This is a genomic window from Streptomyces sp. NRRL F-2580 (assembly GCF_000720115.1).
GTDB lineage: Bacteria > Actinomycetota > Actinomycetes > Streptomycetales > Streptomycetaceae > Streptomyces.
In genome coordinates, this window is the sequence record NZ_JOIR01000030.1 from 1 (window position 1) to 55,122 (window position 55,122).

60 protein-coding genes and 1 rRNA gene (1 of these 61 only partly in view) are annotated in these 55,122 nt (G+C 71.5%); 35 read left to right on the forward strand and 26 right to left on the reverse strand.

Annotated elements, in window-relative coordinates:
* Positions 1–85 (forward strand): 5S ribosomal RNA (gene rrf / locus IF88_RS42380); the annotation flags it as partial.
* Between the two features lie 114 nt (positions 86–199).
* Complete coding sequence (locus IF88_RS0127860; RefSeq protein ID WP_030718273.1) at positions 200–751, forward strand: GNAT family N-acetyltransferase; 552 nt, start codon at positions 200–202, stop codon at positions 749–751.
* A 3-nt stretch (positions 752–754) separates the two neighbouring features.
* On the opposite strand, the gene IF88_RS0127865 is transcribed toward IF88_RS0127860, so the two are convergent.
* From IF88_RS0127865 to IF88_RS0127890, 6 genes are all read right to left on the reverse strand, one after another.
* On the reverse strand, positions 755–2,428 hold the full coding sequence (locus tag IF88_RS0127865; protein WP_030718283.1) for a hypothetical protein: 1,674 nt from the start codon (positions 2,426–2,428) through the stop codon (positions 755–757).
* A gap of 2 nt (positions 2,429–2,430) precedes the next feature.
* On the reverse strand, positions 2,431–3,852 hold the full coding sequence (locus tag IF88_RS0127870) for an ATP-binding protein (RefSeq protein ID WP_030718285.1): 1,422 nt from the start codon (positions 3,850–3,852) through the stop codon (positions 2,431–2,433).
* 19 nt (positions 3,853–3,871) lie between these two features.
* On the reverse strand, positions 3,872–5,434 hold the full coding sequence (locus IF88_RS0127875; protein WP_030718290.1) for an SCO6880 family protein: 1,563 nt from the start codon (positions 5,432–5,434) through the stop codon (positions 3,872–3,874).
* Complete coding sequence (locus IF88_RS0127880) at positions 5,431–6,744, reverse strand: hypothetical protein (RefSeq protein ID WP_030718292.1); 1,314 nt, start codon at positions 6,742–6,744, stop codon at positions 5,431–5,433. The genes IF88_RS0127875 and IF88_RS0127880 overlap by 4 nt, the downstream gene beginning before the upstream one ends.
* Positions 6,734–7,561: a hypothetical protein gene (locus tag IF88_RS0127885; RefSeq protein ID WP_030718295.1), complete on the reverse strand. Its 828-nt coding sequence runs from the start codon at positions 7,559–7,561 to the stop codon at positions 6,734–6,736. The genes IF88_RS0127880 and IF88_RS0127885 overlap by 11 nt, the downstream gene beginning before the upstream one ends.
* 100 nt (positions 7,562–7,661) lie before the next feature.
* Positions 7,662–7,970 (reverse strand): hypothetical protein, encoded by a 309-nt coding sequence (locus IF88_RS0127890; protein WP_008742356.1) that lies wholly within the window; start codon positions 7,968–7,970, stop codon positions 7,662–7,664.
* Positions 7,971–8,346: 376 nt separating this feature from the next.
* On the opposite strand from IF88_RS0127890, the gene IF88_RS48320 reads away from it, so the two are divergent.
* Positions 8,347–8,907: an alpha/beta fold hydrolase gene (locus tag IF88_RS48320; protein WP_063754849.1), complete on the forward strand. Its 561-nt coding sequence runs from the start codon at positions 8,347–8,349 to the stop codon at positions 8,905–8,907.
* Between the two features lie 292 nt (positions 8,908–9,199).
* On the opposite strand, the gene IF88_RS49145 is transcribed toward IF88_RS48320, so the two are convergent.
* Positions 9,200–10,021, reverse strand: coding sequence for a pentapeptide repeat-containing protein (locus IF88_RS49145; protein WP_030718300.1), 822 nt, complete (start codon positions 10,019–10,021; stop codon positions 9,200–9,202).
* Positions 10,022–10,031: 10 nt separating this feature from the next.
* Positions 10,032–10,541 carry a GNAT family N-acetyltransferase gene (locus IF88_RS0127905; protein ID WP_030718303.1) on the reverse strand — a complete coding sequence of 170 codons (510 nt, stop codon included), beginning with the start codon at positions 10,539–10,541 and terminating at the stop codon, positions 10,032–10,034.
* Between the two features lie 63 nt (positions 10,542–10,604).
* Between IF88_RS0127905 and IF88_RS0127910 the strand changes: the two genes are divergently transcribed.
* The 5 genes from IF88_RS0127910 to IF88_RS0127930 all read left to right on the forward strand — a co-directional run bounded on the left by IF88_RS0127910 (position 10,605) and on the right by IF88_RS0127930 (position 15,959).
* Entirely contained in the window at positions 10,605–11,213 is a 609-nt protein-coding gene (locus IF88_RS0127910) for a LysE family translocator (protein WP_030718307.1), read from the forward strand.
* Between the two features lie 74 nt (positions 11,214–11,287).
* Positions 11,288–12,079 (forward strand): thioesterase family protein, encoded by a 792-nt coding sequence (locus tag IF88_RS0127915; RefSeq protein ID WP_030718310.1) that lies wholly within the window; start codon positions 11,288–11,290, stop codon positions 12,077–12,079.
* A gap of 63 nt (positions 12,080–12,142) precedes the next feature.
* A complete protein-coding gene (locus IF88_RS0127920) occupies positions 12,143–13,945 on the forward strand; it encodes a serine/threonine-protein kinase (protein ID WP_030718313.1) in 1,803 nt (600 codons plus the stop codon).
* 74 nt (positions 13,946–14,019) lie between these two features.
* The gene (locus tag IF88_RS0127925) at positions 14,020–15,036 is read left to right on the forward strand and encodes a bifunctional lytic transglycosylase/C40 family peptidase (RefSeq protein ID WP_158754602.1); all 1,017 of its coding nucleotides are present in this window, start codon (positions 14,020–14,022) and stop codon (positions 15,034–15,036) included.
* A gap of 191 nt (positions 15,037–15,227) precedes the next feature.
* Positions 15,228–15,959, forward strand: coding sequence for a phosphatase PAP2 family protein (locus tag IF88_RS0127930; RefSeq protein WP_030718319.1), 732 nt, complete (start codon positions 15,228–15,230; stop codon positions 15,957–15,959).
* Between the two features lie 120 nt (positions 15,960–16,079).
* Here IF88_RS0127930 and IF88_RS0127940 read toward each other — a convergent pair whose 3' ends face one another.
* Both IF88_RS0127940 and IF88_RS44220 read right to left on the reverse strand, forming a co-directional pair.
* Positions 16,080–16,298, reverse strand: a complete 219-nt coding sequence (locus IF88_RS0127940) for a hypothetical protein (protein ID WP_030718323.1) — start codon at positions 16,296–16,298, stop codon at positions 16,080–16,082.
* A gap of 106 nt (positions 16,299–16,404) precedes the next feature.
* Positions 16,405–16,620, reverse strand: a complete 216-nt coding sequence (locus tag IF88_RS44220) for a hypothetical protein (RefSeq protein WP_199808145.1) — start codon at positions 16,618–16,620, stop codon at positions 16,405–16,407.
* Between the two features lie 130 nt (positions 16,621–16,750).
* On the opposite strand from IF88_RS44220, the gene IF88_RS0127945 reads away from it, so the two are divergent.
* Positions 16,751–17,584, forward strand: coding sequence for a hypothetical protein (locus IF88_RS0127945; RefSeq protein WP_030718326.1), 834 nt, complete (start codon positions 16,751–16,753; stop codon positions 17,582–17,584).
* 152 nt (positions 17,585–17,736) lie between these two features.
* Entirely contained in the window at positions 17,737–17,892 is a 156-nt protein-coding gene (locus IF88_RS47400; protein ID WP_199808149.1) for a hypothetical protein, read from the forward strand.
* A 16-nt stretch (positions 17,893–17,908) separates the two neighbouring features.
* On the opposite strand, the gene IF88_RS0127955 is transcribed toward IF88_RS47400, so the two are convergent.
* Positions 17,909–18,247, reverse strand: a complete 339-nt coding sequence (locus IF88_RS0127955; RefSeq protein ID WP_030718331.1) for a metal-sensitive transcriptional regulator — start codon at positions 18,245–18,247, stop codon at positions 17,909–17,911.
* Positions 18,248–18,442: 195 nt separating this feature from the next.
* Here IF88_RS0127955 and IF88_RS0127960 point away from each other — a divergent pair, with 195 nt between their 5' ends.
* Both IF88_RS0127960 and IF88_RS0127965 read left to right on the forward strand, forming a co-directional pair.
* Positions 18,443–19,063, forward strand: a complete 621-nt coding sequence (locus tag IF88_RS0127960; protein ID WP_008742369.1) for a DUF47 domain-containing protein — start codon at positions 18,443–18,445, stop codon at positions 19,061–19,063.
* Between the two features lie 5 nt (positions 19,064–19,068).
* Complete coding sequence (locus IF88_RS0127965) at positions 19,069–20,067, forward strand: inorganic phosphate transporter (protein WP_030718334.1); 999 nt, start codon at positions 19,069–19,071, stop codon at positions 20,065–20,067.
* A 143-nt stretch (positions 20,068–20,210) separates the two neighbouring features.
* On the opposite strand, the gene pstB is transcribed toward IF88_RS0127965, so the two are convergent.
* The 7 genes from pstB to mshD all read right to left on the reverse strand — a co-directional run bounded on the left by pstB (position 20,211) and on the right by mshD (position 29,326).
* The gene (gene pstB, locus IF88_RS0127970) at positions 20,211–20,987 is read right to left on the reverse strand and encodes a phosphate ABC transporter ATP-binding protein PstB (RefSeq protein WP_030718341.1); all 777 of its coding nucleotides are present in this window, start codon (positions 20,985–20,987) and stop codon (positions 20,211–20,213) included.
* Positions 20,988–21,017: 30 nt separating this feature from the next.
* A complete protein-coding gene (pstA, locus tag IF88_RS0127975) occupies positions 21,018–22,100 on the reverse strand; it encodes a phosphate ABC transporter permease PstA (protein ID WP_030718344.1) in 1,083 nt (360 codons plus the stop codon).
* The gene (pstC, locus tag IF88_RS0127980) at positions 22,100–23,089 is read right to left on the reverse strand and encodes a phosphate ABC transporter permease subunit PstC (RefSeq protein ID WP_030718346.1); all 990 of its coding nucleotides are present in this window, start codon (positions 23,087–23,089) and stop codon (positions 22,100–22,102) included. Before pstC ends, pstA begins: the two co-directional genes overlap by 1 nt.
* Before the next feature lie 158 nt (positions 23,090–23,247).
* Complete coding sequence (gene pstS, locus IF88_RS0127985; protein WP_030718348.1) at positions 23,248–24,381, reverse strand: phosphate ABC transporter substrate-binding protein PstS; 1,134 nt, start codon at positions 24,379–24,381, stop codon at positions 23,248–23,250.
* A 245-nt stretch (positions 24,382–24,626) separates the two neighbouring features.
* Positions 24,627–25,601, reverse strand: coding sequence for a CHAD domain-containing protein (locus IF88_RS0127990; protein WP_030718350.1), 975 nt, complete (start codon positions 25,599–25,601; stop codon positions 24,627–24,629).
* Positions 25,582–27,870, reverse strand: a complete 2,289-nt coding sequence (locus IF88_RS0127995; RefSeq protein WP_030718353.1) for an RNA degradosome polyphosphate kinase — start codon at positions 27,868–27,870, stop codon at positions 25,582–25,584. Before IF88_RS0127995 ends, IF88_RS0127990 begins: the two co-directional genes overlap by 20 nt.
* Before the next feature lie 529 nt (positions 27,871–28,399).
* Positions 28,400–29,326 (reverse strand): mycothiol synthase, encoded by a 927-nt coding sequence (mshD, locus tag IF88_RS0128000; RefSeq protein WP_030718355.1) that lies wholly within the window; start codon positions 29,324–29,326, stop codon positions 28,400–28,402.
* Positions 29,327–29,496: 170 nt separating this feature from the next.
* On the opposite strand from mshD, the gene IF88_RS0128005 reads away from it, so the two are divergent.
* Positions 29,497–31,314 carry a bifunctional metallophosphatase/5'-nucleotidase gene (locus tag IF88_RS0128005; RefSeq protein WP_030718359.1) on the forward strand — a complete coding sequence of 606 codons (1,818 nt, stop codon included), beginning with the start codon at positions 29,497–29,499 and terminating at the stop codon, positions 31,312–31,314.
* A 75-nt stretch (positions 31,315–31,389) separates the two neighbouring features.
* Here the strand turns inward: IF88_RS0128005 and IF88_RS0128010 are convergent, their stop codons facing one another.
* A complete protein-coding gene (locus tag IF88_RS0128010) occupies positions 31,390–32,172 on the reverse strand; it encodes an alpha/beta fold hydrolase (protein WP_030718364.1) in 783 nt (260 codons plus the stop codon).
* A gap of 123 nt (positions 32,173–32,295) precedes the next feature.
* Between IF88_RS0128010 and IF88_RS0128015 the strand changes: the two genes are divergently transcribed.
* Together IF88_RS0128015 and IF88_RS0128020 are read left to right on the forward strand one after the other, a co-directional pair.
* A complete protein-coding gene (locus tag IF88_RS0128015) occupies positions 32,296–32,865 on the forward strand; it encodes a TetR/AcrR family transcriptional regulator (protein WP_030718366.1) in 570 nt (189 codons plus the stop codon).
* A 226-nt stretch (positions 32,866–33,091) separates the two neighbouring features.
* On the forward strand, positions 33,092–33,997 hold the full coding sequence (locus IF88_RS0128020; protein ID WP_234323726.1) for a phosphatidylinositol-specific phospholipase C: 906 nt from the start codon (positions 33,092–33,094) through the stop codon (positions 33,995–33,997).
* Here the strand turns inward: IF88_RS0128020 and IF88_RS0128025 are convergent.
* From IF88_RS0128025 to IF88_RS0128045, 5 genes are all read right to left on the reverse strand, one after another.
* On the reverse strand, positions 33,977–35,410 hold the full coding sequence (locus tag IF88_RS0128025; RefSeq protein WP_030718371.1) for a sensor histidine kinase: 1,434 nt from the start codon (positions 35,408–35,410) through the stop codon (positions 33,977–33,979). The genes IF88_RS0128020 and IF88_RS0128025 overlap by 21 nt on opposite strands.
* Positions 35,407–36,138, reverse strand: coding sequence for a response regulator transcription factor (locus tag IF88_RS0128030; RefSeq protein ID WP_030718374.1), 732 nt, complete (start codon positions 36,136–36,138; stop codon positions 35,407–35,409). Before IF88_RS0128030 ends, IF88_RS0128025 begins: the two co-directional genes overlap by 4 nt.
* A 123-nt stretch (positions 36,139–36,261) precedes the next feature.
* The gene (locus IF88_RS0128035; protein WP_030718377.1) at positions 36,262–37,422 is read right to left on the reverse strand and encodes a S1C family serine protease; all 1,161 of its coding nucleotides are present in this window, start codon (positions 37,420–37,422) and stop codon (positions 36,262–36,264) included.
* Positions 37,423–37,566: 144 nt separating this feature from the next.
* Positions 37,567–38,589, reverse strand: coding sequence for a LacI family DNA-binding transcriptional regulator (locus IF88_RS0128040; RefSeq protein WP_030718380.1), 1,023 nt, complete (start codon positions 38,587–38,589; stop codon positions 37,567–37,569).
* A gap of 24 nt (positions 38,590–38,613) precedes the next feature.
* A complete protein-coding gene (locus IF88_RS0128045) occupies positions 38,614–39,441 on the reverse strand; it encodes a response regulator transcription factor (RefSeq protein ID WP_030718382.1) in 828 nt (275 codons plus the stop codon).
* Positions 39,442–39,898: 457 nt separating this feature from the next.
* Between IF88_RS0128045 and IF88_RS0128050 the strand changes: the two genes are divergently transcribed.
* The 13 genes from IF88_RS0128050 to IF88_RS0128110 all read left to right on the forward strand — a co-directional run bounded on the left by IF88_RS0128050 (position 39,899) and on the right by IF88_RS0128110 (position 49,763).
* Positions 39,899–40,153, forward strand: a complete 255-nt coding sequence (locus IF88_RS0128050) for a MoaD/ThiS family protein (protein ID WP_030718384.1) — start codon at positions 39,899–39,901, stop codon at positions 40,151–40,153.
* 502 nt (positions 40,154–40,655) lie between these two features.
* A complete protein-coding gene (locus tag IF88_RS0128055; RefSeq protein ID WP_030718387.1) occupies positions 40,656–41,903 on the forward strand; it encodes a hypothetical protein in 1,248 nt (415 codons plus the stop codon).
* A gap of 64 nt (positions 41,904–41,967) precedes the next feature.
* On the forward strand, positions 41,968–42,684 hold the full coding sequence (locus tag IF88_RS0128060; protein ID WP_030718388.1) for a DUF2993 domain-containing protein: 717 nt from the start codon (positions 41,968–41,970) through the stop codon (positions 42,682–42,684).
* 161 nt (positions 42,685–42,845) lie between these two features.
* Entirely contained in the window at positions 42,846–42,929 is an 84-nt protein-coding gene (locus tag IF88_RS49665; protein ID WP_350206375.1) for a putative leader peptide, read from the forward strand.
* Positions 42,930–43,105: 176 nt separating this feature from the next.
* Positions 43,106–43,951 carry a sulfurtransferase gene (locus IF88_RS0128065; RefSeq protein ID WP_030718390.1) on the forward strand — a complete coding sequence of 282 codons (846 nt, stop codon included), beginning with the start codon at positions 43,106–43,108 and terminating at the stop codon, positions 43,949–43,951.
* Between the two features lie 53 nt (positions 43,952–44,004).
* Positions 44,005–44,295, forward strand: coding sequence for a DUF1416 domain-containing protein (locus IF88_RS0128070; protein ID WP_030718391.1), 291 nt, complete (start codon positions 44,005–44,007; stop codon positions 44,293–44,295).
* 132 nt (positions 44,296–44,427) lie between these two features.
* Positions 44,428–44,691, forward strand: coding sequence for a DUF3099 domain-containing protein (locus IF88_RS0128075; RefSeq protein ID WP_030011782.1), 264 nt, complete (start codon positions 44,428–44,430; stop codon positions 44,689–44,691).
* Positions 44,692–44,804: 113 nt separating this feature from the next.
* Positions 44,805–45,593, forward strand: coding sequence for a hypothetical protein (locus IF88_RS0128080; protein ID WP_078893189.1), 789 nt, complete (start codon positions 44,805–44,807; stop codon positions 45,591–45,593).
* Positions 45,590–46,417: a hypothetical protein gene (locus IF88_RS0128085; protein WP_234323727.1), complete on the forward strand. Its 828-nt coding sequence runs from the start codon at positions 45,590–45,592 to the stop codon at positions 46,415–46,417. The genes IF88_RS0128080 and IF88_RS0128085 overlap by 4 nt, the downstream gene beginning before the upstream one ends.
* Entirely contained in the window at positions 46,414–47,376 is a 963-nt protein-coding gene (locus IF88_RS0128090; RefSeq protein WP_030718396.1) for a hypothetical protein, read from the forward strand. The genes IF88_RS0128085 and IF88_RS0128090 overlap by 4 nt, the downstream gene beginning before the upstream one ends.
* 281 nt (positions 47,377–47,657) lie before the next feature.
* Positions 47,658–48,230 (forward strand): FABP family protein, encoded by a 573-nt coding sequence (locus IF88_RS0128100; protein WP_030718398.1) that lies wholly within the window; start codon positions 47,658–47,660, stop codon positions 48,228–48,230.
* Between the two features lie 78 nt (positions 48,231–48,308).
* Positions 48,309–48,773: a Fur family transcriptional regulator gene (locus IF88_RS0128105; protein WP_199808146.1), complete on the forward strand. Its 465-nt coding sequence runs from the start codon at positions 48,309–48,311 to the stop codon at positions 48,771–48,773.
* A gap of 21 nt (positions 48,774–48,794) precedes the next feature.
* Positions 48,795–49,763, forward strand: a complete 969-nt coding sequence (locus tag IF88_RS0128110; RefSeq protein WP_030718406.1) for a YgfZ/GcvT domain-containing protein — start codon at positions 48,795–48,797, stop codon at positions 49,761–49,763.
* A gap of 12 nt (positions 49,764–49,775) precedes the next feature.
* On the opposite strand, the gene dtd is transcribed toward IF88_RS0128110, so the two are convergent.
* Positions 49,776–50,201 carry a D-aminoacyl-tRNA deacylase gene (gene dtd, locus IF88_RS0128115; protein ID WP_030718409.1) on the reverse strand — a complete coding sequence of 142 codons (426 nt, stop codon included), beginning with the start codon at positions 50,199–50,201 and terminating at the stop codon, positions 49,776–49,778.
* Between the two features lie 136 nt (positions 50,202–50,337).
* On the opposite strand from dtd, the gene IF88_RS0128120 reads away from it, so the two are divergent.
* The 4 genes from IF88_RS0128120 to IF88_RS0128135 all read left to right on the forward strand — a co-directional run bounded on the left by IF88_RS0128120 (position 50,338) and on the right by IF88_RS0128135 (position 53,563).
* Complete coding sequence (locus IF88_RS0128120; RefSeq protein ID WP_030718413.1) at positions 50,338–50,937, forward strand: hypothetical protein; 600 nt, start codon at positions 50,338–50,340, stop codon at positions 50,935–50,937.
* A 45-nt stretch (positions 50,938–50,982) separates the two neighbouring features.
* On the forward strand, positions 50,983–52,227 hold the full coding sequence (locus IF88_RS0128125; RefSeq protein ID WP_030718415.1) for a GNAT family N-acetyltransferase: 1,245 nt from the start codon (positions 50,983–50,985) through the stop codon (positions 52,225–52,227).
* A gap of 42 nt (positions 52,228–52,269) precedes the next feature.
* Entirely contained in the window at positions 52,270–53,031 is a 762-nt protein-coding gene (locus IF88_RS0128130) for a putative protein N(5)-glutamine methyltransferase (protein ID WP_420711007.1), read from the forward strand.
* Between the two features lie 184 nt (positions 53,032–53,215).
* Positions 53,216–53,563, forward strand: a complete 348-nt coding sequence (locus IF88_RS0128135) for a DoxX family protein (RefSeq protein WP_030718419.1) — start codon at positions 53,216–53,218, stop codon at positions 53,561–53,563.
* Here IF88_RS0128135 and IF88_RS40990 read toward each other — a convergent pair.
* Positions 53,553–53,777, reverse strand: coding sequence for a hypothetical protein (locus IF88_RS40990; protein ID WP_158754600.1), 225 nt, complete (start codon positions 53,775–53,777; stop codon positions 53,553–53,555). The two genes, IF88_RS0128135 and IF88_RS40990, sit on opposite strands and share 11 nt — an antisense overlap.
* A 19-nt stretch (positions 53,778–53,796) precedes the next feature.
* On the opposite strand from IF88_RS40990, the gene IF88_RS40995 reads away from it, so the two are divergent.
* The 3 genes from IF88_RS40995 to IF88_RS0128150 all read left to right on the forward strand — a co-directional run.
* Complete coding sequence (locus tag IF88_RS40995; protein WP_037807298.1) at positions 53,797–54,198, forward strand: helix-turn-helix domain-containing protein; 402 nt, start codon at positions 53,797–53,799, stop codon at positions 54,196–54,198.
* Positions 54,199–54,221: 23 nt separating this feature from the next.
* Positions 54,222–54,779: a hypothetical protein gene (locus tag IF88_RS0128145; RefSeq protein ID WP_030718425.1), complete on the forward strand. Its 558-nt coding sequence runs from the start codon at positions 54,222–54,224 to the stop codon at positions 54,777–54,779.
* A 142-nt stretch (positions 54,780–54,921) separates the two neighbouring features.
* A protein-coding gene (locus IF88_RS0128150; RefSeq protein ID WP_030718428.1) for a DUF2516 family protein crosses the window boundary here: on the forward strand, positions 54,922–55,122 show its 5' portion. The gene runs 144 nt beyond the window's last position; only the first 201 of its 345 coding nucleotides appear in the window; its start codon is at positions 54,922–54,924; its stop codon lies beyond the right edge, outside the window.

Consider the following 55,122-nt stretch of genomic DNA (forward strand, 5'->3'; position numbering starts at 1 on the left):
TTACATTCCGAACCCGGAAGCTAAGCCTTTCAGCGCCGATGGTACTGCAGGGGGGACCCTGTGGGAGAGTAGGACGCCGCCGAACAATCATTGCGGGAAAGCCCCGCACCAAACCTTCGGGTTCGGTGCGGGGCTTTTCTGCGTTTATGCGGATGAAGTCTGCGTGGTCCTCTGGTTAGGATCGGCGACTATGAGTGATATCCAGCATGTGATACGGCCGGTGCGCGAAGACGAGTGGGAGAAGGTCAGGGACCTGCGGATCGCCTCCCTCCAGGATCCCGTGGCTCCCATCGCCTTCCTTGACACCGTCGAGCTCGCCGAGGCCAGGCCGGACAGCGTCTGGCAGGAGCGGACCGCCAACGCCGCTTCCGGGCGGGCCGTGCGGCAGTTCGTGGCCGTGGGGCCCGACGGGGTGTGGAACGGCTCCGTGACCGTACTGGTCGAGGAGCTGGGCACCACCGACTTCCTCGACCGTGAGATCGAGACGACCCAGGGACACGTCGTCGGCGTGTTCGTCCGCGAGGGCCAGCGGGGGACCGGGGTCGCCGAAGAGCTGTTCCGGGCCGGGCTGGAGTGGGCCTGGTCGCTTGAGGGGCCCGCGCTGGAACGCGTACGCCTCTACGTGCACGAGCGGAACGAGCGCGCGCAGGCCTTCTACCGGCGCATCGGGTTCCAGGACAGTGGCGTGCGGGTGCCGCTGGAGAGCGACCCGTCCGCCAAGGAGATGGAGTTCGTGATCCCGAGGCCCTGAGTTTCAGGGCAGGTCCGCGTCGGGCCAGCGGGAGCGGGCCTGTTCGCGGCTGCGGCACAGGGCCAGGAGGGGAAGGGTCTCCTGGGCCAGGAGCTCCGGGAGCTGGGGGATCGGGGCCACGGCGGCCACGTCGTCCAGGACCAGGGACAGTGGTGGGTCGAGCCGACCGTGGGATGACCGTGCGGCCATGCGGCGGCCGTGCTCGACCACGTGAGAGGCGAGTGCGGTCAGCAGGGGCATCGCACCCGGGTGGGCGCGGGGATCCTCCAGAGGCTCACCCACCATGTAGAGGGTGCCCCCTTCGGTCACGAACGATGCCAGGGTGAGTGCATCTGTTCGGTTCGGATTGCAGGCCTCGCGGATGTGGATCGAGGTCAGGCAGGAGAGGGCCCGGGCCGTCAGATTCTGGGCCAGTTCCCGGCGTTCGGGGTGGGCGGTGAGGGCGCTCTCCAGCTCGCCGGCCGAGCCGGGGGCGGCCTGGGGGTGGGTGCGCAGGATGCGGACCGGATCCTGGGCGCTGTTGCCCTGGGCCCAGCGGTGGAGCTGCTTGAACGGGCGGTCGTCGAGGGCGACGGCCTGGAGCCAGCTGCGCAGGAGCGTTTCCGCGGTGTCGGCGACCGCCGCGTCCATGCGGGCCTGGGGACGTACGGGGGCCAGCAGGGCGATCGCGCGGGCTGCGGCGGTGTCGCGGTCGGCGCAGCCCTCGGCGGGGTTCCAGTGCATGCGGGCCGGCGTGTCGCACAGGTGCGAGGGGTCGTAGAGGAGGACCGGGCCGAGTTTGGCGCGGGCGTCCTTGGTCTCGGCCCAGAGGGCGGGGGAGGAGGTCACGACGAGGACTGCGCCGGCGGCTTCGCCGATGCGGTGGGCCGCGGCGCGCAGGCGGTCGTCGGGGCCGGCGTAGGTGAGACCGTGCGGGGGTGCGGGGGCTGCCGTGGGGGTTGCCGTGGTGGCTGCCGCCGGGTGGGGGGCGTAGCCGAAGCCGTAGCGGTAGGCCTCGTCGGAGGGGGCGGTGGCCGCTGGTGCGGGTGCGGGTGCGTTGCTGGGTGCGCTGCCCCCAGGCCCCCGCGCCTCAAACGCCGGCGGGGCTGGGGTGGGGGGCTGAGCTGGTGTGGCCGCTGCGGGTGCGTTGCTGGGGGCGCTGCCCCCAGGCCCCCGCGCCTCAAACGCCGGCGGGGCTGGGATGGGGGGCTGAGCTGGTGTGGCCGCTGCGGGTGCGTTGCTGGGGGCGCTGCCCCCGGGCGCTCGCGCCTCAAACGCCGGCGGGGCTGGAAGGGTCGGCGGGGCTGGGGTGGTCGGCGGGGGCTGTTTGGCCAGGGCGCGGCGGGACTTGGTGCGGGCGATCACACCGATGGCGAAGACGGTGAGCACGAACATCACCAGGAGCTGGCTGACGAACAGGCCCCAGAACAGGCCCCAGCCCGAGAGGGCCGCCGGGTCGGTGTCCGGCCAGGCGGCGGGGATGTCGTGCGGTTCCGCTATCAGGGCGCGCACGGCTTCCGGGGTCCGGGTGAAGGTGACCGTGTCGGGCCAGGTGCCCTTGGCGAAGACGGCGGCCAGGCCGGTGGCCGTCCAGACGAGGACGGCCAGGCCGAGGAGGAAGGCCAGCAGGCCGACCAGCAGGCCGTCCGGGATGCCGCCGCCGCGCGCGGGGGACTCCGTACGCCGTGCGTCGTGCATGGTCAGGCCACCGTGGTCGCGGAACCCGGGCCGCCGTTGCCGCGGCTGCGTTCGATGGACAGGGCGCGTTCCTCCGCTTCGAGTTCGGCGGCCAGCATGTCTTCCGAGAGGCGGACGGGCGTGGAGGATTCGGTCATGGCGCGGTCCGTGAAGACGAGGGGGCGTTCGGCTTCGGTGATCAGGTGTTTGACGACCTGGACGTTGCCGTTGACGTCCCAGACGGCGATGCCCGGAGTGAGGGTCGGGATGATTTCCACCGCCCAGCGGGGCAGGCCCAGGACCCGGCCCGTCGCTCGGGCCTCGTCCGCTTTCTGGGCGTAGATGGTTCTGGTCGAGGCCATCTTGAGGATGGCCGCGGCCTCGCGGGCGGCCGCGCCGTCGACGACGTCGGAGAGGTGGTGGACGACGGCGACGAAGGACAGGCCGAGGCGACGGCCGAACTTCAGCAGGCGCTGGAACAGCTGGGCCACGAAGGGGCTGTTGATGATGTGCCAGGCCTCTTCGACCAGGAAGATGCGCTTCTTGCGGTCCGGTCGGATCCAGGTGTGTTCCAGCCAGACGCCGACGATCGCCATCAGGATGGGCATGGCGATGGAGTTGCGGTCGATGTGGGACAGGTCGAAGACGATGAGGGGCGCGTCGAGGTCGATGCCGACGGTGGTGGGGCCGTCGAACATGCCGCGCAGGTCGCCGTCGACGAGGCGGTCGATGACCAGGGCCACGTCGAGGCCCCAGGCCCGGACATCGTCTATGTCGACGTTCATGGCGAGGGCGGATTCGGCTTCGGGGTGGCGCAGTTGTCCGACGATGTCGGTGAGGACGGGCTGGCGGTCGCGGATGGTGTCGACGACGTAGGCGTGGGCGACCTTGAGGGCGAAGCCGGCGCGCTCGTCGAGGCCGTGGCCCATGGCCACCTCGATGATGGTCCGGAGCAGCGCGAGCTGCCCGGTCGTCGTGATGGCCGGGTCGAGGGGGTTGAGGCGGATCCCGTCGTCGTTGGCGGCGATCGGATCCAGGCGGATGGGGGTTATCCCCAGCTGCTGGGCGATCAGGTTCCACTCGCCGACGCCGTCCTCGCCCTGGGCGTCGAGGACGACGACCTGGCGGTCCTTGAAGCGGAGCTGGCGCAGGACGTACGTCTTCTCCAGGGCGGACTTGCCGTTGCCGGATTCGCCGAGGACCAGCCAGTGGGGGGCCGGGAGCTGCTGGCCGTAGAGCTGGAAGGGGTCGTAGATGTAGCCCTTGCCGCTGTAGACCTCGCGGCCGATGATGACGCCGGAGTCGCCGAGTCCGGGGGCGGCGGTGGGCAGGTAGACGGCTTGCGCCTGCCCGGTGGAGGTGCGTACGGGCAGGCGCGTGGTCTCGACTTTGCCGAAGAGGAAGCTGGTGAAGGCGTCCGTCAGGGCGGACATGGGATCTCGCATGGGCGGCACTTCCCTCCAGCTAGCGTCGGATGCCGGTGGCGAACGGCAGGGTGTTGACGAAGGCGCGGTGGTGCTCGCGGTCGCACCATTCCAGCTTCAGGTAGGACTTGCCGGCGGAGGCGCGGATCGTCCGCTTGTCGCGGGCGAGGGCTTCGGGCGAACGCGAGGACACCGTGATGTACCCGACCAGGTTGACTCCGGCCGCACCGCTGGCGAGATCTTCACCCCTCTGGTCGAGCCGGCCGTGCGCGGCGATGTCGCGGGGGTCGACGGTGCGGTTCATCTTGGCGGCGCGGGAGGCGTCGGCCTCGTCGTTGGTCTTCTCGGTGAGCATCCGCTCGATGGCGACCTCGGTGGGCTCCAGGTCCATGGTGACGGCGACGGTGCGGATGACGTCGGGGGTGTGGACGAGGAGGGGGGCGAGGAAGTTGACGCCCACGGGCGTCATCGGCCACTCCTTGACCCAGGCGGTGGCGTGGCACCAGGGCGCGCGGGTGGAGGACTCGCGGGTCTTGGCCTGGAGGAAGGTGGGCTCGACGGCGTCGAGTTCGGCCGGCCAGGCGTTGCGCTTGGTCATGGCCTGGATGTGGTCGATGGGATGGTCCGGGTCGTACATGGAGTGCACGAGGGAGGACAGGCGGCCCTGGCCGAGCGGCTGGCGGACGCGGATGTCGGCTTCGGCGAGGCGGGCGCAGATGTCGGTGAGCTCGCGGGCCATGACGATGGCGAGGCCGGCGTCGCGGTCGAGCTTGCGGCCCTTGTGGGGGGTGGCCGCGCGGGCGATGGTGTGGGCCTCGGCGGCGAGTTCGCGCGTGTAGTGCATGCAGGCGACGAGGTACGCGCGGTGCTGCTCGGACGAGGTGGACACCATCGACTGGAGCTGTTCGTAGGACTCGCGCAGCCAGCCGGGGGCCTGGGTGTCGCCGCGCTGGGCCACGTCCTTGGCGTGCGCGTCGGGGTCGGCGGGCAGGGTGCGGGCGAGCATCTGGAGGCGGGTGACGAAGCCGTCGCCGTTGGCCACGTGCTTGAGGAGGGTGCCGAAGCGGTCGACGAGGGCCTCTTGGTCCTCGCTGTCGCGCAGGCCGACGCCGGGGCCCTCGATCTCGATGGCGGCGGTGACGGTGCGCCGGTCCGCGTGGAGGAGTACGGCGATCTCGTCGGGGCCGAAGGGGGCGGCGAGCCAGTTGATCCGGCCGATGCCGGGGGGCGGGCCGACCTCGACCTCGCGGCCGTCGGAGGCGCGGGTGCCGGCCTCGATGGCGGAGGAGCGGTAGGTGGTGCCGCGGCGGAGGGTGCGCTTGTAGCTACGGCTGATCTCGAACCAGCGGTAGAAGGTGCGGCCCTTGTACGGGACGTACACGGCGGCGAGCGCGATCATGGGGAAGCCGGCGAGGCTGACGATGCGCAGGGTGAGGTCGGGGACGAGCAGTCCGCTCATCATGCCGAAGAACGCCCCGGCGATGATCAGGGCGATCTCGCCGGTCTCGCGGTTCTTGCCGACGATCGCGTTCGGCCGGGCCCGGCCGATGAGATACGTGCGGCGGGGCGCGACCGGGTGCATCTGGTGGGACTGGGTCGTCAACGCCCGTCACCTCCTGTGTTCCTCGTACTCGAACTCGTGCGGGGTGCGGGTGCGGCGGAGGGGACAGATCCGCCGCCTCCGCCGCCGGAGGTGGGGCGGCTGCTGTGGGCGGCCACGCCTCCGGAGAGGGGGTTGGCGGGGCGGGGCGCGTTGTTGCCGCCTCCGCCGTCGCCTCCGCGGTGGGCGCCGCGGCTGCTGTGGGTCTTGATGCCCTGCGAGACGAGGGAGGCCGGGGAGCTGATGACGGCGGCGGCCTGGGCGCCGTCGGTGGCCTTGCTGCGGTTGGAGCGGGCGGAGGCGATCTCGTCGCCGAAGCCGGGTACGAAGCGGTAGATCATCGCGGAGGCGAAGATCGCCAGGAGGATGATGGCGAGTCCGGTGACGACGGCGGAGAAGGCGTTCGGTCCCTTCTCGCCGGTCAGGGCTCCGGCGAGGCCGAGGACGATGACGATGACCGGCTTCACGAGGATGACGGCGATCATGATGCCGGCCCAGCGGCGGACGTGGCCCCAGAGGTTGCGGTCGACGAGGCCGGAGTAGACGACGACGCCGAGGAGGGCGCCGACGTAGAGGAGGGCGGCCCGGATGAAGAGCTCCAGGTAGAGCACGCCGGCGGCGAGGACGGTGACGAGTGCGACGACGATCAGCATGATCGGGCCGCCGCCGATGTCGTCGCCCTTCTTGAGGGCCTCGGAGAAGGAGCCGAAGAAGACGTCGGTCTGGCCGCCGGTGGCGGAGGCGATGACGGCGGTGACGCCGTCGGTGGCGGAGACGACGGTGTAGAGGATCAGGGGGGTGAAGGCGGAGGCGAGGACCGTGAGCCAGAGGAAGCCGATGGCTTCGGACATGGCGGTGGTGAGGGGGACGCCGCGGACGGCTCGCTTGGCGACGGCGAAGAGCCAGAGGACGAGGGTGAGGATGGTGGAGGCGGCGAAGACGACGGAGTACTGCTTGAGGAAGGCGGGGTTGGTGAAGTCGACTTCGGCCGAGCCGTTGACCGCTTCGCTGAGCTTGGTGACGATCCAGGCGGCGGCGTCGGCGCAGCCTCGGGCGAGGGAGGCGAGGGGGTTGAGGGCCTCTCCGCCGTCGCTGGGTGCCAGTCCTGTCCCAGGGTTGCCCCCGGACGTGCCCGTGCCGCTCTGGCAGTACTGCTTGGAGGGGCCGTCGAGAAGGGCGCAGGGGTCGTTGCTGGTCTGCGGGGTGGGAGTGGGGGTGGGTGCGGCGTAGGCGCGGGTGGAGAGTGCCACGACGGCCAGGTGGGCGGAGGCGATCACGCCCAGCCGGGCGGGGAGCCGCGGGCTAGCGGGCATAAGTGAATCCTCCGAATTCCTTGATGGCCTTGCTCATGTCGTCGGATGTCGACACGGGGACATCACCGGGAACCGGGGCAGGCCCGTCCTGCTGGGTGTCGTCGACGACCTTCCAGTCCTCGCCGACCCAGCTGAGTTCGAAGGTCCAGGTCTTCCAGAGGGTGCGGACCGGGTCCGTCGACTTGGCGCCGGACATGCCGATCATGCCCGTGTACCAGACGGAGACCTTCGCGGTGGTCGCGCTGTAGCTCTCGACGCGGGTGCCGATGGGGACTGCACGGGTGACGAACGTGCTGCCCTGCGGGGGGTTGCCGTTCGCGTCCAGACCGAGCTTGGCGAGGAACTCGGCCGAATACGCCTCGTCCTGCGGGCCCTTCATCCGGGTTGCCACGTCCGGCGCGTAGATTCCGTCGACGAGGGCATGCCGGGTGTTCTTCCTGAACATGCCGTCGGAGCCGAGAGCGACCGCGTAGTTGGCGGCGGCCGATTGGGCGCCCTGTTCGTCGTGGGCGAAGCCTCTGGGGATGCCCGCGGTCTTGCCGGTGACCGGGGTCGTGCCCGTGGCGGCCGTGGAGGAGGCGGCCGGGTTGTTGTCCGCGGGCTTGTCCTCGGGGGTGTCCGGGGACTGGTTCGCGAACGCGATGGCGGCGATCAGGAGGACCACGACGCCGACCACCGTGACGAGGCTGCGGGCGGTGCGGGGGGAGCGGCGGTCGGGGCCGTACGGGTCGGTGGGGGAGTCAGGGAGGCGGGTGCGGGTCTGGCCCGTGCCGCCGACCTCGCCGTGGCCGCCGCCGTACTGGTCGTCGTTGCTCATTCCGTGTCGGCCCCCTCCGCGTCGTACGACGGTAGCGCTGGTTCCCGCGTAGGCGCGGTGTCGTGATTCCTCATCGGGTACGGCCCGCGGTGTGGCCCGGCTAGACGGCCATTCCGTAGACGATGGTGAAGAGGGTGCCCAGGGAGCCGATGATGAAGACGCCCGTGAGGCCGGCGACGATCAGGCCCTTGCCCTGTTCCGCGCTGAACGTGTCGCGCAGGGCGGTCGCGCCGATGCGCTGTTTGGCGGCCCCCCAGATGGCGATGCCCAGGCACAGGAGGATCGCCACGGCCATGACCACTTCGATCATGACCTTCGCTTCGTTGCCGAGACTGCCGAACGGCCCCCAGTTCGGGGCGATTCCGCCGATGATGGTGGTGATGTCGCCCTTTTCGGCTGCCAGGATCATGTAACTCACCGCCCCTGTATGGGTAGTTCCGGAAGCCCCCTGCCCGACGGCAGGGGTTACGCACTATCTTCGCTGATGAAACCGCCGCCGTCGTCGACTTGACGGCTCTCTTTACCCGATATCGCGGACCCCGCCCGGCCTCCGCGCTCTGACCTGGGCAGGGGCGGTGTTCATGCGCAAGAACGTGCGGTCACTCTGTGTATCACGAGGGGTGACGCCGGGCAATGATTGTCGTCTCGGCGTACGGGTGGGGCGAAGGGCGACCGTTCGGCGCAGTGGGGTCGCGTGTCGTTGGGCTGACTCGCTGACATTTGTCTGATGTTTCGCCCGTCCGTCGTCGGCGGCGCTGTCAGTGGGGTGCGGGAGGCTGGGGAGCATGACGACTCCATGGACTCTCGCGGATCTCGAGGCGGCCATCCGGGCGGGGTGGTCGGCGGAGACCTCCGAGCCGGCCGGCCTCGGCAAGGTGCCCTGGACCCCGGAGAATCCGGCCTGGGGGCAGTGCGACATCACCGCGCTGGTCGTGCAGGACCTCGTGGGCGGGGACCTCGTGCTGGGGGAGGTGCTCCACGACGGCCGGCCGGAGGGCTACCACTGGTGGAACCTGCTGCCCGGGGGCGTACGGGTCGACCTCACGTGGGAGCAGTTCCGGCGGGGCGAGACGGTCACGCCGGGGCGGGTCGTGAAGCGGCCGGGCGGTCGGCTGGGGCGGCGCTGGGAGGAGGACCACTGGGGGGACTGGCTGGGGGTGCGGCAGCCGACGCTGCTGGTGCGGGGGGATCGGAGCGGGGTGCTGTCGGCGGAGCATGCGCGGGAGATGACGGTGCGGAGGGCGGGGGTGCGGATGGTTGAGTTGCCGGCGGGGCATGCGGTGCGGGCGGGGGACCCGGAGGGGTACTTCGCTGCCGTGCGGGGGTTTTTGACGCGGGTCGCCTAGCGGTGGGCTGAGCTGGTCCGGGGCCCGGCCGCCGCTGCCGGGTGCGCGTCGTTGCGGGGGCGCTGCCCCCCGGGCCCCCGGCCCCGCGCCTCAAACGCCGCGGGGCTGGATGGTGCGGCGGGACCGCTGCCGGGTGCGGCGTCGTTGCGGGGGCGCTGCCTCCGGGCCCCCGCGCCTCGAACGCCGGCGGGGCTGGATTTGGCGGGGCTGGGTGGGTGGTCGCGGGGTTGGAGATCGGGGCTCCGCCCCCGGGCCCCCGCGCCTCGAACGCCGGCGGGGCTGGGGTGTCCCGTCAGGTCCAGTGGGTGGGGCGGGTGAGGGTGGGGGGGAATTGGGTGGTGGGGTCGCCTTGGGCGGCGTTGAGTTGGGGTTGGGTGAGGAAGACGGCGCCTCGGAGGTCCGCGCCGCGGAGGTTGGCGTCGCGGAGGTCGGCGCCGATCAGGTCGGCCCTGCGGAGGTCGGCGCGGCGGAGGTCGGCGGCGATCAGGTAGGCGCCGCGGAGGTTCGCGCCGCGCAGGTCGGCTCCGGCGAGGCGGGCTCCCATCAGGTCGGCGCCTCGGTGGTTCTTCTTGCGGCCCGGCACCTTGGCCCGTACGAGCTCGCTGGTCTCGAGCAGGAGGGTGTTGATCTCCGCGCGGAGCGGGGTGATGTCCAGGGCCGTGAGGGCGTCGGCATCGGCGCGGGTCCACTCTTCGGTCCGCTCCAGCAGGCGGCGCAGTTGCGTGTGGAGCGGGGCGGCGTCCGGGAGGGTCAGGGCCTCGGCGACGTAGAAGAGCAGCTCGTGCAGCTGCCGCATCACCGGGAACACCTCGAACATCTCGCCCCTGGTCTCCGGGTGGGCGCGCCAGTCGCGGCCGCCGAAGGTGACCTGGGAGACCTGCTGGCCCGCCCCGAAGCAGTCGAAGACCGTGCATCCCTGGAAGCCGGTGTCGCGCAGCCGCGTGTGGATTCCGCAGCGGAAGTCCTGCCGGAGGTTCTTGCAGGGGGTTCCGGCGGGCTTGTTCACGGCGAAGTCGCTGGACTTGGCGAAGGGCAGGGCCACGCAGCACAGCGCGAAGCAGTTCGCGCAGTCGGCTTCGAGGAGGGGGAGGGGGAGCGGGAGGGGGTTCGGCACCCGTCCATTGTTACCGGGTGGGGGCGGTGAGCCGCATTTGGTGGGCGGTCCAGAGGGCGCCGTCGACCTCCTCCACGTCTTCGAGGATCTGCTCGGTGCGGAAGCCGAGGCTTTCGTAGATGCGGATCGCCGCCGTGTTGTGGGCCCAGACGCCGAGGCTGATCTCCGGCAGGCCCAGCTCGCCGAAGCAGAGGCCGACGACCTGGGAGACGAGGGCCCGGCCGAGGCCCAGGGCGCGCTGCTCGGGTGCGATCAGTACGCGGCCGAGGCGGGTGCCAGCGACGGAGACGTGCCCGATGCGGTGGTTGCCGGGGGACACCGCGGTCCACGTGTGCCGGCCGGGCTCGGCGGCGTAGGCGGCGAGCTGCGCGTCGTCCAGGGGCCAGGTGAAGGAGGGGCCCGCCCAGGTCATCAGCTCGACGGGGGTCTTCACCCACGTGTGCAGCAGGGGGCCGTCCTCGGCGGGGCGGAAGGGGGAGAGGGAGAGCGGGAGGGGGCGCGGCTGCGGGTGCGTGGTCACGTTTCAAGTCTGCTGGAGGCGGCTGGGGTTGATCCAAGAGGGGGCGGGCGTGAGCATCGGCGTATGACCGAAGTGATCGCAGTCGCCGTTATTACTCTTCTCGCCGTGATCAGTCCCGGCGCCGATTTCGCCATGGTGGTCCGCAACAGCTATCTCTACGGGCGGCCCACCGGGCTGTTCGCCGCCGGCGGGGTCGCGGCGGGGGTCCTGGTCCACGTCTCGTACACGATGCTCGGGGTCGGTCTGCTGATCGCCTCCTCCACCGCGCTGTTCACCGCGATCAAGCTGGCGGGTGCGGTCTATCTGGTGTGGATCGGGATACGGACCTTCCGGGCGCGGGCCGAGGTGTCCGTGGACCTGGAGTCGAAGCCGCCGCTGAGCCCGTTGGGGGCGATGCGGTCGGGGTTCCTGACCAATGTGCTCAATCCGAAGACGACGCTGTTCGTCGTCTCGACCTTCACCCAGGTGGTGAACCCGGACACCCCGGTGTGGCAGCAGGCGGGCTACGGGCTGTTCATGTCGGCGGCGCACCTGGGCTGGTTCGGGACGGTGGCGCTGTTCTTCTCCGACTCGCGGCTGCGCGACCGGATGCTGAAGGCGCAGAAGACGCTGAACCGGGCCATCGGGTCGGTGCTGGTGGGGCTGGGGGTGGGGTTGGGCTTCGCCCGCTGAGGGGTGATCGGCGACGCCCGCCACGCTCCCTGGCGGGCGTTGTGGAGCCGGTTACCTGTCGGTAGCGTGCGGGTATGGGCGCTGCCGAGGGGTTCTTCGAACGACTTGATGCCGGGCGGTTCACCGCCACCGAGTACACGCGCGGGCCGTGGGACCCGGGCTCGCAGCATGCCGGCCCGCCGGCCGCGCTGCTCGGGCGGGCCGTCGAGGAGCGGCCGGGTGCGCGCGCGGACATGCGGATCGCCCGGATCACGTACGAGATCCTGCGCCCGGTGCCGATCGGCGAGCTGGAGATCACCACGAGCGTGCTCCGGGCCGGGCGCAGCACCGAGGTGGTCGAGGCGGCCCTCGCCCCGGCGGGGGCCGCGCCGGTGATGCTGGCGCGGGCCCTGCGGATCCGGGTGGCCGAGGAGGCCGTGCCGGCCGTGGCGCCGGGGCCGCGGGTGCCGCCGCCGGGGGAGGTGGACGTGACGCCGTTCTTCCCGGTGCCGTGGGACACGGGCTACCACTCGGCCATGGAGACCCGGTTCACCGAGGGCGCCTTCGTCGAGCCGGGGCCCGGGACCTGCTGGATGCGGATGAGGGTGCCGCTCGTCGCCGGGGAGGAGACCAGGGCGCTGGACCGGGTGCTGGTCGCCGCGGACTCGGGCAACGGCATCAGTGCGGTGATGGACTTCGGGCGCTACCTCTTCATCAACGGTGACCTGACCGTGCACCTGCACCGCCATCCGGTCGGCGAGTGGGCCTGCGTGGAGGCCCGTACGAGCGTGGACGCGGCCGGGATCGGGCTGGCGGACGCGCTGCTGCACGACGAGAAGGGCCCCATCGGGCGCAGCGCGCAGAGCCTCTTCGTCGCACCCCGGTAGCGCCGCCCTGCCAACCCAACCCCCTTGTCAGGGGCGGGGCGTGCGTGTGGCAGGCTCGGGCGGATGGAGGCCCTGAGAGAGACGGATCCGGCGCACATCGGTGCGCAGGCACTGCTGGCCCGGCTGGGTGCCGGTGGCATGGGGCAGGTGTACCTCGGGCGGTCGCCGGGTGGTCGTCTGGTCGCCATCAAGGTGATCAAGGAAGAGATCACCGGGCATCCGGAGGCCCTCGCGCGGTTCCGCCGGGAGGCCGAGACCGTCCGCGCGGTGCGCTCCGCGTACACCGCGAACCTGATCGACGCGTCGTTGGCGGCGCCGCCCTACTGGCTCGCCACCGAGTACGTGGCGGGGCCCACGCTGAGCCACGCGGTGCGCGAGTACGGGGCCCTGCCGGCCGCCGCGTGCCGCAGGCTGTTCGCCGCGCTGGCGGAGGGCCTGGCGAGCGTGCACGCGTACGGGGTCACGCACCGGGACCTCAAGCCGCAGAACGTCATCCTGGGCGGGCAGGGGCCGCAGCTCATCGACTTCGGCATCGCCAAGGGCGTGGCCGAGACGGCTCTGACGCAGGACGGCGCCGCTCCGGGCACCCCCGGCTACACGGCTCCCGAGGTGCTGCTGCGGGGCGAGGTGGCGGACGCGGCGGACGTCTTCGCGCTGGGCGCCACGCTCGCCTACGCGGCGACGGGCCGGGCGCCGTACGGGACGGGGGAGCCGACCGCGGTCAACTTCCGTGCGGTCCACGGCGAGATCGACGTCGAGGGCGTGGAGCCGGACCTGGCCGCGCTCATCAGGGCCTGTGTGGCGACGGAGCCGGGGGACCGGCCGGCCCTGGCCGAGATCATCCGGCGCTGCGCGGTGGACTCGGCGCTGGTGGACGATCCGGTGTACGCGGCGCTGACGGCGACCGCGGGCGGGGCCGCGCAGGTGCCGGGGCTGCCGTCGACGATCGGTCCGGGGCTGCCCGCCGGCTCGGGCTACGTGCCGACGTACGTCCCCGCCGGTCCGGGCCCGCACCCGCACCCGCACCCGGGCCAGTTTCACGTCCAGAGCCAGGGCCGGGGCCCGGCCCGGGAGACCGGCCGTCGGCGTCCGCCGCGCTGGGCGCTGGCGGCCGTCGGCGGTCTGGTGGCGGGCGGCCTCGTCACGGGCGGGTACCTGTTCCTCCAGGACGAGGACGGCAAGGACGGCAAGGGGGACGGCGGAGGGCAGCGGGCCGGGGGCGCGCCGAGCGCCGCGGCCACGCCCGGCGGACCGGCCGGGCCGTCCGGATCGGGCCGGCCGGCTTCGAGTGCCGCCCCCTCTTCCCAGGGCGGCGGCAGCGGGTCGGGGGCCGTGCCCGACCACATCGAGCCGAACAAGGTGTCGCGGGACCTGTGGACCAGTGCCGGTCCGGGCGGTGGGGGTTGCAGCCTGCCCGCTGAGGAGCGGGCGGAGTTCCTGGTGGGTTCCGTCGTCGACGCCGACGACCCGAGCGCGCGGACCGTCACGGGCAAGGTCAAGATCCGCGTGTACCTGAAGCCGTACAACACGGAGACGGGTCCCTACGCGGTCTCCGTCGGGGTCAAGGCTCCGCATGAGATCGACGAGAGCACCCAGCGCCCGTACGAGTTCGTCCGCGACTACAACCACGGCATCGGTTACACCAGCAAGCCCGTCGACCTCAAGGACCCGGCCACCGGCGGCGAGGTGGAGCTCACGTATCCGGACGACTTCGCCACGCAGCTCGTTGACAACCGGGGGACCACGAAGAGGTTCCCGGCCATCCCGCTCGCCAACGATCCCGGTGACTGGACGGTGCTGGTCTACCGGGTCAGGAGCGTCAAGGAGTACAGCAGCGTCTATTGCACCGGCTTTCCGGTGAAATAGTGACGGGTCTGGCCGACGAATACACTGTCAGGTGACGTTCCATGAGGCAGTGTTGACGAGTGCGCAAGTTCTGGATGGCAAGCGGGCTCGGGATCGGTGTGTGCCTGACCTTCGTCGCCCTGCTCGTCGTCGGTACGTACTCGGCGGCGGCGGGGATCGTGAACGGCGGCAGGCAGGGCGCCGTCGGACTGGTCAAGGGAGCGGTGCCGGCGGTCTATCAGCCGCTGGTGGAGAAGTGGGGCAACCTGTGCCCCGCCCTCAACCCGGCTCTGCTGGCGGCGCAGCTCTACACGGAGAGCGGCTGGAAGCCGGACGTGGTGAGCCACGCCGACGCGCGCGGCATCGCGCAGTTCATCCCGGGCACCTGGGCCACGTACGGCATCGACGGTGACGGTGACGGTGACCGTGACATCTGGGACCCCAAGGACGCCATTCCGTCGGCGGCCTCGTACGACTGCCAACTCGCCAAGGACGTCGCCCAGGTTCCGGGGGATCGGTCCGACAATATGCTCGCCGCCTACAACGCCGGTCCCTACCGCGTCATCAAGGCCGGGGGCGTGCCGCCGATCAGCGAGACGCAGGGCTACGTGAAGTCCATCCGGGCCCTGGAGAAGAGCTTCGCGCGGCCCGTCGGGCGGGTGGCGCCCTCGCAACAGGCGGCCGGGGCCATCTACTTCGCACAGAAGCAGCTCGGCACGCCGTACCTGTGGGGCGGCAACGGAACGGCCGACCAGGGCGGGCGGTTCGACTGTTCCGGGCTGACCAAGGCGGCGTACGAGACGGTCGGGATCCAGCTGCCGCGCGTGGCCAACGACCAGTACAACGCGGGGTCCCATCCCTCGCGCGACCAACTGCTCCCCGGTGACCTGGTGTTCTTCTCCGATGATCTGACGAATTCGCGGGAGATCCGGCACGTCGGGCTGTACGTGGGCGGCGGATACATGATCAACGCCCCGTACACCGGTGCCGTGATCCGCTTCGACAAGATCGACACTCCCGATTACTTCGGTGCGACGCGCGTGACGAAGGACGGGGCGGAGGCCCTTCCGGAGCGTTCGGTGCTGGTCGGGCGCCCTAGCAACTCTCCGTGAGGCCAAGGCCCTGAGCTGCGACGATGAGTCACTCTTCGATAACGTTGGAGTGATCATTCGGTGGAGAGTGGAACGTAGATGCCAGAACGGGCGTTCCATGGGCGCGGGGGTTGATCAAGTGGGGGGCGAAGGGGTGCACACAGGGGTGCGCCCGCAGGGGAACCACGGCAAGAGCAAGGGGCCGCATCACCATGGCTGGACTCACAACAGGTGGGCCGAACGTGGATGTCAGCCTGCTGTACGAGGTCAACGGAGCGGCCCGACGGGCTCCTGACTGGCTGGACCGGGCCGTGAGCCTGGCCGGTGAGTACGGGATCCTGCTGGCCCTGGTGCTCCTGGTGTTGTGGTGCTGGCGCGGTGCCCGTCGCCAGGACGAGACCACGGCCGTCGAGTCCTTCGCCGCACTGGTGTGGGCCCCGCTGGCCGCCGGGCTGGCCCTGCTCGTCAACGTCCCGCTGCGCGAATTCGTCGGGCGGCAACGGCCGTTCCGGCACCACGAGGGCCTGCAGGTGCTCGATCCCGGCTTCGGCGCGGGGATCGGGAACACCGAGTTCTCTTTCGTCAGCGATCACACCACCCTCGCGATGGCCCTGGGCGTGGGCCTGTTCCTGGCGAACCGGAAGATCGGCCTCCTGGGGATCGGACTGGCCCTCGTCGAAGGCTTCTGCCGCGTCTACACGGGCGTCCACTACCCGACCGACGTCATCGGCGGCCTCGCGCTCGGCACCGCCGTGGTGCTCGTGCTCGCGCCGCTCGCCATGGCGCTGTTCACCCCGGTGGTGCGCGCGGTGGCCGGCTCCCCGCGCGTCGGGCGGCTCGTACGGGCCAAGGGCCGGGCTGTGCCCCGGCCGGTCGGGCTCGCGACGCAGACCCAGAACCCGCCCGGGGGGCAGCGGACGCACGAGAACGACCTCGCCGCCTGAGGGCGACGCGGACTCAGGTCCGCGCGTAGGAATCCCATACGGCGAGCAGCGCGGCCACCAGCAGGCACAGCCCCGCCGCCCCGAAGAACACCCGGACCACCGGCCGGCGCTGCCGGGGGGTCACCGATCGCCGCCGTCGGCGTCGCCGTCGCGGCGGTACCGGGAGCGCAGCCACCAGCCGGTGGCCGCGGCCGCGGCGGCGGTGAGCCCGATGGCCAGGGCCACGTCGGCCGGGCTGTCCGCCGAGCCCACGGGTCGGGCCCAGGCCGCGGCGGCCGGGGCGAACGCGATGAGCAGGGCCCAGAGGAGGGCCGTGAGGCGGGCTGCGGATCCTGGCATGCCTCAAGGGCATCCGCTGCGGCCGGCCCCGGCCAGCCGGGCCGTCCGAACGGGCTAGGTGGGTTGTCCGGGCAGGTTGGTGGCGCGGCTGGCGGGTGTTCGTGCTCTACGCCGCCGGGTGGCGGGCGGCGTCCTTGCGGGCCAGGTCGCGGGAGCGGCGGGCCGGGCCGGACCAGCCGCAGGTGCAGACCGCGAGGGAGAACGCTCCGCGTTCGGCGGTGGATGTGGTGTGGCCTGTCGGTGGCTGCGGCTCTGACGTAGGCCGCGGGAGCGGCTCGGAGGCAAGCGGAGGAAGCAGGGTCGCGTCTGTGTGCGGTTCCACACCCCCACGGTACCCGGGGGGCCGCCGCCCGGGGAGGGTGCGCCCCGTGACGGGAAACCCGGGACCTCGTTAAGCGGAGCGGGTGGGGGCCTCGGGCAAGCAGCGGTCATGCGTTGGGGGTTGGCAGGCGATGGTGGTGCACCAGCACAGGCGGCGGCCCGGACGTGCGGGTGAGGCGGTGCGCGCTGCCGGCGTCGCCCTGGCGGTCACGGCGATGAGCGGGTGCGCGGGCGGTGCCGTCGGCGACGACAGGCCTCCGGTGGACGCGGCGGCCGTGGTCCGCGGGGCAGCCGACGCACTGACGAAGACGGGCAGCGCCCGGGCCCGTACGGCGATGGAGATGGCCACGGGCGGGACCCGGGTCACGATCCGCGGCGAGGGCGGCGTCGACTTCAAGAACCGGATGGGGCAGCTCCTGGTGATGCTCCCGACCGATGTGAAGGGCGAGGACGAGCACCGGCCCATCACCGAACTGCTCGTGCCCGGCGCGCTGTACATGAAGAACCGCGGTGCGGGCGTCCCCGCCGACAAGTGGGTCCGGGTCGACACGACGGCCCTCGCCGACGGGAACCTGATCACGGGCGGGGCCACCGATCCGCTGGTCGCGGCCGAGCTGCTGCGCGGCGCGCAGGAGGTGACGTACGTCGGGGAGACCGAGGTGGCGGGCACCAAGGTGCGGCACTACCGCGGGACCACCGACATCGGGCGGGCCGCGGGGAGTGCGTCGGCGGAGGTGCGGGGGGCACTGGAGGCGGCGGCGAAAGGGTTCAGCAAGGACACCGTGCCGTTCGACGTCTACCTGGACGAGCAGGGGCGACTGCGGAAGGTCCGGCACCGGTTCACGTACGTCAACAATGGCGTGATCGATGTCTCGTCGACCACGCTGCTGTACGGGTTCGGGACGCCGGTGAACGTCGTATTGCCGGCAAGTGGGGACATTTACGCCGGGAAGATCGCCGAATAGTGGGGCGGGCGGAGGGGCAGCGGCGCGATCGGGCCATGGGTCGGTATCCGGAAATGGTCCATCCGTGTCATGCGCCCCGGGGCACGGCGTCCCTACGCTGAGAACCGGGCCCGAGCGTCGATGACCGTAGACGGCAGATTGAGGTGACACGCGTGACTCCCGCAGGCGGTACGACGGTGCAGGACCACGTGGCCCTCGCCGAGATCGAGCTGTGCGGTGAGCTGATCATCGCGGCGTCGGCGGCGGCGGAGGAGCGGCTCAGTCAGGACCGGATCGACGAGGTGCTGATGGGCATCTGGTCGGGCTGACCGGCCGGGTCCCGGGCTAGGTGCGCAGGAGGCGGGCGATGGCCTTCGTGGCCTCTTCGACCTTCGCGTCGATCTCGGTGCCGCCCTTGACCGCCGCGTCGGCGACGCAATGGCGCAGGTGTTCCTCCAGCAGCTGGAGCGCGAAGGACTGGAGGGCCTTCGTGCTCGCCGAGACCTGGGTGAGTATGTCGATGCAGTAGACGTCCTCGTCGACCAGCCGCTGGAGGCCGCGGATCTGCCCCTCGATCCGGCGCAGTCGCTTGAGGTGCTCGTCCTTCTGGTGGTGGTAGCCGTGGACCGCCGCGCCCTCCTGGGGCACGTCCGCTCCGGAGCCCTCCGCCTCGATGATCGTCATGGGTCCTCCCGTGGTCCGGAACGAAGGGATATATACCCCTCGTGGGTATAGGGTACTGGGCCGCTGCCGAAGGGGCAGGGGTCCGTGGTCCTCACTCTGCCTGATGGAGGACACTGGGGAACTGCCGGTTAGCCGTGGCCGGGGGATGCGCCTAGCATCAGCCTGACCGAATCCAATGCACCCCGAGGACCTCACGTGCGATTTCGTCTGACCCCCAGGGAGACGAGCTTCTACGACATGTTCGCCGCATCCGCGGACAACATCGTCACAGGCTCCAAGCTCCTGATGGAACTGCTCGGAGCGGACTCCTCCGCCCGGGCCGAGATCGCGGAGCGGATGCGGGCAGCGGAACACGCGGGGGACGACGCGACCCACGCGATCTTCCACCAGCTGAACTCCTCCTTCATCACGCCGTTCGACCGTGAGGACATCTACAACCTCGCGTCGTCGCTCGACGACATCATGGACTTCATGGAGGAGGCCGTCGACCTCGTCGTCCTCTACAACGTGGAGGAGCTCCCCAAGGGAGTCGAGCAGCAGATCGAGGTCCTGGCGCGCGCGGCCGAGCTGACCGCCGAGGCCATGCCGCACCTGCGGACGATGGACAACCTCACGGAGTACTGGATCGAGGTCAACCGCCTTGAGAACCAGGCCGACCAGATCCACCGCAAGCTGCTCGCGCAGCTCTTCAACGGCAAGTACGACGCCATCGAGGTGCTGAAGCTCAAGCAGATCGTCGACGTGCTCGAAGAGGCGGCCGACGCGTTCGAGCACGTTGCGAACACGGTGGAGACCATCGCGGTCAAGGAGTCCTGAACCTCGTGGACACCTTCGCTCTGGTCGTGACCATCGGTGTCGCGCTCGGCTTTACGTATACGAACGGTTTTCACGACTCGGCGAACGCGATCGCCACCTCCGTCTCGACGCGGGCGCTGACCCCGCGCGCGGCGCTGGCGATGGCCGCCGTGATGAACCTCGCCGGCGCCTTCCTCGGCAGCGGGGTCGCCAAGACGGTCAGCGAGGGCCTGATCGAGACGCCCCACGGCAACCGGGGCATGTGGATCCTCTTCTCGGCGCTCGTCGGCGCGATCGTCTGGAACCTGATCACCTGGTACTTCGGCCTGCCCTCGTCCTCCTCGCACGCGCTGTTCGGCGGCATGGTGGGCGCGGCGCTGGCGGGCGGCACCGGTGTCATCTGGAGCGGGGTGATCGACAAGGTCGTCATCCCGATGTTCGCCTCGCCGGTCGTCGGTCTGGTCGCCGGCTATCTGGTGATGGTGGTCATCCTGTGGATGTTCCGCCGTTCCAACCCGCACAAGGCCAAGCACGGGTTCCGTATCGCGCAGACCGTCTCGGCGGCCGCCATGGCGCTCGGCCACGGCCTCCAGGACGCGCAGAAGACGATGGGCATCGTCGTGATGGCGCTGGTCATCGCCGATGTGCAGAGCGCCGACGACGCGATCCCGATCTGGGTCAAGATCGTGTGTGCCGTGATGCTGTCGCTGGGTACGTACGCGGGTGGCTGGCGCATCATGCGCACCCTCGGCCGCAAGATCATCGAGCTGGACCCGCCGCAGGGCTTCGCGGCCGAGACCACGGGCGCCTCGATCATGTTCGGCTCGGCGTACCTCTTCCACGCGCCGATCTCCACCACGCACGTCATCACCTCGGCGATCATGGGCGTGGGCGCGACCAAGCGCGTGAACGCGGTCCGCTGGGGCGTCGCCAAGAACATCGTCCTCGGCTGGTTCATCACCATGCCGGCCGCGGCCCTGGTCGCCGCGGTCTGCTTCTGGATCGTGAACCTCGCCTTCGTGTAGCGGGCGAGAAGCAGGACGCAGGAACCAGGACGCGGGAACGAAAGCGGGCCGGCTCCCCCCACCCAGGGGGAGCCGGCCTTTTTCTTTCTTTCGTCTTGCGGTGGCACCGCCATGCAGCACCGCAGGACGTTCAGCACATCTCTTCAGCCGAAGCGGCCCGAGATGTAGTCCTCGGTCGCCTGCACGGACGGGTTCGAGAAGATCCGGTCCGTGTCGTCGATCTCCACGAGCTTGCCGGGCTGGCCGACCGCCGAGAGGTTGAAGAAGGCGGTGCGGTCGGAGACGCGGGCCGCCTGCTGCATGTTGTGCGTCACGATGACGATCGTGAAGCGCTCCTTGAGCTCGCCGATCAGGTCCTCGATGGCGAGGGTGGAGATCGGGTCGAGGGCCGAGCAGGGCTCGTCCATCAGGAGGACCTGGGGCTCGACCGCGATGGCGCGGGCGATGCACAGACGCTGCTGCTGGCCGCCGGAGAGGCCCGAGCCGGGCTTGTTCAGGCGGTCCTTGACCTCGTTCCAGAGGTTGGCGCCCTTGAGGGAGCGCTCCACGATGTCCGTGAGCTCGGACTTCTTGAAGTTGCCGTTCAGCCGCAGGCCCGCCGCCACGTTGTCGAAGATCGACATGGTGGGGAAGGGGTTCGGGCGCTGGAAGACCATGCCGACGGTGCGGCGGACCGCGACCGGGTCCACGCCGGCGCCGTACAGGTTCTCGTCGTCCAGGAGCACCTTGCCCTCGACGCGGCCGCCGGGGGTGACCTCGTGCATGCGGTTGAGGGTGCGCAGGAAGGTGGACTTGCCGCAGCCGGAGGGGCCGATGAAGGCGGTCACGGAGCGGGGCTCCACGGTCATCGAGATGTCATCGATGGCCTTGTGGGTGCCGTAGAAGGCGGACAGTCCGCTGACGTCGATTCGCTTCGCCATGAGGGGTCACTTCGCTTTCATACAGTCGCGTCAGCGACCGGTCTTCGGGGCCTTCCAGCGGGCGATGCCGCGGGCCACCAGATTGAGGATCATGACGAAGGCGATCAGTACGAGGGCTGCGGCCCACGCCCGGTCGTAGGAGGCTTCACTGCCGACCTTGTACTGCTCCCAGATGTAGAGGGGGAGCGAGGACTGGGCGCCTTCGAAGGGGTTGGCGTTGATCAGCTGGGTGCCGAAGACCAGCAGCATGATCGGCGCCGTCTCACCGGCGATGCGGGCCACGGCCAGCATGACACCGGTGGCGATACCGCCGATCGCGGTCGGGAGCACGACCTTGAGGATCACGCGCCACTTCGGCACGCCGAGGGCGAGGGCGGCCTCGCGCAGCTCGTTCGGGACGAGCTTGAGCATCTCCTCGGTGGAGCGGACCACGACGGGCATCATCAGGATCGACAGGGCCATGGCGCCGGCGAAGCCGGAGGGGCCGAAGCCGAGCATCAGGTTCCAGGTCGTCAGGATGAACAGACCCGCGACGATGGAGGGGATGCCGGTCATGACGTCGACGAAGAAGGTGACGGCCTTGGCGAGGGAGCCCCGGCCGTACTCGACCAGGTAGACGGCGGTCAGCAGGCCGATCGGAGCGGCGATCAGGGTGGCCAGGGCGACCTGCTCGATGGTGCCGAGCAGCGCGTGGTACACGCCGCCGCCCTCGTCGAAGCTGGTCACGCCGTTCATGGAGTGCGTCAGGAAGTTCCCGGTCAGGAGCTCCAGGCCGCGGCTGATCGTCGTCCACATCAGCGAGAGCAGCGGGACGACCGCGAGGACGAAGCAGACCCACACCATGGAGGTCGCGACGCGGTCCTTGGCCTGACGCCGGTTCTCGACGACCGCGCTAGCGGTGTACGTGATGACGACGAACAGGACGGCCGCGAGCAGTCCCCACTGCACCTTGCTGTGCAGGTCCAGGGCGAGGCCGATGCCGCAGCCGAGGGCGATCGAGAGGACCGTGATGCCGGCCGGGGCCCAGCGGGGCAGGCCGCCTCGGGTGAGGCCGGCGGGGGCGGCGGACTTGGGGGCCCGGGCGGGCCGCTGGTCCTGGAGTGCGTGGCTCATCAGGCGTTCGCCCCCGAGAAGTCCTTGCGGCGAGCGATGATCAGGCGAGCTGCACCGTTGACCAGCAGGGTGAGCAGGAAGAGGACCAGACCGGAGGCGATCAGCGCGTCCCGGCCGAACTCGTTGGCCTCGTCGAACTTCGCGGCGATGTTCTGCGCGAAGGTGCCGCCGCCCGGGTTCAGGACGTGGAACGAGATCAGGAAGCTCGGGGAGAGGACGGTCGCGACGGCCATGGTCTCGCCGAGTGCGCGGCCGAGGCCGAGCATCGAGGCGGAGATGACACCGGAGCGGCCGAACGGCAGCACCGACATCCGGATGACCTCCCAGCGGGTCGCGCCGAGGGCCAGGGCGGCCTCCTCGTTCATGCGCGGGACCTGGAGGAAGACCTCGCGGCTGACGCTGGTCACGATCGGCAGGATCATGATCGCGAGCAGGATGCCGACGGTGAAGAGCGAGCGGGCGACACCGATCTGGGTCTTCTCGAAGACGTACGTCCAGCCCAGGTACTCGTCGAGCCAGAGGTTCAGGCCGTTCAGCTGCGGTACGAGGAAGAGGGCGCCCCAGATGCCGTAGATGATCGACGGTACGGCGGCGAGCAGGTCGACCACGTACGCGAGGGGCGCGGCCAGCTTGCGCGGCGCGTAGTGCGAGATGAACAGGGCGATGCCGACGGCGATCGGAACCGCGATGGCCATCGCGATGATCGAGCTGACGACGGTGCCGAAGAGCAGGACGGCGATGCCGAAGACGGGCGGGTTGGCCGACGCGTTCCAGTCGAAGGTGGTGAGGAAGTTGCCCTCGTTCTTCGACAGTGCGATCGAGGCACGGTAGGTGAGGAAGGCGGCGATCGACGCCATGATCACCAGGAGCAGGATGCCGGATCCCTTGGAGAGCCCGGCGAAGATCTTGTCACCGGCGCGGCCGGTGGACCTTCCGCTCCTGGCGACAGGCGGAGCCGTGTCTGTCTGGGTGGGTGTGGTGGAAGCCATGGTCTTTCCGGTCTGTGTGGGGGGCAGGCCCCCTGGCGGCGGTGCACCGGATTCGCCCCCAGACTCCGTCCGGGGGGACCCCCACCGGGTGGAGTGGGGGAGAGTCCCCGAGGTGTCGGCTGCCCGGACGGGGGCGGCCGACACCACGGGGGTCAGATTCAGCCCAGCGAGTTGATGGCTTCGCGGACCTTCGTGTTGATCTCGGCCGGGATCGGCGCGTAGCCGTTCTCGAGGAGGAGCTTCTGGCCCGCGTCCGAGGCGGTGTAGTTCAGGAAGGACTTGACGGTCGGGAGCGTCTCGGCCTTGTTGCCCTTGTCGCAGACGACCTCGTACGTGACCAGGACCAGCGGGTAGGCACCCTCGGACTTGGTGGTGTAGTCGAGCTTCAGCGCCAGGTCGGAGCCGGTGCCGGCGATCTTGGCGGCGGCGATGGCCTTGGAGGCGTTCTCACCGGAGGCCTTGACCGGGGCGGCGGCGCCCGTGTTCAGGTCGACGGTCCTGATGCCCTGCGAGCCGGCGAACGAGAGCTCGAAGTAGCCGATCGCTCCGTCGACCTGCTTGACCTGGGCGGCGACACCGGCGGAGCCGGAGGCGGCCTGGCCACCCGGGGCGGCCCACTTCTTCGCGGCCTCGTGCGGCCAGGCGTCGGGGGCGGCGGCCTTCAGGTACTTGGTGACGTTCTCGGTGGTGCCCGAGTCGTCCGAGCGGTGGAAGGCCTGGATGGCGGTGGAGGGAAGCGTGACGCCCGGGTTCAGCTTCTTGATCGCCTCGTCGTCCCACTTCTTGATCTTGTCGTTGAAGATGTTGGCGACCGTGGCGGCGTCGAGGTTCAGCTTGTCCACGCCGGCGACGTTGAAGCCGAGGGCGACGGGGCCACCGACCATCGGCAGGTTGATGCCCTGGCCGCCGGTGCAGATCTTCTTCGACTCCTCGACCTGCTCCGGCTTCAGCGCCGAGTCGGAGCCGGCGAAACCGACGGTGCCCTGGTTGAAGGCGACGATGCCCTCACCGGAGGAGGAGGACTTGTAGTTCACCTCGACGCCGGAGCAGGCGGCCATGTAGTTCTTGATCCACAGCTCGACCGCGTTCTTCTGCGCGGAAGAGCCCGAGGCCAGGAGCTTGCCCTTGGCGTCGTCGCACTTGATCTCGCCGGCGGCCGCGGAGGGCTTGGCCGTGCCGTCGGCGGTCTTCGTGTTGTCGTCCGAGCCGCACGCCGTGAGGACCAGGGCGCCGGACACGACAAGCGCCCCGAGGGCGGAGGCACGAAGCATGTTCTTGCGCTGAAGCTTCACTTTCGGGTGTTCCTTCCAGAAGCCGCCGGCCGCTTTCTGTGTCGGGGCGGCGTGCGAAGAGGACTACGTCGGTTCGCCCGGCTGAGCTGCTCGACTCCCGGGCGGCTCGCTCCGTGCATCACCGAAATTAGGCAGAACAGGTGAAGCAGCTGACCGGCCCGAGTGAACGGACGGTGAACCGTGGCGGACGACCCGGTGCGTTCCCGTCCGTGCGTGCGTAGCCGTCATCATCCGTTATCCGTCTGTTACCTCGGCGTGACCGCGGGCTCCCTCAGCCACAGGCGCTCGAAATCGAGCCGGGCCGCCTCCACCTCGTGGCGCTGGTCGGCGTGCAGGACGCCCAGGGCGTACGCCGTCGCCGGTGCGATGCGCGGGGTGCGGGCCGCCGTCGCCGAGGCGGCCGCCGCCTCCGCCGCGTCCCGGTGGCGGTCCAGGGCTTCCCCCGCGGCCGCGGGCCGGCTCACGTCCTCGCCGAGCGCCTCACGGGCGTACCGGTGGACCCGCAGGAGGCGGCGTACCTCGTGCCAGAGGCCGTCGTGGTCCGCGTTGTACGGGCTCGGCGCCGCCTGTTCGCCGCCGCCCCGCGGCGGGAGCGCCGCGACCGCCGCAGACAGTCGATTTTCGGCCACTTCTGCCAGGGGGACCAGGACGTCCCCGACCCGCCCCCGGGCCGCGACGGAGTCCAGCGGGACCTCAGAGGCCAGCACCGCCACCGCGTCCGCCACCGCGTGGAAGCGGGAGGAGCCGAGCGCCTGGAGGGTGGCCGAGTGAGCGCGCGTACGGGCCAGGGTGAGCTGGCGCTCCAGCAGGGCTCCGGCCCGCGCCGAGCCCACCGTCAGCGCACCGGCCGTGCCGCGCGGCGCCGGGAGCTCGGGGGATCCCGACAGCCGGTGCAGCGCGTCCATCAGCCGGGTCAGCCGGGCGGCGTACGCGTGCTCGTCGGCCAGCGTCGAGGACAGCCACACCAGCTCGGTGCGCAGCCCGTCGGCCCAGGAGGACTCGGTCACCACCCGGAAGGTCGCCAGGGATCCGCTGATGCGGCGCGCGGCCCCCCGCAGGCTGCGCGCCGCGTCACTGCCTTCGGCTGCCCCGCTCGCTGTGCCTTCATCGTGCAGGCGCAGCGCGCGCAGGAAAGCGGTGGCCTGGGAACGCAGGTACGTGCCGAGCACGTCACCCGCGTCCGCCGTCGCCGTAATCGGTTCATGGTTTGGCTGAGCCACGCCGGCGCCTCCGGGCGTCTATGAGCGTCTCCTGTACGTGCCGCAGCGGCTGGCCTTCCGCGTCCGTGCTGTGCCGGGTCCACTCGCCGTCCGGGCCCAGGTGCCAGGAGGAGGTGGCGTCGGACATGCCGGTTTCGAGCATCCGGTCCAGTGCCGCGCGGTGGGCCGGGTCGGCGACCCTGACCAGTGCCTCGATACGGCGGTCGAGGTTGCGGTGCATCATGTCGGCGCTGCCGATCCACACCTCGGGCTCGCCGCCGTTGCCGAAGGCGAAGACCCGGGAGTGTTCCAGGAAGCGGCCGAGGATCGAACGGACCCTGATGTTCTCCGAGAGCCCGGGGACTCCGGGGCGCACGGCGCAGATGCCGCGCACCCAGATGTCGACGGGCACGCCCGCCTGGGCGGCCCGGTAGAGCGAGTCGATGAGGGCCTCGTCGACGATCGAGTTCATCTTCAGGCGCACGTAGGCGGGGCGGCCGGCCAGGTGGTGGGCGGCCTCCTTGTCGATCCGCGCGATCAGCCCGTCGCGCAGCGAGCGGGGCGCCACCATCAGCCGGCGGTAGGTCTCGCGGCGCGAGTAGCCGGACAGCCGGTTGAAGAGGTCGGAGAGGTCCGCGCCGACCTGCGGGTCGGCGGTGAGCAGGCCGAGGTCCTCGTAGAGCCGGGCCGTCTTGGGGTGGTAGTTGCCGGTGCCGACGTGCGAGTAGCGGCGCAGCTGGTCACCCTCCTGGCGGACGACGAGGGACAGCTTGCAGTGGGTCTTGAGGCCGACGAGCCCGTAGACGACGTGGCAGCCGGACTCCTCCAGCTTGCGCGCCCACTTGATGTTGGCCCGCTCGTCGAAGCGGGCCTTGATCTCGACGAGTACGAGGACCTGCTTGCCGGAGTCGGCGGCGTCGGTCAGGGCGTCCACGATCGGGGAGTCGCCGGAGGTGCGGTACAGCGTCTGCTTGATCGCGAGGACGTCCGGGTCGGCGGCGGCCTGCTCCAGGAAGGCCTGCACCGAGGTGGAGAAGGAGTCGTACGGGTGGTGCAGCAGGACGTCCCGCTCGCGCAGGGCGGCGAAGATGTCGGGCGCGGACGCGGACTCGACCTCGGCGAGGTCCCGGTGGGTGCCGGCGACGAACTTCGGGTACTTCAGCTCGGGCCGGTCCAGGGAGGCGATGCCGAAGAGGGCGGTCAGGTCGAGGGGCCCGGGCAGCGGGTACACCTCGGAGGCGTTGACGTTCAGCTCCTGCACCAGGAGGTCCAGTACGCCGGGGTCGATGGACTCCTCGACCTCCAGGCGCACGGGCGGGCCGAAGCGGCGCCGCATGAGCTCCTTCTCCAGGGCCTGGAGGAGGTTCTCGGCGTCGTCCTCCTCCACCTCCAGGTCCTCGTTGCGGGTCACGCGGAACATGTGGTGCGCGAGCACCTCCATGCCGGGGAACAGCTCCTCCAGGTGCGCGGCGATGACGTCCTCCAGCGGGACGTAGCGCTGCGGGGAGGCCTCCAGGAAGCGGGAGAGGAGCGGCGGGACCTTGACCCGGGCGAAGTGGCGGTGGCCGCTGACCGGGTTGCGCACGACGACGGCCAGGTTGAGGGAGAGGCCGGAGATGTACGGGAACGGGTGCGCGGGGTCCACGGCCAGCGGGGTCAGCACCGGGAAGATCTGGTTCCGGAACAGCGTGAAGAGGCGGGCCTGCTCCTTCTCGGTGAGGTCGGGCCAGCGGATGAGGTGGATGCCCTCCTCGGCCAGGGCCGGGGAGATGTCCTGCTGGAAGCAGGCGGCGTGGCGGGCCATGAGCTCGCGCGAGCGCGTCCAGATGAGGTCCAGCACCTCGCGGGGCTGCAACCCGGAGGCGGACCGGGTGGCGACACCTGTCGCGATACGCCGTTTGAGGCCGGCCACGCGGACCATGAAGAACTCGTCGAGGTTGCTCGCGAAGATCGCCAGGAAATTGGCGCGCTCCAGCAGGGGGGTGGTGGGATCCTCGGCGAGCTCCAGGACGCGCTCGTTGAAGGCCAGCCAGCTGCGCTCCCGGTCGAGGAAGCGCCCCGGGGGGAGCTCGTCGCCGTCCTTGTCGTCGTACGCGTCCAGGTCGGCGTCGATGTCGGGTTCGAGGTCGACGTGCGGGCGGTGCGCCGAGATGGAGCCTATGCGGGCGTGGGCGCCGGTGACGGCGTTGACCGGGCCGGCCACCGGGCCTGTCGCCTGGCCGGCGGGGGGCGTCTGGGACGGGTGCTGGGCGGGGACCTCGGTGGGGCCTGCGCTGGGCTTGTGGCTCATGACTCCATTCTTCCGCGCACGCGGGAGGACGGGCGCGTCGGAAGTGTCGGCCGTCAGTCGGAGTCGGGGCTGCATGGGGGGAGAGTCGCAAGCGCGTCTGAATGCCCGGTTAATGGCGTGTGGCTTCCCGGCTCCGCCTGGCGCACGAGTCGCCTCCCGGCGGGGGTGGCGGAGGTGGCGGGGCCTGCGGCCTGGCGTGCCGGGTGTACCCCCGGGCCCCGCCGGGCGCTGCCCTGCCCGGACCCGCGCCTCGACGCCGGCGGGGCTCAAAGATCGGGGCTCCGCCCCGGACCCCGCGCCTCAAACGCCGGCGGGGCTGGGTTGTGCCTGCGGGGCTCAAGGATCGGGGCTCCGCCCCGGACCCCGCGCCTCAAACGCCGGCGGGGCTGGGTTGTGCCGGCGGGGCTCAAGGATCGGGGCTCCGCCCCGGACCCCGCGCCTCAAACGCCGGCGGGGCTGGATCGTGCCGGCCGGCCCGGGTTGTGCCGGCCGGCCGGCCGGGCTGGCAGAGCGGGGCGGGGGCCGGGGGTCAGCTTTCCGTGCGGTACATGAGGTCGACCTCGTGGGTGGTGAAGCCGAGGCCCTCGTAGACGGCGAGGGCGGCCGGGTTGTCGGCGTCGACGTAGAGCATGGCCGTCGGCAGGCCCTGGGCCGCCAGGTGGCGCAGGCCGATCGCGGTGAGGGCCTTGCCGAGGCCGCCGCCCTGGGCACCCGGGCGGACCCCGAGGACGTAGACCTCGCCCAGCCGCTCCGCCGCGTGGACCTTCGTCCAGTGGAAGCCGACGAGCTCCCCGTCGCGCTCCGCGAGGAAGAAGCCCTTGGCGTCGAACCACGGCTGCGCGATCCGGTCGTTCAGGTCCCGCTGGGTCAGCGAGCCCTGCTCGGGGTGGTGGGCGAAGGCGGCCGCGTTGGTGGCGAGCCAGGCTTCGTCGTCGGTGCCGGGCACGAAGGTCCGTACGATCACGCCGGGCGGGAGCGCCGCCTCCGGCAGCGGGTCGGTGTCGGTCAGCGGCCGGCGCAGCTGGCGCAGCTCGCGGAAGAGGGTCAGGCCGAGCACCTGCGCGAGGTGCCGGGCGGCCGACTTGCCGCCGTGGGCCCACACCCGCAGCCGCTTCCCGGAGGTGGCGAGCAGGGCCGTGCCCAGCGCCCGCCCGTGGCCGCGGCCGCGCAGGGCCGGGTGCACGACGAGCTCGGCGGCGGGGGCCTCCACCGGGTCGGTGTCCTCCAGTTGTCCGTATCCGGCGAGCCGGTCCCCCTCGGTGAGCAGGAAGTGCCGGATCCCCGCGCGCGGTCCGCCGCGCAGCTGGAGCCGTCCCTGCTCGGACACGGCGGTGGTGCCGTCCGTGCGCGCCGCGTCCTCGATCAGGTCGAGTACGGCGTCGGCCTGTTCCTCCGTCAGTTCGTCGAGGGTCTGAATCTGCCGTCCCGGCTCCAGGGCCGCTGCTGCCTCAGTCATGGCACGAGCCTACGACCGCGGCGGGTGGCGGGCGGAGTGCGGGCGCGAGGTCCGTCCGTCTTCTGTGCGTAACCAACGCGATACCCGTTACCCCCTGGTAGAGCTACGCGCGTTGACCATAGGCTTCCCCGGACCTCCCAAGCAGTATCGCTGTCCACAAAGGGGACTAAATGTCAGCGACGCCACAACGGCACCGCCGAAACCGCCGGTTGACCTTCGCCGCCCTCGCCGTCACGGCCGGGGCCGGGGCCATGGTCGCCGCCGCACTGCCGGCCGGAGCCGCGAGTGGTGGCGGTACGGCCAAGAGCCGGACCGTCGATGTGCAGATGCTGTCGTTCAACGACTTCCACGGCACCCTGGAGCCCCCGCAGGGCTCGTCCGGCACCGTGACCGAACGTCAGGCCGACGGCACCACCAAGGCCATACCCGCGGGCGGGGTCGAGTACCTCGCGACCAGCCTGCGCGAGGCCCGCAAGGGCCACGAGTACTCCGTCACCGCGGCGGCCGGTGACATGATCGGCGGCAGCCCGATGCTGTCCGGTCTCTTCCACGACGAGCCGTCCATCGAGGCGCTCAACAAGCTCGACCTGGACGTCACCAGTGTCGGCAACCACGAGTTCGACGAGGGCAAGACCGAGCTGCGGCGCATGGCGTACGGCGGCTGCCACCCGGTCGACGGCTGCTACGAGTTCGGCAAGGAGTTCACGGGCTCCCGGTTCCAGTACCTCGCCGCGAACGTCACCGACGAGAAGACCAAGCGTCCGCTGATGTCGCCCACCTTCGTGTGGAAGAAGGGCGACGTGAAGATCGGTTTCATCGGCGTCACCCTGGAGGGCACTCCGGACGTCGTGACCGCCGAGGGCGTCAAGGGCCTGAAGTTCGGCGACGAGATCGAGACGATCAACAAGTACGCCGCCGAGCTGAACAAGCAGGGCGTGAAGTCGATCGTCGCGCTCATCCACGAGGGCGGTCTGCCCGCGAACGGCGCCTACAACTACGACTGCAACGTCCCCGGCGCCGGCGCCGGCATCTCGGGCGCGATCGTGGACATCGCCAAGAACGTGGACTCCAAGGTCGACGCGCTGGTGACCGGCCACACGCACCAGGCCTACGCCTGCAACATCCCGGACCCGGCGGGCAACCCGCGCACGGTGACCTCGGCCGCCTCCATCGGCCGCCTGTTCACGGACACCACCCTCACCTACGACCGGCAGACCAAGGACATCGTCCGTACGCCGGTCGCCTCGCCCAAGCCGGTGAACAAGGTCGTCACCCGGGACCAGCCCAAGGCCCCGGACATGACCGAGCTGATCGACCGCTGGAAGACCCTCGCGGCCCCGATCGCCAACCGCCCGCAGGGCTTCATCGCGGCCGACATCCCGGGCCGCGGTTCCGAGGCGCCCGAGAAGCCGCTCGGTGACCTGATCGCCGACGCGCAGCTGGAGGCGCTGGCCCCGGCGGACAAGGGCGGCGCGCAGCTGGCGATCATGAACCCGGGCGGTATCCGCTCGGACCTCGCCTACAAGGCCTCGGGTGACGAGGGCGACGGCGTGGTGACGTACGGCGAGTCCTTCACGGTCCAGCCGTTCACCAACATGATGAACATCGTGGACCTGACCGGTGCTCAGCTGATCACCGCGCTGCAGCAGCAGGTCAGCGGCCCGGTCAACGGTGCGAACCCGAAGGTCCTGCAGGTGTCGAAGGGCTTCACGTACACCCTCGACATGACGAAGACGGGCGTGGACCGCATCGTCGTGGACTCCGTGAAGCTGAACGGCGCGGCGATCGACCCGGCCAAGACCTACCGGGTCGCGATGAACGAGTTCCTCGCGGGCGGCGGTGACGGCTTCACCGTCCTGAAGGAGCACAAGAACAAGCTGGTGGGCGCGTCCGATCTGGACTGCTTCAACGCCTACCTGACGAAGAACTCCTCGGCGACCAGCCCGATCGCCGTGCCGGCGGCGGACCGGATCACCGTGATCAAGTAACACCGCGTGCGGTGCCCCGAAGGGGCGGCGGGCCATCGGCCCGCCGCCCCTTCGGCTTTCCCCGCTCGGGCATGGTCAGAGGGTCGCCAGGAACGTGCCGACGGCCGCGTGGAACCCCTCCGGGTCGGTGAACGGCACGAAGTGGTCGCCGTCGAGGGGTGCGTACGAGGTCTTGGGGCGCCGGGCGACCATCGCGTCGGCCGCGGCCTGCGTGAGCGCCTGGCTGCGGGTGCCGTGGACCAGCAGGGCCGGGCAGGTGCTCGCGAGCCAGGTGTCCCAGTGGTCGCCGTCGCACGCCCGGATGGAGTCGAGCATGTCCTGCGGGTGGTAGGCCAGGCGCCAGCCGCTGCCGTCCCGGAGGGGGCGCAGTCCGTCGGCGACGAAGGGGGCGGCCGGTCCGGCGGCGGCGAGGAGGTCCTCGCGGGTGGGGGCGGTGTAGGGGAGGCCGTCGAGGAAGTCGAACCAGTTCGGCCCCGTGGGGATGCGGATCTCCACGGCGGCGTCCACGCCGATGAGCGCGGAGATCCGGTCGGGGTGGGCGGCGGCCAGGTGGTAGGCGTTGAGCCCGCCGAGGGAGTAGCCGAGGAGCGTGACGGGGGCGTCGAGGCCCAGGTGGTCCAGGAGGGCGACGGCGTCGGAGACGTAGCCCTCACGGTGGTAGTCGGGCGCCCGGCCCGAGTCGCCGTGGCCGCGCTGGTCGGGGGCGATGACCCGCCATCCGTCGCCGAGGGCGGCGGCCAGACCGGTGAAGGCGAGGGCTTCGGACATGCCGCCGTGCAGGGCGAGGAGCGGGCGGCCGGGGCCGCCGAAGTCCAGGTAGGAGAGGGTCCGGTCGTCGATCTTCAGCTCGTGGCGCATGGCTCGTGCCTTCCGTGGGCCCGTGGATCTTCCGATGGCTCCACCCTGCCAGGAGTTGGGCAGGTGCGCAATACGACTGTGTAGCGCATCTGCCCAAAACGGTGCGCGGATACGATCCCAGGCATGGGAAATCGCGAGGACCTGCTGGCCGGAGCGCGCCGCTGCCTGGAGGAGAAGGGGTACCTGCGCACGACCGTGCGCGACATCGCCTCGGCGGCGCAGGTGAGCATGGCCGCGATCGGCTACCACTTCGGATCCCGGGAGGCGCTGCTCAACCAGGCGCTCTTCGCCGCCATGGACGAATGGGCGGCGGGGTCGGGCCGGCTGGCCGGACAGGGCGACACCGCCGCCGAGCGGTACGCCGACACCTGGGACCGCAAGATCCAGGACTTCGCCGAGATGCGCTGGCTCTGGACGGCCAACGTCGAGGCCTTCGTGCACGCGCAGTCCTCGCCCGAGCTGCTCGCGATCCTGGCCGAGGAGCAGCGCAAGTCCCGGCCCATGGTGGCCGCCCAGCTGCGCGGGGTGCCCCAGGACGAGGTCGCCGAGGGGGACGTACGGGCCCTCGGGTCGGTGCACCTCGCGCTGCTGACCGGGGTGATGGTCCAGTGTCTGACCGATCCGGAGGGCGCGCCGAACGGCCGGGAGATCGTCCAGGGGCTGCGCACGATGGTGGAGCTGCTCGAACGCTGAGGCCGGGGCCGGGGCCGGGGCCGGGGCCGGGACCGAGCCGGGGCCGGGACCGAGAGGGGGGTCGGGGCCGGGACCGGGACGGGGGCCGGGGTCGGGGCCCGGGCCAGGGGTGCAGGCCGGGTCGGGGTCGGGTCCGGTCCGGAGACCGACCCTTACCGACGGGTACCTATTTTGAGGTGTCCACGCCATACTCCGATGCCATCACCGGGTCGGCGAAGGGGCGGGCATGGGCGTGGACATCGGCATGGGCAGCGGCGCGGGCGTGGGCAGACGGGCGTTCCTGGCCGGAGCGCTGGCCGCCGGCGCGGCGCTGGGGCTGGGCGCCGCGGGGACCGCCCCGGCCTCGGCCGCGGCCCTCGGCACCCAGGACTGGATGGCCGGACTCGGGGACTCCACCGCCCTCCAGCGGATGACCATCCCCGGCACCCACGACTCCGGCGCCACCAAGGGCGGCCTCTACGTCGCCTGCCAGAACACCTCGATCGCCCAGCAGCTCGACTCCGGCATCCGCTTCCTCGACGTCCGCTGCCGGGTCACGGGCGGGTCCTTCGCGATCCACCACGCGGCCTTCTTCCAGGACCTCATGTTCGGGGACGTCCTCGTGGCCTGCGGGAACTTCCTCGCGGCGCACCCCTCCGAGACCGTCCTGATGCGCCTGAAGCAGGAGTACTCCACCGACAGCGACGCCACCTTCCGCGCCGTCTTCGACGACTACCTGAACAACCGCGGCTGGCGCCCGCTGTTCCGCATCGCCGACACCCTGCCCACCCTCGGCCAGGCCCGCGGGAAGGTCGTGCTCCTCGCCGACAACGGCGGTCTGCCCGGCCTGCGCTACGGCGACGGCAACGTCTTCGACATCCAGGACGACTACAACACCGAGCCCTTCGCCAAGCGGGGCCGCATCGAGAACCACCTCCGCAAGGCCGTCCAGCAGCCCGGCAAGCTCTTCGTGAACTACGTCAGCACCGCCGCCTACATGCCGCCGCGCTGGAACTCGGACCGCCTCAACCCGCAGGTGCACGCGTTCGTCGACGGCGGTGAACTCGCCGGCCGGACCGGGCTCGGCATCGTCCCGATGGACTTCCCGAACACCCGCTCCGGCCTGGTCGCCTCACTGATCCGGCACAACTGACGGCTCGGAGGGCGGCGGGGTCGGCGCCCCCGGGATGCGGAGCACCGCCTCCGTGCCCGGGCCGCCGTCGGCCGCCGCCCGCAGCTCGGCGCTGCCGCCCGCGCGTGCCGCCGTACGGGCCACGATCGACAGGCCCAGCCCGCTGCCGGGCAGGGCGCGGGCCGACGGGGACCGCCAGAACCGCTCGAAGACGTGCGGCAGGTCCTCGGCCGGGATGCCCGGACCGTGGTCCCGTACGGTCAGCTCGCCGGCCCGCAGCGTCACCTCGACCGCGCCGCCCGGCGGGCTGAACTTCACCGCGTTGTCGAGGACGTTGACCACCGCCCGCTCCAGTGCGGCCGCCTCGCCCCGTACGTACCAGGGCGCCAGGTCCGAATCGAAGCGGAGCTCCGGACCGCGCAGCCGGGCCCGGGACAGCGCGGCCCCGGTGATCTCGTGCAGGGCGACCACCTGGAGCGGGCCGGGAGAGGCCGCGTCCGGCCGGGACAGCTCCTGGAGGTCGCCGATCAGCGAGGCCAGCTCCGTCATCTGTGCTTTGACCGAGGCCAGCAGCTCCCGCCGGTCGTCGGGCGGGATGGCCCGGCCGGTCTCCTCACTGCGCGCGAGCAGCTCGATGTTGGTGCGCAGCGAGGTCAGCGGGGTGCGCAGCTCGTGCCCGGCGTCGGCGATCAGCTGGGCCTGCCGGTCCTGGGAGGAGGCGAGGGCCGCCGTCATCGAGTTGAAGGACCGCGACAGGCGGGCGATCTCGTCGTCGCCCTCGTCGGGGATCCGTACGGTGAGGTCCTCGGTGCGGGCGATGTGCTCGACGGCGTCGGTCAGTTCGTCGACGGGCCGCAGTCCCGTACGGGCCACCCACAGGCCGGCCGCGCCGGCACCGACGACCCCGACGCCGCAGACCAGGAGCAGCACCCAGGCCAGGGTGTACAGGGGCTTGTCGATGTCGGCGAGCGGCTTGGCGACGGACAGCGCGGCGGCCCGGCCGTCTAGGAGGGCGGGCTGGGTGTAGACGCGGACGGCCACCCCGTCGGAGGTGGTCGCGTCGTAGAGGACGGCCCCGCGCCGCCGCTGGGCGACTTCGAGGTCGGGGGTACTGACCGGGAGGGTGCCCTTGCCGTCGACCCAGCAGTGGCCGCCGTCCGGCAGCACGATCTGCACCTGGGCGCTGAGGTTGTTCGCGGGCCGCTCCGGCAGGGCGTTGCCGGAGACGCAGTTGAGCGCCCGGAACACCTGGTTGGCCTGCGCCTCCGCGTTGGTGGCGCGCAGCGAGCTGTCCAGCTGGTCGCGCAGCTGGGCCCGCACCATCACCCACGACACCGCGGCCACCGCGGCGACGGCCAGGGCCACCGCCACCGTGACGAGCAGGGCCAGCCGGGAGCGCAGCGGGAGCGCGCGGAACCTGGCGGTCGGACTCACTCGGGCCCGCTCTCGCCGGCGCGCAGGACGTAGCCCACCCCGCGCACGGTGTGGACGATGCGGGGCTCGCCGCCCGCCTCGGTCTTGCGGCGCAGGTACATCACGTACACGTCCAGGGAGTTGGAGCTGGGCTCGAAGTCGAAGCCCCAGACGGTCTTGAGGATCTGCTCGCGGGTCAGGACCTGGCGCGGGTGCGCGAGGAACATCTCCAGCAGCGTGAACTCCGTACGGGTCAGCTCCACCGGCCGCCCGCCCCGAGTGACCTCGCGGGTCGCGAGGTCCATGCGCAGGTCGCCGAAGGTCAGGACGTCCTCGTGGCTCTCGCCGCCGGCTTGCGGGGCGGCGTAGGAGCTGCGGCGCAGCAGGGCCCGGACGCGGGCGAAGAGCTCGTCGAGCTCGAAGGGCTTGACGAGGTAGTCGTCGGCGCCCGCGTCGAGGCCGGTGACGCGGTCGCCCACGGTGTCGCGGGCGGTGAGCATCAGCACCGGCGTGACGCTGCCGGCGGCGCGCAGCCGCCGGGCGGCGGTCAGCCCGTCCATCCGGGGCATCTGGATGTCCAGGACGATCAGGTCGGGGGAGTACGAGGCCGCCCGGTCGAGGGCGTCGAGCCCGTCGACGGCGGTCTGCACGGCGTACCCCTCGAAGGCGAGGCTGCGGCGCAGGGCCTCGCGTACGGCCGGTTCGTCGTCGACGACGAGGATCCGCGCTTCGCCTTCGGCGGGATTCATGGATGGGTCTCCCAGAGGTGGTGGTCGGCCGAGGAGTCCGACATGTGACGGCGCCTCCAGCCTCGCACGGACGCAGGGGGTGTCCCCGATCGGGCGAGCCCGGCCCGATCGGGGAGACACCCCCTAGAACGAGGTGCCGAAGCCGTTGGCGGTGGAGCTGTTGCCGTCGGTGCCGGAGGAGCCGGGCCCGCCGGGGCCGCCCTTGCGGAGGGAGTCCAGGTCGGCCTTGACGGTGTTGACCGGGATGGCGAAGCCGAGGCCGACGCTGCCCGCGGCGGAGCCGCCGGAGGAGGGGGAGTAGATCGCGGAGGGCATCCCCACGATCTCGCCGTTCATGTTGACCAGGGCGCCGCCGGAGTTGCCGGGGTTGAGGGAGGCGTCGGTCTGGAGGGCCTTGTACGAGGTGGTGTCGGAGCCGGTGTCCCCGTTGAACTCGCGCCCGCCGAAGGAGAAGGGCCAGCCGCCGCCGTCCTGCTGCCGGCCCTGCGGGGCCTGCTGCTCGGACTTCGGCACCTTCACCTCGCGGTTCAGCGCCGAGACGATGCCGCTGGTGACGGTGCCGGTCAGGCCGTCGGGGGAGCCGATGGCGACGACCTGGTCGCCGACCTTGACGTTGCCGGAGTCACCGAGCTTGGCGGGCTTGAGGCCTCCCCCCAGGCCTTCGGCCTGGGAGGTACCCCCGGCCCCTTGGAGCTTGATGAGGGCCAGGTCCTTGTCGGGGTCGGTGCCGACGATCCTGGCCTTGTACTTCTTGCCGTCGCTCATCGTCACCTGGATCTCGGCGGCGCCGTCCACGACGTGGTTGTTGGTGACGATCTCGCCGTCGGCGGTGACGACGATGCCGGAGCCGGTGCCCTGGCCGGACGCGGTGCGGGTGTCGATGCGGACCACCGAGGGGCTGACCTGTTCGGCGACGCCGGAGACGGTGCCGGTGCCGGTGCTCTGCGAGACGTTGGTGCCGTTGACGCCGCCGGAGCCGCCGCTCTGGTGGACCATCAGCTGCTGGACGGCGGCCGCGGTGCCGCCGCCGACGAGGGCCGCGGCGAGCGCGACGGCCGCCAGCAGGGCCACGGGCCGCTTCGCGCGGGGCGCGGGGGCGGCGGCGTGGGCCGGGCCGTCGTGGCGGGCGGCGGGGACGGTCTCGCCGCGGATGACCGGCGGCTGGTGCGCTTCGTGCCAGCCGGGTGCGGCGGGCGGGTACGAGGGCGGCGGTGGGTACGCCCCCGCCTGGGTCGGGCGGTGCTCCTGGGGGTGCTCGCCTTCGCGGCGGAAGCTGTCGGTCATGGCTCCGACTCTGGTCGCCGATGATGAGAGCTTCCTGAGTCTGACCTGAGAAGCCCGACAGAACCTTGTATGCCCCTTATAAGGACCGGGACTTCCGCCGCCCGCCGCTGCCCCTTCGGCCTCGCCGGTACGGGAGGCGCGGGGTCAGCGGCAGCCGCAGGAGCGGCGGATCACCAGGGCCGAAGGGAACTGCTTCAGGCGTTCGCGGCGGGAGCCGGCCACGCGGAGGCCGTCGTCCAGGACGAGGTCCACCGCCGCGCGGGCCATCGCCGGGCGGTCCGAGGCGATCGTGGTCAGCGGCGGGTCCGTGAGGGCCGCCTCCTTCACGTCGTCGAAGCCGGCCACGGCCAGTTCCCCGGGCACGTCGATGCGCAGCTCGCGCGCCGCGCGCAGCACACCGATCGCCTGGTCGTCCGTGGCGCAGAAGATGGCCGTCGGCCGGTCGGGCCGGGCCAGGACCTCCAGGGCGACCGTGTACGCGTCGTAGCGGTTGTACGGGGCCTCGATGAGCCGGCCCTCCACCCGGCGGCCGGCCTCCTGCATGGCCCGCCGCCAGCCCTCTACGTGGTCGGCGACAGGGTCGCCGACGGACGGGGTGTTCTCGACGCCGCCGATGCAGGCGACGTACTCGTGCCCGTGTTCGAGCAGGTGGCGGGTGGCGAGCTGGGCGCCGCCGATGTCGTCCGTGACGACGGCGACGTCGTCGATCGCCTCCGGCCGCTCGTGCAGCAGCACCACGCGCGCGTCCCAGGCCTCGATTTCGCTGGCGGCCTGCTCGCTCATGCCCTGGCTGACCAGGATCAGGCCGGAGACCCGCATTCCGAGGAAGGCCCGCAGGTAGTGGACCTCACGCTCGGTGCGGTAGTCGGAGTTGCCGACGAGCACCATTTTCCCGCGCTCGGCGGCGGCCTGCTCGACCGCGTGCGCCATCTCCGCGAAGAACGGCTGACGTGCGTCCGGGACGATCATGCCTATGAGGTCGGTGCGCCGCGAGGCCATCGCCTGGGCGACCCGGTCCGGGCGGTAGCCCAGATCCTTGATCGCGGCGAGGACACGCTCGCGCGTGGCCGGGGCGACCGGCCGGGGTCCGTTGTTGATGACGTAGCTCACGACGGCGGTAGACGTACCCGCAAGTCGTGCCACATCATCCCGCGTCACCTTGGCCACGCGCGGCAGTCTACGCGGGGTGACCTACCTCTGGGCAGGCCGTCCTGCCGAGTGGACGATCGAGGGCTCCTCCGCCGATCGGGTGACGGCCGGGGCCGGCTGCGCGGACGCCTGTGCGGTGGCCTGCGCCGCGGCCTTGGCCGCCGCCTGGGCCGCTGCCTCCGCCGCCGCCCGCTCGACCTTCTCCGGCGTGACGAAGCGGTAGCCGACGTTGCGGACCGTGCCGATCAGCGACTCGTGCTCGGGGCCGAGCTTGGCGCGCAGCCGCCGTACGTGGACGTCCACGGTCCGGGTGCCGCCGAAGTAGTCGTAGCCCCAGACCTCCTGGAGCAGCTGGGCGCGGGTGAAGACCCGGCCCGGGTGCTGCGCGAGGTACTTGAGCAGCTCGAACTCCTTGAAGGTGAGGTCCAGCACCCGCCCCTTGAGCTTGGCGGAGTACGTCGCCTCGTCCACCGAGAGATCGCCGTTGCGGATCTCCATCGGGGAGTCGTCCGAGCCCAGCTGCTGACGGCCGGTGGCCAGCCGCAGCCGCGCCTCGACCTCGGCCGGGCCGGCGCTGTCGAGGAGGACGTCGTCGATGCCCCAGTCGGCTGTGACGGCCGCGAGGCCGCCCTCGGTGACGACGAGGATCAGCGGGCAGCCGGGCCCCGTGGAGCGGAGCAGCTGGCACAGCGACCGCACCTGCGGCAGGTCGCGGCGGCCGTCCACGAGGATGACGTCGGCACCCGGGGTGTCCACGAGGGCCGGGCCCTCGGCCGGGGCCACCCGGACGTTGTGCAGCAGCAGGCCGAGGGCGGGCAGCACCTCGGTGGAGGGCTGCAGCGCGTTGGTGAGCAGCAGGAGAGAGCTCATGACCGACCACCTGCCCGGGTCGGACGGTGCACGGTTCGCTGGTCCATCACGTCGGTTCCTCCTCGGTCCCGTCGAGGACGTGCGCGGTACTGCTTCGTACGTCTTGCCTGGCGCCCCTGCGGTCCCCGCGCCCTGGGGTCCGCATGGATACCACTGTTCTCGGTTCGTTCAACGCTCTGAAAGCACAAAAGGACCCGGGGGCAACGTTGCCCGGATCCTCTCGCCAAGCAGAATAGCCCACCGGCCCGTGCGCGGCCGAGCACTCTTCGACATCCCCGTTGTGGGTTCTGCCACGCCCGTGCCCTGCGTATGCCCCGGTTTCACCGGATCGGCGGCCCGCCGGGCGGTGACGGGGGACCGCCCCGGCGCCCACGCGACGCGTTGGCGCACGCCGGGGCGGACGGCCGGAGGGGCCATCATGGAGGCCGACGGTAGAGAGCCGACGATAGGAGCTGCAGTGGCAACCGGAACCATCCGCTACTGGGCGGCGGCCAAGGCCGCGGCCAAGACGGCGGAGGAGCCGTACTCGGCGCGCACACTGGCCGAGGCGCTCGACGCCGTGCGGGAGCGCCACCCCGGGGAGCTGACCCGGGTGCTGCTGCGCTGCTCCTTCCTCGTGAACGACGAGCCTGTGGGCAAGCGCCCGCATGATGCCGTCCTGCTGACCGAGGGGGGCACCGTCGAGGTGCTCCCCCCGTTCGCGGGCGGGTGAGCGGGAGCCGATGAGCACGCCTGAGGAACACCAGCAGCAGCGGGAACAGCGCGAGCGGCAGGAGCAGGAGCAGCAGGAGCTGCGCCGGCAGTACGCGCAGCAGCAGGACCCGTACGGGACCCAGACCTGGCAGTCCGACACCTGGGACACCAGCCATCAGCCGGTCTACCCGGCGCTGGGCGCGGTGCCGGGGCAGCCGGTGGCGCCCGACGGGTGGTTCCGCGACGAGGCCCCGGCCGCGCAGCCCCAGCCGCAGGCGCAGCCCCCGGCCCAGGCCCAGGCCGGCGGTGCCGGTGGGTCCTGGCCGGACGGTTCCGCGGCCGGGTCCGCCGATCCCTACGCGGCGTCGTACGAGTACCCGGCGTCCGGCGGGCCCGCGCAGCAGCCCGTGGCTCCGGAGGGCTGGTTCCGGGACGAGGCCCCGGCGCAGGCGCAGGCGCAGACCCCGGCCCCCGCTCCGGCTCCCGTCCAGGACTGGTCCCTGGGCGGTCAGGGCGCGGGGATGCCCGCCGCGGCCGCCGACCAGACGGCCTACCTGCCGCCGTACCCCGGTCCCGCGCAGGAGGCCGCCGCCGAGCAGACCGCGTACCTGCCGCCGTACCCCGGCCAGGCGCAGCAGCCGGCCGCCCCGGAGGGCTGGTTCCGCGACGAGGCGCAGGCCCCGGCCCCCGCTCCGGCTCCCGTCCAGGACTGGTCCCCGGACGACCAGGGCGCGGGGATGCCCGCCGCGGCCGCCGAGCAGACCGCCTACCTCCCGCCGTACCCCGGCCCCGCGGAGCAGTCGGCCCCGGCCGAGGAGACGGCCTGGGGGCACCCGGCGGTAGCCGGGGGACTTCCGCCGGCGCCCGCCGCCGAGCGGGACGAGGCAGCCGCGGAGCAGACCGCCTACCTGCCGCCGCAAGCGGCCGCGACCCCGGCCCCGGCCGAGGACGGCGCCGAACCGGTGGAGGTCACCGCCTGGTCACCGCCCACCCTCGCCGGGAACACCCTGCGCGCCGTCGACCCGGCCCAGGCCCGCGCCGAAGGCCGGTCGCCGATCATCGACCCCGGTCCGCAGTCGGCCATACTGACCGCCGCCCTCGGCCTGCTGCTCGCCGTGGCCGCGGCCCTCGGGCAGTACGCCCTGCTCGTGCCGCTGATCGCCCTGCAGGCGCTCACCGCGGCCGGCTGGTTCCGTCTCAACGGCATGTGGCCGGCCCGCCAGGGCATCGCCCTCGCCTTCGCCGGAGCCGTGGTCGCCGACGTGGCCGTGCTCGCGGTGGACCCTACGTACGGCCCCGGCGCGATCGTCGGCACCCTCGGCGCCTGGGTGCTGCTCACGCTCGTCCTCCAGCTGCGCAGCCACGCGGATCCCGACGAGCGGATGTACGGGCTGATGGCCTCGGTGGCCTCGGCCGCCCTCGCCATCATCTGCGCCGGCTACCTGGCGGCGGGTTCCGCCGCCGTCACCGTCGGCGCGGCCGCCGTGGCGGTCGCCGTCTTCGCCCGGGCGCTGCCGCTGCCCACCGCACCCTCGGTCGGCGTCTCGCTGGCCGCGGCCGCCGGTGCGGGCGTCGCGGTCGGCGGACTGACCTCCGTCGGGGTGGGCGGGGCGCTGATCGGCCTGGTCTGCGGCGTGTGCGCGCTGATCGGGCTGCGCGTGGCGGCGTACGACTATCCCTCGAAGTTCGTGCACATGACGGCCGGTGTGGCGCTGCCGCTCGCGGCGGCCGCTCCCGCCGTGTACCTGATCGGCCGGGTGGTGGGCTGACGTTCCGCTGACGGGCGCACATGGTCCACTAGATCGCTCGTACCGACTAGTAGGGGGAGGGCACGTGCGTGCTCTGCGGATCGTTGTGATCATCGGAGTGGTGCTGGGGGCGGTCTTCGCCGGCGTGGACCGGTGGGCCGCGGGTTACGTGGAGAACCAGCTGGCCGACAAGATCCAGGCCCGTCAGGGCCTGGCCGGCAGCTCGGAAGTGGAGATCCGCGGATTTCCCTTCCTGACCCAGGCGTTCAGTCACGAGCTGGACCAGGTCGACCTGAAGCTCAGAGGTGTCGAGGTGGTCGCCGAGGGCCGCAAGACGCGGCTCTCGGAGCTCGACGCGAGCTTTCGCAGCGTGAAGCTCAACGGTGACTACAGCGGCGGCACCGCCGAGCGGGCCGAGGGCACCGGGCGCATCACGTACGAGGACCTGACGGCGGCCTCGCAGACCGGCGCGACCCTCACCTACGGCGGGGCGCCGGGCAAGGTGAAGGTCACCGCGGGCGTGGACGTGCTCGGCAAGACGGTGACGCACAGCGTGGTGTCGACGATCTCCCTCGTGGACGCGCCGGACGGAAAGGGCGCCAAGCTCGTCCGGGTGCACGCCGACGAGGTGCCGGGCTCGGGCATACCCGGGGTCGAGAAGCTGATCCGCAAGAAGACCGACTTCGAACGCAACCTGGAGGTCGGCATGCCGGCCGGGCTCCACCTCTCGGCCCTGACCTCGGACGAGTCCGGTGTGCACCTCACGCTGGGCGGCTCGAACGTGGTGGTGGCCGGATCGTGAGACAGTGCGGTCCGATCCGCAGAAGGGCGGGCCGCACAGGGGGTCCCCGGGGCGGCGCGGCGGCCGCCCGGAGAGTTCCTATCCCACTATCCGGACGATCCTGTCTCGGAATATGACACACCGGTGACAGGGCGGCCGATTCGTCCCTACGATCCATGGCTATGAAGCATCAGCAGGCGGACCTCACGAAGCGACGGGCAGTAGACCTGTGTCGCGTCGCCGCCATGCTCTGTCGATCCATGTGACCTGTGAGCGCATCCGCTCCATCAGCCGGACGACGGCCCCAAGGCCCTTTCCGCGTGACCGCACCCGCCTCCTGATCGCCTGACGCCTCCCCGCGCAGGGTCCGGAGCGCACCCGCAGGCACGCAGCACGCGTCACCCGCACCACCCCGCCGCACACTGCCCCGGAGGAGAACATCATGAGCCGCAGCGACGTCCTCGTAGACGCCGACTGGGTCGAGGCCCACCTGAACGACGAGAACGTCGTCGTCGTCGAGGTGGACGAGGACACGTCCGCCTACGACAAGAACCACATCAAGAACGCCGTCCGGATCGACTGGAAGCAGGACCTCCAGGACCCGGTCCGCCGTGACTTCGTGGACCAGGAGGGCTTCGAGAAGCTGCTCTCCGCCAAGGGCATCTCCAACGACGACACCGTCGTCCTCTACGGCGGCAACAACAACTGGTTCGCGTCCTACGCCTTCTGGTACTTCAAGCTCTACGGCCACCAGGACGTGAAGCTCCTCGACGGCGGCCGCAAGAAGTGGGAGCTCGACTCCCGCGACCTGGTCGACGGCAAGGACGTCCCGAGCCGCCCGGCCACCGAGTACAAGGCCAAGGCCCAGGACACCTCCATCCGCGCCTTCCGCGACGACGTCGTGGCCGCGATCGGCAACCTGAACCTGGTCGACGTCCGCTCGCCCGACGAGTTCTCGGGCAAGCTGCTCGCCCCGGCGCACCTCCCGCAGGAGCAGTCGCAGCGCCCCGGCCACGTGCCGAGCGCCCGCAACATCCCGTGGTCGAAGAACGCCAACGACGACGGCACCTTCAAGTCCGACGAGGAGCTCAAGGCCCTCTACGAGGCCGAGGGCGTCGACCTGTCGAAGGACACCATCGCCTACTGCCGCATCGGTGAGCGCTCCGCGCTCACGTGGCTGGTGCTGCACCAGATCCTGGGCCAGACGAACGTCAGGAACTACGACGGCTCCTGGACCGAGTACGGCTCGCTCGTCGGCGTGCCGATCGAGCTCGGCCCCAACAAGTAATCCCGGGCACGCGACGCCCCGTAGTACGACCTCTCTAGGACAGGACAGAGAACATGTGTGGAGCACAGATCGGCGGGCCCGACCTCGCGACGCTCAAGCCCGGTGAGACCGCGATCCAGGGCCAGGTGACCAAGGGCGGTGAGCCCATCAGCGGTTACGTGCGGCTGTTGGACGGCGGCGGCGAGTTCACCGCCGAGGTCCCGACCTCGGCGACCGGCCAGTTCCGCTTCTACGCCGCTCCCGGCACCTGGACGCTGCGGGCGCTCGTCCCGGGTGCCCAGGCGGACCGTGCCGTCGTGGTCGCCGAGGCCGGCGGTGTGACGGACGTGGCGATCGCGGTCTGAGCACCGCACGTGTGATCGCTCGACAGATCGGCCGGAGGGCCGCACCCCAGGGGGTTGGACGCCACTGGAACGGGGTGCGGCCCTTCGTGCCGTCCGCCTTGTGTTCGCGGCCGCCCGCTCTACGCTGGAGTCATGTACGCCCGGCGCCGGCGCGCCTATTTCCTGCTCATGGGCGGATGCCTGGTCCTCTTCGTCTCCGCCTGGACCTTCGTGCGCCTGCTGTCGGTCGAGGCCGCGGTGGCCATGTGCGTGGTCGCCATGGTCATCCCGCCGGTGGCCGCGATGATCGCCAACCGGCGCGGACCGGACGACCGCTGGTGGGACGACCCCTCGGGCGATCCGAAGTCCGACGAGTGGTGGGACGAACTGGACGGAAAGCGGCGTCACGAGGATTGAAACCTCACGAGACGAGACTGTGATCTACGTTCGTACAACTGCTCCCCTCCGGTGTGGGTCATGGGGTACGCGCGGGTAACCAACCTGCGCCTCCAGGCTTGTGGGGGACCCCTTTGGAACACGAACAGACCATCTCTGAGCAGCGGAAAGGGGAGGAAAGCGCACCGGAACCGGACGCCTCGGCCCCGCGCCGCCGGACGGGCCGCACGACCCTCCTGATCGCGGGCGCGGCCGTACTCGGCGTCCTCGCAGGGACGATCACCGGCTACGCGGTGCAGTACCACCGCGAGCCCACCCCGCTGCCGCCGCTCGCCCAGCAGGAGATGGCCGCGCCGAAGCCGGCGGCCGCGAACGACGCGACGAGCCGGCGCTCCATCAACGCCAACCGCTGGCACAAGGCGGACGAGGACCTGGCCAAGAAGCTGGTCGAGGTGCCCGGCGGCGCGAAGGACAGCTTCTCGGGTCCGATGTCCCCGGACGCGTTCTCCGCGAGCTACTTCGTCGACCCCGCCGACGGGCTCGGCCCGCTCGGCCGCCATGCCAAGAGCATCGCCACCGCGCGGTGGTCCAAGGGCGACCGCGACTTCGTCGACGTCCGCCTGCTCCAGTACCGCGAGCGGAACGGAGCCGAGGACTTCTACGCCGGCATGGTGCAGTACATGCCCGGCAAGGACTACGCGGGCAACGCGGGCGAGGATTTCCCGGGCGTTCCGGCGGACTTCGGCCACATGTGGATCGACTCCGAGGCGAACGAGAAGCCGGGCTACCTCCCGGTGCGCCAGGGCCGTGTCCTGGTCCGCCGCGGCGACGTCGTGATGGTCGTCGAGTGGACGAACAACCGCGGCGACGTCGACGAGAAGGCCCTGGTCGAGCTGGCCAAGCGACAGATGGAGCGGCTGTGAGCGAGCAGCAGAACGTGACCGCCGCCGACGCGGGGGACCCGGACGGGCAGGAGCCCGCGGTCACCGCCGCGCCCGCGCGCACGGCGAACCGCAGGACGCTGAAGCTGGTGTCGGCGGCCGCGGGCGTCGTCGTACTGGCGGGTGCCTGCCTGTGGGGCGCGTCCGCGCTGACGGGCGCCGACCGGACCGCGCCGACGCGGTACTGGGTGGCCGAGGACCACACGACGAAGGGCACGCAGCCCCCGGTGCCGTCCGTGCCGCCCAACGAGCTGACGGGCAAGCTGCTGCCGCTGCCCAAGAACTACTGGCTCGGCCCCGACCTCGACCCCGAGGGCAACGACTACTACGTCCCGAGCGAGAAGGCGCTGCAGAGCTTCAAGGACGGCCGCACCGGGCTCTCCGGCAGCCAGCGCGCCGAGCGGGACAAGGCGCTGGCGGACCTGAAGCTCAAGGGCCTGGCGGGGCGCAGCTACGCCAGGCAGGAGGGCTACGGCTCCGCCGTCGCCGAGATCCGGCTCATGCAGGCCGATCCGCAGCAGGTCGCCAAGTTCGCCGAGTTCTCCAAGAAGCTCATCGAGCTCACCGGGGCGGGCGGCGGGGCGCCGCAGGTGGAGGGCCATCCGCAGGCCAAGTGCGGGCTGTCCCCGCTCACCGGTGGGGAGGACGACAAGAAGAAGATCGACGTCCTGGACTGCGTGGCCGTGGAGGGGGACGTCCTGGTGAGCTTCCGGATGTACGGGTCCACGGGCTTCGCGGTGAAGGACGCCGCGGGCCTGTTCAAGCAGCAACTCGACCACCTCAAGTCCCCCGGAGAGTCCGCGTGAGCGAGCAGACCGACACCGCCGCCGTGCCCGCGCCCGTGCCCGCGCCCGAGGCCGAGTCCGCCGCCGTGCCCGCGCCCGTGCCCGCGCCCGAGGCCGAGTCCGCCGCCGTGCCCGCGGTCGAGCCCACGCCCGAGGCCGCCCCGGAGGCCGTGCCGGCCGCGCCCAAGGACCGGCGGGCGCTGTTCGCCGCCCTGCGCTGGACCGCCGCCGTCGCCGTCTTCGCCGCCGTCGGCGCGGGGGTCGCGTACGGGATCACCCAGCCCGACCGCACCGACGTCCCCGGCCTGTCCACCGAGGACGACGGCCGCTGGACGTTCCCGGCGCTGTCCCAGCCCGCGCTGCCCGCCGGCGCCCCGGTGCCCCAGGGCCCGGACAACAAGGAAGGGACGCACTACGCGCAGCTCACCGGCCTGCTGCTGCCCGCTCCCAAGGGCGCCAAGGCCGACGACGCGGTCAAGGCGGACAAGGACGGGGTGGTGCCGCCCGACGCCTTCCTGGAGGAGTACGCGCCCGACACCCGCGAGAAGCTGAAGCAGTCCCTCGAATGGGACGGGCTGCGGCAGATCGTCGGCCGCGGCTGGACGACGGCCGACGGCACGCGCACGCACGTGTACCTGCTGCGCTTCCACTCGTCGGGCTTCGTGGACGCGTTCAAGGGCTGCGACACCAACGCGCGGTTCGACGGCGTCTCGGCGCTCGACCTGGACGACGTGTGGAGCAAGGCCAAGAACACCCAGATGAACAGCACCACGCTGGACTTCCCGGGGGCGGCCAACTTCGACGGCACCGACCTCAGCGTGTACCAGGAGGTGAAGCCCTTCCTCGGCGAGGAGCAGAGCAAGATCGGGTGCCTCCGGACGGGTGACGTCCTCGGCATGGTGATCCAGACCCGCAAGGGCGAGGTGGCCCCCGTCCCCTTCCACCAGACGGTGATCCTGCAGAGCCAGCTGCTGAGCTGACGGCCGGGGCGGCCGCCGGGGGCAGACCGGTACGGCCCACCTCACACCGTGCGCCGGTCCCCGGGCCAGTAGGCTTGGGGACCGGCCCCGTCAGCCCCGAAACGATTCCGAGGAGCACCCCGTGCTTGAGGCAGTCTTCACCTCCCTGCTGGTCCTGGTCTGCGTCGGCGTCCTGGCCTTCACCGGCCTGGCCGTCAAGAAGCTGTACCAGGGTCAGCGCTGAGCGTCGGCTCGGCAGACCGCCCCGGAACCCCTCCCACAGATCGCCTGAGCAGCCATTCATGATCCAGATCCCGTCCGACCTGAACCCGGGCCTCGTCCCCCTCGCCTTCCTCCTCGGTACCTGGGAGGGCGCGGGCGTCTTCGACTTCCCCGGTGAGGAGAAGTGCAACTTCGGCCAGGAGGTCGTCTTCAGCCACGACGGCCGGGACTTCCTGGAGTACACCTCCCACAGCTGGGTCCTCGACGCCGAGGGCAACAAGGTGCGGCCGCTGGAGTCCGAGTCCGGTTACTGGCGCATCGACAAGGACCGCAAGGTCGAGATCGTCATGGTCCGCGACCAGGGCGTCGTCGAGGTCTGGTACGGCGAGCTCGCCGACCAGAAGCCCCAGATCGACCTGGCCACCGACGCGGTCGCCCGTACCGCGGCCTCCGGCCCGTACAGCGGCGGCAAGCGGCTCTACGGCTACGTGAAGAGCGACCTCATGTGGGTCGGCGAGAAGGCCACGCCGGACGTCGAGCTGCGTCCGTACATGTCGGCCCAGCTGAAGAAGGTCGTCACGCCCGAGGAGGTCGCCGAGATGGCGCGCAACCTCCCGGACATGCCGGACGACGGCATCGCCTTCTTCCGCTGAGCGCAGCGTCCACAGGCTGTGCACGAAAGGGGACCGCGGGCTCGCCCGCGGTCCCCTTCGCACACATACACTGGCGGAGTGGTGAGCACCGAGAGCACCGATGGAACCCCAGGCCTGGACTGGAAGAGCGACCTGCGGCAGCGCGGATACCGGCTGACACCGCAGCGCCAGCTCGTGCTGGAAGCGGTCGACGCGCTGGAGCACGCGACTCCGGACGAGATCCTCGTCGAGGTGCGCAAGACCGCCTCCGGGGTCAACATCTCCACGGTCTACCGCACGCTGGAGCTCCTGGAGGAGCTCAAGCTGGTCTCGCACGCCCACCTCGGGCACGGGGCCCCCACCTACCACCTCGCCGACCGGCACCACCACATCCACCTGGTCTGCCGTGACTGCGGCGACGTCATCGAGGCGGACGTGGACATCGCCGCCGAGTTCACGGCGAAGCTCCGCACCACCTTCGGTTTCGAGACCGACATGAAGCACTTCGCGATCTTCGGCCTGTGCGGGAAGTGCGCGGGCGAACAGCGTGCCGCCCAGGCGTAGCAGGGTCGTACGCTTGGTCCCATGACCAGCAGCCCCTTGCTCCATCTCCCCGGCGCCGTCCAGGCCGAAGGCCGCGACGAGGGCGTCGCCGCCCACTACGGCGAGCTGTACGGCGAACAGCGCGCCCTCGCGGACGGACGCGGCTTCGTCGACCTCTCGCACCGCGGGGTCGTCACCGTCACCGGGCCGGAGCGGCTGAGCTGGCTGCACCTGCTGCTCACCCAGCACCTGACGGAGCTGCCGGCCGGGCAGGCCACCGAGGCGCTGATCCTCTCCGCGAACGGCCACATCGAGCACGCGCTCTACCTCGTCGACGACGGCGAGACCACGTGGGCGCACGTGGAGCCGGGCACCCAGGGCGAGCTGATCGCCTACCTGGAGTCCATGAAGTTCTTCTACCGCGTCGAAGTCGCCGACCGCACCGAGGAGTTCGCGGTCGTGCACCTGCCGGCCGGCTCCATCGCCGAGGTCGCCAAGGAGCACGTCGTACGGGAGACCCCGCACGGCCGTGACGTCTTCCTGCCCCGCGCCGAGCTGGAGTCCTTCGCCGCCTCGCACGGCCCGGCCGCCGGCCTCCTCGCCTACGAGGCCCTGCGCGTCGAGGCGCACCGGCCGCGGCTCGGCCAGGAGACCGACCACCGGACCATCCCGCACGAGCTGGGCTGGATCGGCACCGCCGTGCACCTGCAGAAGGGCTGTTACCGCGGCCAGGAGACGGTGGCCCGCGTCCACAACCTGGGCAAGCCCCCGCGCCGCCTGGTCTTCCTCCACCTGGACGGCTCCGAGGTGGTCCTCCCGGCCCACGGCGCACCGGTCCGGCTCGCCGCCGACGGGGAGGAGGGCCGCCAGCTGGGCTTCGTGACCACCGCCGTCCGCCACCACGAGCTGGGCCCGATCGCCCTCGCGCTGGTCAAGCGGAACGTACCGGTGGACGCCCCGCTGCTGGTCGGGAAGACCGCGGCCGCGCAGGAGGTCGTCGTGGCCCCCTGAGGGCCCGGGACGTCAGACGTCGATGACGATGGTGAACGGGCCGTGGTTGGTCAGCGAGACCCGCATGTCCGCGCCGAACCGGCCCGTCTCCACCGTCGCGCCCAGCGCGCGCAGCTGCGCCACGACCTCGTCGACCAGCGGCTCGGCCACCGGGCCCGGCGCCGCCGCGTTCCACGTGGGGCGGCGGCCCTTGCGGGCGTCGCCGTAGAGCGTGAACTGGGAGATCACCAGCAGCGGCGCGTTCACGTCGCTGCAGGACTTCTCCGCCTCCAGGATCCGCACCGACCACAGCTTGCGGGCCAGCACGGCCGCCTTCTCCGGCGTGTCGTCGTGGGTCACCCCCACCAGCACGCACAGTCCTTCGCCGACGATCTCGCCCACGGTCTCGCCGCCCACGACGACGCGCGCGCCGTCCACCCTCTGCACCACTGCTCGCATACCACCTGTGTACCAGCCGTGCACCCGTCCGGGGCCGATCGGGTGGAGTGGGACTGCATCGGGGCCACGGAGAGTGGCACCATGCACGCAGGCGGTGCGGGTGCGCCGCACCGGTCGAGGGGACGGACACGTTCGTATGAATACTTCTGGTACCTCCGTACCTGCATCACCCGCTTCCATCGCAGCTGCCGCGGTACGACCGCCCGCGCAGCGCACGGCCGAGACGCAGGGGACGCCGACCCCGACCACCGCGCTCGGGCTGCCGGAACTGCGCGCGCTGCGCCGTGACGCCCAGCGCGACGAGGCCGATCTGAGCTATGTGCGCAGACTGCTCCAGGGCCGCATCGACATCCTGCGCGCCGAACTCGCCCGCCGCAGCGACCCCGAGCTCGCCCGCCGCACCGACCCCGAGGCGCCGGTGGTGGACCGGCTCTCGGTGATCCTCGCCGACGCCCCCTCCAGCCGCAGCGCCTCCGCCCGGCACCTCACGCTCGGCACCCCGCGCAGCGAGGAGTACCGGCTGCTGGCGGCGGAGATGCTGGCCGACGTGGAGCTCTCGGACCTGGGCGCCCGCACCGACGACGAGCTGCACGACGGGATGGGGAAGCTGGTGCGGTACGAGCAGCAGGTCTCGCGGCGCCGGCAGCAGCTCCAGCGCACGGCGGACGACTGCAGTGCGGAGATCACCCGCCGGTACCGGGAGGGAGAGGCGCAGGTGGACGACCTGCTGGCGTAAATATTCGGGCGACTGGCGCCGGTCGGGCGATTAGCGTGGCCCGCTATGAGTGCTGACGTCCGGCCGATCGCCGAATCCGAACTCCCCGACTGGCTGCGAACCGTGAACACCGGGTTCCTGAACACGGCCCGACTGACCGACGCGGACGTGGCCATGCGGGCCAAGCACAACGATTTCGCCCGCACCCAGGGCGCGTTCGACCCCGACACCGGCCGTTGCGTGGCGGCCTTCCGCTCCTTCGCGCAGGAGCTGACCGTGCCGGGCGGGGCCGCCGTCCCCTCCACCGCGATCTCCAACGTGGGCGTGCTGCCCACCCACCGCCGCCAGGGCCTGCTGACCCGGATGATGGCCGCCGAGTTCGCCGCGGCCGGGGCGCGCGGCGACGTGCTGGCGACGCTGATCGCCGCCGAGTACCCGATCTACGGGCGGTACGGGTTCGGGCCCGCCACCTCCCTCGCCGAATGGGAGATCGACGTACCGCGCACCGGTCTGGACCGGCGGCTGTCGGCGCCCGCGGACGGCGGCCGGATCGACCTCGTGGACGAGGCCGAGGTCCGGCAGGTCGGCCCGGAGCTGCACGAGCGGCTGCGGGCGCGCACCCCCGGCGCCGTGAACCGGAACGAGCGCTGGTGGAACATGGCGACCGGTTTGCAGGAGATCTCGTACCGGCCGTACAGGGAGAAGTTCTTCGCGGTGTACCGCACGGCGGCCGGTGAAGTGGCGGGGCTGGTCGCGTACCGGGCCGACGACCACTGGACGGACGCGAAGGTCCCGCAGAACACCGTGCAGGTCCACGACCTGCTGGCGCTCACCCCACAGGCGGAGCGGGCGCTGTGGCAGTTCCTCTGCTCGATCGACTGGGTGCTGAAGGTCCGCACCGGCTACCGGGCCCCCGACGACCTCGTCCCGCAGCTGCTGCCCGACCCGCGTTCGGCCCGCATCGTCACCGCCGCGGACTTCCTGTGGGTGCGGGTGCTGGACGTCGTACGGGCGCTGGGCGCGCGGACGTACGAGGCGCCCGGGGAGCTCGTACTGGAGGTCACCGACGCGGCGGGGCCGGCGGCCGGCCGCTACCGGCTGGACGCGGGCACCGGCACGTGCGAGCGGACCGGGGCGGCGGCGGACCTGCGGCTGGACGTGTCCGCATTGGGCTCGCTGTACCTCGGCGACGAGTCCGCGGTACGGCTGGCCGCGCTCGGGCGGGTCACGGAGGAGCGGCCGGGGGCGGTCGCGCTGGCGGACGCGGTGTTCCGGACGGCGCGCCGCCCGTGGTGCCCGGACATCTTCTGACCCGTACCGTTCCCCGTGTTGGAAAACTGAGGACTGAGGCACTTGACGTCACTTGTGGAATCCCTGCGCGCGGCCGGCTGCGTCTTCGCCGAGGAGGAGGCCGAGCTGCTGACCGGGGCCGCCCGGGACGACGGGCACCTGGCGGAGCTGCTGGCCCGCCGGGTGGGCGGTGAACCGCTGGAACACGTGGTGGGCTGGGCGGAGTTCTGCGGTCTGCGCCTGGAGGTGGGCGCGGGGGCGTTCGTACCGCGCCGGCGCACCGAGTTCCTGGTGCGGGAGGCGGTTGCGCTGGCCCGGCCCGGTGCGGTGGTGCTCGACCTGTGCTGCGGGGTGGGCGCCCTGGGCGCGGCGGTGGCCTCGCAGCTGCCGGGCGGCGCGGAGCTGCACGCGGCGGACATCGACCCGGCGGCGCTGGCGTACGCGCGGCGCAACGTGGCCCCGTACGGCGGCCGGGTGTGGGAGGGCGACCTGTACGCCGCGCTCCCCGAGTCGCTGAAGGGCCGGGTGGAGCTGCTGGTGGTCAACGCCCCGTACGTGCCGACGGAGGAGATCGGCCTGATGCCGTCGGAGGCGCGCGAGCACGAGCCGCTGGTCTCCCTGGACGGCGGAGCCGACGGCCTGGACGTCCACCGCCGGGTCGCGGCGGGCGCGGTGCCGTGGCTGGCCCCGGGCGGGCACCTGTTGATCGAGACGAGCGCCCGGCAGTCCCCGTCGACGGCCTCGGCCCTGGCGTCCGCGGGGCTCGCGGTCCGCGCGGTCACCTCGGAGGAGCTGTACGCCACGGTGGTGATCGGCACGGCCTGAGGGGCGCGGCGGGCCGGTCGAAGGGAAACGCCGCGGGCCCGCCGAAAGGAAACTCCGCCGGCCTGTCGAAAAGAAACGTCGCGGGCCTGTCACATCCGTGCGGTGCGGCGGGTCAGGGGAGTGAAGCAGGCGGGAAACCCGACCGGAGCGAGACCGCACCGGCGCCCGTCTGAGGGGAGCTCAGATGTCCACCACTGCCGTTGTTTTCGCCCTGGTCGGCGCGTTCATGGTCGCCTTCTCGGCCGCCTCGGTCTTCTTCAAGGCCAAGTGGGTCGTGGAGCCGATGGTGGAGTACGGCGTCCCGCGCTCGTGGTGGAACCTGCTCGGTGCCGCCAAGGCGGCCGGGGCGGTGGGCCTGGTGGTCGGAGTGTTCGTACCGGCCGTCGGCATCGCCGCCGCGATCGGCATCGCCCTGTACTTCACCGGGGCCGTGATCACGGTGCTGCGGGCGAAGTCGTACGCCCACGTCGCCTTCCCGGTGATCTACGCGGCCCCCGCGGTCGTCGCCCTGGCGCTCGGCTTCAACGGCTGAGCAGTACCCCGACGGCGGTGCGGACGTCCTCGTCCTGGAGGAAGCTTCGCCGGCCGCCGTGCCGAGCCGCGGCCAGGCGGAGGACGAAGGGCAGCGCGGCCGAGGCGGCGGAGCAGCCCCAGCCACCCTGGTGGGAGAGCAGGTTGGCCGGCGGGAGGCGGAGGGGAAGGCGCGTGGGAGATGCTGCAAGCAGTGCGCTTGCAATAGTTAGCACGATGGGGCAGGATCGCAGCATGGCATCGCTCAACGTCGGAAACCTCGGCGAGTACCTCCGTGAGCAGCGTCGGCAGGCCCAGCTTTCGCTGCGGCAGCTGGCCGAGGCGGCGGGGGTGTCGAATCCGTACCTGAGCCAGATCGAGCGCGGGCTGCGCAAGCCGAGCGCGGACATCCTCCAGCAGCTGGCCAAGGCGCTGCGGATTTCCGCGGAGACGCTGTACGTGCAGGCCGGGATCCTGGATGAGCGGGACCCGGACGAGGTGGAGACGCGAGCCGTCATCCTCGCCGACCCGAGCATCAACGAGCGGCAGAAGCAGGTGCTGCTCCAGATCTACGAGTCGTTCCGCAAGGAGAACGCGCTCGACGTGCCTGCCGAACCCGCCGAACCCGCCGACGGGATGCCGTCGAAGACGAACTGAAGTTGATCCGGGAGGACCAGCACATGGCCATCGCCGATGACCTGAAGAAGACCCTCACCGACCCCACCCCCCTCTACTTCGCCGCCGGTACGGCCGACTTGGCCGTGCAGCAGGCCAAGAAGGTGCCCGAGCTGATCGAGCAGCTGCGCGCCGAGGCCCCCGCGCGCATCGAGGCCGTGAAGAACACGGACCCGAAGGCCGTGCAGGAGGCCCTGACCGCCAAGGTCGCCGAGGTGTTCGGCGCGATCGACCCGAAGAAGCTCGGGGAGAGCGCCCAGGACCTGGCGCTGCGCGGTGTGGGCGTGGCCGCGGAGTACGCGGTGCGCGCCAAGGAGACGTACGACAAGGTCGCCGAGCACGGCGAGCAGGCCGTGCGGACCTGGCGGGGCGAGTTCTCCGAGGAGATCGTCGACATCGCCGTGGCCGTCGAGCCCGAGCCGGCGGCGGCCGAGCCGGCCGCCGCGTCCGAGTCCGGGTCCGAGCCGGTGGCCGCCGACGAGGAGAAGCCGGCCGCGAGGAAGCCCGTCGCGCGCCGGAACTCGGCCAAGAAGGCCGCCGTCACGGCGGACGACGCGAGCTGAACCGGAACCGCATGAGCGACAACGGGCCGGGCACCCTTCGGGGGCCCGGCCCGTTGGAGTTCATGAGGGCGCCCGTGCCGGTAGCGTGGAGCCGGGTGGCATCGGAAGTGCGAAGCGCAGGCACGAGAAGGCGGTCGAAGCGATGTTGATGGACGGGTTCGATCGGGGCGTGCTCCCGCTGTTCGGGTACGCCATGCTGCTGCTCGCCGTCGCGGCCTTCGTGATCGCGCTGCTGGCGCGCGAGGACGCGTACCGGGCCGCCGACAAGCAGACCAAGACCTTCTGGCTGGTCATCCTAGGCGTCACCGTCCTGGTGGACGCCTTCCTGGGGATGCTCTTCCTG

Coding starts and splice junctions, on each gene's coding strand:
- IF88_RS0128020 (WP_234323726.1), top strand. CDS start 33,092: ATGGGCGTGGACATCGGCATGGGCAGCGGCGCGGGCGTGGGCAGACGG.
- IF88_RS0128135 (WP_030718419.1), top strand. CDS start 53,216: ATGTCCACCACTGCCGTTGTTTTCGCCCTGGTCGGCGCGTTCATGGTC.
- IF88_RS0128100 (WP_030718398.1), top strand. CDS start 47,658: ATGATCCAGATCCCGTCCGACCTGAACCCGGGCCTCGTCCCCCTCGCC.
- IF88_RS0128110 (WP_030718406.1), top strand. CDS start 48,795: ATGACCAGCAGCCCCTTGCTCCATCTCCCCGGCGCCGTCCAGGCCGAA.
- IF88_RS0127915 (WP_030718310.1), top strand. CDS start 11,288: ATGGGCGCTGCCGAGGGGTTCTTCGAACGACTTGATGCCGGGCGGTTC.
- IF88_RS0127880 (WP_030718292.1), bottom strand. CDS start 6,744: ATGCCCGCTAGCCCGCGGCTCCCCGCCCGGCTGGGCGTGATCGCCTCC.
- IF88_RS0127885 (WP_030718295.1), bottom strand. CDS start 7,561: ATGAGCAACGACGACCAGTACGGCGGCGGCCACGGCGAGGTCGGCGGC.
- IF88_RS0128030 (WP_030718374.1), bottom strand. CDS start 36,138: ATGAATCCCGCCGAAGGCGAAGCGCGGATCCTCGTCGTCGACGACGAA.
- IF88_RS0128125 (WP_030718415.1), top strand. CDS start 50,983: ATGAGTGCTGACGTCCGGCCGATCGCCGAATCCGAACTCCCCGACTGG.
- IF88_RS0127925 (WP_158754602.1), top strand. CDS start 14,020: ATGGCAAGCGGGCTCGGGATCGGTGTGTGCCTGACCTTCGTCGCCCTG.
- pstC (WP_030718346.1), bottom strand. CDS start 23,089: ATGGCTTCCACCACACCCACCCAGACAGACACGGCTCCGCCTGTCGCC.
- IF88_RS49665 (WP_350206375.1), top strand. CDS start 42,846: ATGAAGCATCAGCAGGCGGACCTCACGAAGCGACGGGCAGTAGACCTG.
- IF88_RS0128075 (WP_030011782.1), top strand. CDS start 44,428: ATGTACGCCCGGCGCCGGCGCGCCTATTTCCTGCTCATGGGCGGATGC.
- IF88_RS0127940 (WP_030718323.1), bottom strand. CDS start 16,298: ATGCCAGGATCCGCAGCCCGCCTCACGGCCCTCCTCTGGGCCCTGCTC.
- IF88_RS0128120 (WP_030718413.1), top strand. CDS start 50,338: ATGAATACTTCTGGTACCTCCGTACCTGCATCACCCGCTTCCATCGCA.
- IF88_RS0127945 (WP_030718326.1), top strand. CDS start 16,751: ATGGTGGTGCACCAGCACAGGCGGCGGCCCGGACGTGCGGGTGAGGCG.
- IF88_RS48320 (WP_063754849.1), top strand. CDS start 8,347: ATGACGACTCCATGGACTCTCGCGGATCTCGAGGCGGCCATCCGGGCG.
- IF88_RS0127955 (WP_030718331.1), bottom strand. CDS start 18,247: ATGACGATCATCGAGGCGGAGGGCTCCGGAGCGGACGTGCCCCAGGAG.
- IF88_RS0128045 (WP_030718382.1), bottom strand. CDS start 39,441: ATGAGCTCTCTCCTGCTGCTCACCAACGCGCTGCAGCCCTCCACCGAG.
- IF88_RS0128065 (WP_030718390.1), top strand. CDS start 43,106: ATGAGCCGCAGCGACGTCCTCGTAGACGCCGACTGGGTCGAGGCCCAC.
- dtd (WP_030718409.1), bottom strand. CDS start 50,201: ATGCGAGCAGTGGTGCAGAGGGTGGACGGCGCGCGCGTCGTCGTGGGC.
- mshD (WP_030718355.1), bottom strand. CDS start 29,326: ATGACTGAGGCAGCAGCGGCCCTGGAGCCGGGACGGCAGATTCAGACC.
- IF88_RS0128055 (WP_030718387.1), top strand. CDS start 40,656: ATGCCCGCCGCGGCCGCCGACCAGACGGCCTACCTGCCGCCGTACCCC.
- IF88_RS0127870 (WP_030718285.1), bottom strand. CDS start 3,852: ATGCGAGATCCCATGTCCGCCCTGACGGACGCCTTCACCAGCTTCCTC.
- IF88_RS0128145 (WP_030718425.1), top strand. CDS start 54,222: ATGGCCATCGCCGATGACCTGAAGAAGACCCTCACCGACCCCACCCCC.
- IF88_RS0127995 (WP_030718353.1), bottom strand. CDS start 27,870: ATGAGCCACAAGCCCAGCGCAGGCCCCACCGAGGTCCCCGCCCAGCAC.
- IF88_RS0128010 (WP_030718364.1), bottom strand. CDS start 32,172: ATGCGCCACGAGCTGAAGATCGACGACCGGACCCTCTCCTACCTGGAC.
- IF88_RS0127930 (WP_030718319.1), top strand. CDS start 15,228: ATGGCTGGACTCACAACAGGTGGGCCGAACGTGGATGTCAGCCTGCTG.
- IF88_RS0127865 (WP_030718283.1), bottom strand. CDS start 2,428: ATGCACGACGCACGGCGTACGGAGTCCCCCGCGCGCGGCGGCGGCATC.
- IF88_RS0127920 (WP_030718313.1), top strand. CDS start 12,143: ATGGAGGCCCTGAGAGAGACGGATCCGGCGCACATCGGTGCGCAGGCA.
- IF88_RS0127890 (WP_008742356.1), bottom strand. CDS start 7,970: ATGATCCTGGCAGCCGAAAAGGGCGACATCACCACCATCATCGGCGGA.
- IF88_RS0127910 (WP_030718307.1), top strand. CDS start 10,605: ATGACCGAAGTGATCGCAGTCGCCGTTATTACTCTTCTCGCCGTGATC.
- IF88_RS0128070 (WP_030718391.1), top strand. CDS start 44,005: ATGTGTGGAGCACAGATCGGCGGGCCCGACCTCGCGACGCTCAAGCCC.
- pstA (WP_030718344.1), bottom strand. CDS start 22,100: ATGAGCCACGCACTCCAGGACCAGCGGCCCGCCCGGGCCCCCAAGTCC.
- pstB (WP_030718341.1), bottom strand. CDS start 20,987: ATGGCGAAGCGAATCGACGTCAGCGGACTGTCCGCCTTCTACGGCACC.
- IF88_RS0128005 (WP_030718359.1), top strand. CDS start 29,497: ATGTCAGCGACGCCACAACGGCACCGCCGAAACCGCCGGTTGACCTTC.
- IF88_RS0128035 (WP_030718377.1), bottom strand. CDS start 37,422: ATGACCGACAGCTTCCGCCGCGAAGGCGAGCACCCCCAGGAGCACCGC.
- IF88_RS40995 (WP_037807298.1), top strand. CDS start 53,797: ATGGCATCGCTCAACGTCGGAAACCTCGGCGAGTACCTCCGTGAGCAG.
- IF88_RS0128015 (WP_030718366.1), top strand. CDS start 32,296: ATGGGAAATCGCGAGGACCTGCTGGCCGGAGCGCGCCGCTGCCTGGAG.